The organism is Pseudomonas sp. NPDC089554 (genome assembly GCF_050280645.1).
Lineage (GTDB): Bacteria > Pseudomonadota > Gammaproteobacteria > Pseudomonadales > Pseudomonadaceae > Aquipseudomonas.
Genome location: NZ_JBNNVR010000006.1, coordinates 57672 through 103677, shown reverse-complemented (window position 1 = coordinate 103677; position 46006 = coordinate 57672). Strand labels below are relative to the sequence as shown.

The window sequence follows — 46006 nt, the reverse complement described above, 5'->3', positions numbered from 1 at the left end:
CACGTGGGCCAGGTAGCCCAGGCCCGCGCCGCCGTATTCTTCCGGCACGGTGATACCCAGCAGGCCCATATCACCGAACTTGCGCCACATGTCGGCGGGGAACTGGTTGTCGTGGTCGATCTGCGCAGCGCGCGGGGCCAGTTCGGCGGCGACGAAGGAGCGTACCTGGTCGCGGAGCATGTCGATGGTTTCGCCCAGGGCGAAATTCAGGCTGGGGTAATGCATGCGGGGGCACCTTGATTGTTCTTGGAGTTGGGTAACACCGTAGCTCAGCTGCGTCACTCCGAACCTTGTGGGAGCGGCGCTGGGAAGCGGTGCTTGGCTTTTAACCTTTACGTTAACGTAAACCTGCCTTTGCAGGCTGTCAATCGTTCGCCCGTCGCCATCCCCCAGCCCTTGTCTATCCTTGGGCTTTCACCGGTGGCTCCTCGCTCGGCGGGTCGCCCACGGTCGGCGGCATGGTCGGCTTGATCGGCAGCTCGTCCGGGTCATCCTTGGGCACCGGCGGTGGCAGCGCCGGGTCGTCGATGTTTGGGTCGGGTGTCTCCGGTGGAATGGGAATGTTCATGGCCTGGCCTCGCAGGGTGAATGAGAGGGTAGTGAAGGCTTTGATCCACGCCTGCGCCATTCGCTCATTTTTTTTGGAACCCCCCCGCGTTCGACGGCTCTGAACCCTTACCGCCTCAGCCAACAGGGAGCAACGACCGATGTCGCGCAATGAGCCCTTCGCCAGTGTGCCGATGGCCAACGACCACCCGGACCAAGGCATCAGCCTGTCCCAGGCGCTGCTGGCGCCGCGTATCGTGATCGAAGATGTCAGCCCAACGCTCGATGGCGGCACGTTCGCCGCCAAGGCCGTGGTCGGACAAGCGGTCGAGGTGTCGGCCAAGGTCTACAGCGATGGCCACGACCGTCTGGCCGTGATGCTGCATTGGCGCCAGGCCCACAGCCGACGTTGGCACTGCGTGCCGATGCAGTCGCTGGGCAACGACCTGTGGTTGGCCGAGATCACCCCGGTGGAACTGGGCGCGCATGTGTTCAGCCTGGAGGCCTGGGTCGACCCGTACGCCACCTATTGCTACGACCTGGAGAAGAAATACGCCGCCGGGGTCGATGTGAAGCTGGAGCGCGAAGAGGGCAGGCTGCTGTTGGGCAAGGGCATCGAGCGCGCCGAAGGGCCGCTGCGTGAACAGCTCGAGCAGTTGCAGCAACGCCTGCCGACACTCTCTGGCAACGAGCAGGTGGCACTGCTGCTGCACCCCGACACCGCGCTGCTGATGAGCCAGGCCGAACATCGTAGCTACCTCACCCGCAGCCCCGAGTGGCCGCTGGACGTCGACCGCGAGCAGGCGCTGTTCGCCAGCTGGTACGAGCTGTTCCCGCGCTCGGCCACCGACGACCCGCAGCGCCACGGCACCTTCGACGATGTGCATGCGCGCCTGCCGATGATCCGCGACATGGGCTTCGACGTGCTGTATTTCCCGCCCATCCACCCCATCGGCAAGCAGCACCGCAAAGGCCGCAACAATTCCCTGCAAGCCCAGCCGGGCGATCCCGGCAGCCCGTATGCCATCGGCAGCCACGAAGGCGGCCACGATGCCATCCACCCGCAACTGGGTAGCCGCGAGGATTTCCGCCGCCTGGTCGCCGCCGCCGCCGAGCATGGCCTGGAGATCGCCCTGGACTTCGCCATCCAGTGCTCACAGGACCACCCCTGGCTGACCGAGCACCCCGGCTGGTTCAGCTGGCGCCCCGACGGCACCATTCGCTACGCCGAGAACCCGCCGAAGAAATACCAGGACATCGTCAACGTCGACTTCTACGCCGCCGACGCCGTGCCCGGCCTGTGGCTGGCGCTGCGCGACGTGGTGGTGGGCTGGGTCGAGGAAGGTGTGAAGACCTTCCGCGTCGACAACCCGCACACCAAGCCGTTGCCGTTCTGGCAATGGCTGATCGCCAATGTGCGCAGCCAGCACCCGGACGTGATCTTCCTCGCCGAGGCCTTCACCCGCCCGGCGATGATGGCGCGCCTGGGCAAGGTGGGTTATGCGCAGAGCTACACCTATTTCACCTGGCGCAATAACAAGCAGGAGCTGCGCGAGTATTTCGAGCAGCTCAACCAGCCGCCGTGGAGCTTGTGCTACCGGCCGAACTTCTTCGTCAACACGCCGGACATCAACCCCTACTTCCTGCAAACCTCCGGCCGCGCGGGCTTCTTGATTCGCGCCGCGCTGGCCACCATGGGTTCGGGCCTGTGGGGCATGTATTCAGGTTTCGAGCTGTGCGAAGGCGCGCCGCTGCCAGGCAAGGAGGAGTACCTGGATTCGGAGAAGTACGAGCTGCGTCCGCGTGACTACACCCAGGCCGGCAACATCGTCGGCGAGATCGCCCAGCTCAACCGCATCCGTCGGCAGAACCGCGCCTTGCAAACCCATCTGGGCGTGGCGTTTTTCAACTGCTGGAACGATCAGATTCTGTATTTCGCCAAACGCACCCCCGAGCGCGACAACTTCATCCTGGTGGCGATCAGCCTCGACCCGTTCAACGCCCAGGAGGCGCACTTCGAGCTGCCGCTGTGGGAGCTGGGGCTGGACGACAACGCCGATACCCAGGGCGAGGATTTGATGAACGGCCATCGCTGGACCTGGCATGGCAAGACCCAGTGGATGCGTATCGAGCCCTGGCACCAGCCGTTTGGTATCTGGCGTATCGAAAAGACCCGGTAGCCCACACACAACCTGTAGGAGCGGGCTTGCCCGCGAACACCGGCATAGCCGGTGCCATGCACCGCGGAGCTCATTTCGCGGGCAAGCCCGCTCCTACACGAGCGCGCCGAATCAAGAATTGAAAGGAGTCGCACATGGCCAAGCGTTCCCGCCCGGCAGCCTTCATCGACGACCCGCTCTGGTACAAGGATGCGGTGATCTACCAGTTGCACATCAAGTCGTTCTTCGACTCGAACAACGACGGCATCGGTGATTTCGCCGGGCTCATCAGCAAGCTCGACTACATCGCCGAGCTGGGGGTCAACACCCTCTGGCTGCTGCCGTTCTACCCTTCGCCCCGGCGCGACGACGGCTACGACATCGCCGAGTACAAGGCCGTGCACCCCGACTACGGCAGCATGGCCGATGCCAAGCGCTTCATCGCCGAGGCGCACAAGCGCGGGCTGCGGGTGATCACGGAGCTGGTGATCAACCACACCTCCGACCAGCACCCCTGGTTCCAGCGCGCCCGCCACGCCAAGCGCGGCAGCAAGGCGCGGGACTTCTACGTGTGGTCGGACGACGACCAGAAATACGACGGCACGCGCATCATCTTCCTCGACACCGAGAAGTCCAACTGGACCTGGGACCCGGTGGCCGGCCAGTACTTCTGGCACCGCTTCTACTCCCACCAGCCGGACCTGAACTTCGACAACCCCCAGGTGATGAAGGCGGTGATCGAGGTGATGCGCTTCTGGCTTGACATCGGCGTCGATGGCCTGCGCCTGGACGCCATCCCCTACCTGATCGAGCGCGACGGCACCAACAACGAGAACCTTCCCGAAACCCACGACGTGCTCAAGGCCGTGCGCGCCGAAATCGACGCCAACTACCCCGACCGCATGCTGTTGGCCGAGGCCAACCAGTGGCCCGAGGACACCCGCCCGTACTTCGGCGAAGGCGATGGCGACGAATGCCACATGGCCTTCCACTTCCCGCTGATGCCGCGCATGTATATGTCGCTGGCCATGGAAGACCGCTTCCCGATCACCGACATCCTGCGCCAGACCCCGGAGATTCCCGCCAACTGCCAATGGGCGATCTTCCTGCGCAACCACGATGAGCTGACCCTGGAAATGGTCACCGACCGCGAGCGCGATTACCTGTGGAACTACTACGCCGAAGACCGCCGCGCACGCATCAACCTCGGTATCCGTCGGCGTCTGGCGCCACTGCTGCAACGTGACCGCCGACGCATCGAACTGCTCACCAGCCTGCTGCTGTCGATGCCCGGCACCCCCACGCTGTACTACGGCGACGAACTGGGCATGGGTGACAACATCTACCTGGGCGACCGCGACGGCGTGCGCACGCCGATGCAGTGGTCGCCGGACCGCAATGGCGGCTTCTCCCGTGCCGACCCGCAGCGTCTGGTACTGCCGCCGATCATGGACCCGCTCTACGGCTACCAGACCGTCAACGTCGAGGCCCAGGCCCACGACCCGCATTCGCTGCTCAACTGGAACCGCCGCCTGCTGGCGGTGCGCAAGCAGCAGAAGGCCTTTGGTCGCGGCACCCTGAAGATGCTCACGCCCAGCAACCGGCGCATCCTTGCCTATGTGCGCGAATACACCGACGCCAATGGCCACAGCGAAATCGTGCTGTGCGTGGCCAACGTCTCGCGTGCAGCGCAGGCCGCTGAGCTGGAGCTTTCGCAATACGCCGACATGGTGCCGGTGGAGATGCTCGGCGGCAGCGCCTTCCCACCCATCGGCCAGCTGCCGTTCCTGCTCACCTTGCCGCCCTATGGCTTCTACTGGTTCCTGCTGGCGAGCCGCGACCGCATGCCGAGCTGGCACATCCAGCCTGCCGAGGGCCTGCCGGAGTTGACTACCCTGGTGTTGCGCAAACGCATGGAGGAGCTGCTCGAAGCCCCCTCCAGCGACACCCTGCAAAGCACCATCCTGCCGCAGTACTTGCCCAAGCGGCGCTGGTTCGCCGGCAAGGAAGGGCCGATCGACTCGGTACGCATCGACTACGGTGTGCGCTTCGGCACCCCGAACAACCCGGTGCTGCTCAGCGAGATCACCGTGCGCAGCGAGGGTGTGGACAGCGTCTACCAGTTGCCGTTCGGCCTGCTGCCCGAAGAACAGATCAACAGCGCCTTGCCCCAGCAGTTGGCGCTGTCGCGGGTGCGCCGTGGCCGCCAGGTGGGGCTGATCACCGATGCCTTCGTGCAGGAGTCGTTCGTGCGTGCGGTGCTGGCGGGCTGCGAGGAACAGCTGCGCCTTGCCACCCCAAGTGGCGAGCTACGTTTCGAGCACACCGAACAGCTGGTGGCCCTGGGCCTGGATGAGCATAGCGAGGTGCGCTACCTGAGCGCCGAGCAGTCCAACAGCTCGGTGGTGGTGGGCGAAAGCGTGGTGCTCAAGCTGATTCGCCGGGTCAACCCGGGTGTACACCCGGAACTGGAAATGAGCGCCTACCTGACCGCCGCCGGCTTTGCCAATATCTCGCCGCTGCTGGCCTGGGTCAGCCGGGTGGATGAGCAAAACCAGCCGCACCTGCTGATGATCGCCCAGGGCTACCTGAGCAACCAGGGCGATGCCTGGGCCTGGACCCAGAACACCTTGGAACGGGCGATCCGCGATGAAATGGAGCCGCCCAGCAGCGAACCCGAGGCACACACCAATGCCCTGGCCGAGCTTACCGGCTTCGCCGCCTTGCTCGGCCAGCGCCTGGGCGAGATGCACCTGTTGCTGGCAGCGCCCAGCGATGACGAGGCCTTTGCACCGCAGGTGAGCAGCGCCGCCGACAGCGAGCGCTGGAGCCAGCAGGTCAGCGCTGAATTGGGCCGCGCCCTCGACCTGCTCGCCCAGCACCGCGACAGCCTCGACCCCGACAGCCAGGCCCTGGTCGCCGACCTGCAACAACAGCGTGATGGCCTGGCCCAGCACATCGACAACCTGGCCCGCCAGGCCCAGGGTGGCCTGCTGATGCGCGTGCACGGCGACCTGCACCTGGGCCAGGTGCTGGTGGTGCAGGGCGATGCCTACCTGATCGACTTCGAGGGCGAGCCTGCGCGCCCGCTGGAAGAGCGTCGGGCCAAGCACAGCCCGTACAAGGACGTCAGCGGTGTGCTGCGTTCCTTCGACTATGCTGCTGCGATGATCCTGCGCAGCGCCTCTAGCGGGGACCTTTCGCACGCGGCGCGCCAGGCTTGGCAGCGGGTCGCCCGGCAGTACTTGCACCAGTCGCGACATGCCTTCGTCGAAGCCTATGGTTTGGCCACGGCGGCCATGCCCCATGCGTGGGCGAAGGCCGAGGGCGAGCGTGCTGCGCTGGAACTGTTCTGCCTGGAGAAGGCGGCCTACGAGATCGCCTACGAGGCCGAGAACCGTCCCAGCTGGCTGGCCGTGCCCTTGCATGGTTTGCATGGGTTGATCAGCACCTGGGGTGAGTCATGAGTGACGGGCAACCTTTATTGAACACATGGAAAGGGGCAGTGAGATGAATGCAACAACGCGTGAAAACGGTGGCCTTCGGCAACGGGATATCGACGCCCTGGCCCGCGCCGAGCACGCCGACCCCTTCGCGGTACTGGGTACCCACGGCGATGGCGCCGGTGGTGTGTTCGTGCGCGCCTTCCTGCCTAACGCCTTGAGCGTGCGGGTGTTGGCACGCCAAGACGGGCGCGTGCTGGGCGAGATGCAGCAGGGCAGCCTGCCGGGTCTGTTCACCGCCCACCTGGGCGAGGCCCAGCCCTACCAGTTGCAGGTCAGCTGGCCCGGTGGTGAGCAGGTCACCGAAGACCCCTACAGCTTCGGCCCGCAACTGGGCGAGATGGACCTCTACCTGTTCGCCGAAGGCAACCACCGCGACCTGTCCGGGCGCTTCGGCGCCCAGCCTACCCAGGTCGAGGGCATCGACGGCGTACTGTTCTCGGTGTGGGCGCCGAATGCCCGGCGGGTGTCGGTGGTCGGCGACTTCAACAACTGGGACGGTCGCCGCCACCCCATGCGCCTGCGACACAACGCGGGTGTGTGGGAGCTGTTTGTGCCACGCCTGACGGTGGGCGAAACCTACAAGTTCGAAGTGCTGGGCCAGGACGGCGTGCTGCCGCTGAAGGCCGACCCGTTGGCCCGCGCCACCGAGTTACCACCGAGCACCGCGTCCAAGGTCGCAGGCCCCTTGCAGCACGACTGGCGCGACCACGACTGGATGCAGCAACGCGCCCAGCGCCACGCCTACAACGCGCCGCTGTCGATCTACGAGCTGCACGCCGGCTCCTGGCGTTGCGAGCTGGATGACGGCGGCGAGGTGGTGCGCTTCTACAACTGGCGCGAGCTGGCCGAGCGCCTGGTGCCCTACGTGCAGGAACTGGGCTTCACCCACATCGAGCTGCTGCCGATCATGGAGCACCCGTTCGGCGGCAGTTGGGGCTACCAGCCGCTGTCGCTGTTCGCGCCCACCTCGCGCTATGGCAGCGCCGAGGACTTCGCCGCCTTCATCGATGCCTGCCACCAGGGCGGCATCGGGGTGATTCTCGACTGGGTTCCGGCGCATTTCCCCACGGACGAACACGGCCTGGCACGCTTCGATGGCACTGCCCTCTACGAGTACGACAATCCCCATGAGGGCTTTCACCAAGACTGGAACACGCTGATCTACAACCTCGGCCGCAACGAGGTGCGCGGGTTCATGCTGGCCTCGGCGCTGCACTGGCTCAAGCACTTCCACATCGATGGCCTGCGGGTCGACGCGGTGGCCTCGATGCTCTACCGCGACTACTCGCGCAAGGCCGGCGAATGGGTGCCCAACCGCCACGGCGGGCGCGAGAACCTCGAGGCCATCGACTTCATCCGCCAGCTCAACGACATTGCCGCCTTCGAAGCCCCGGGTGCACTGGTGATCGCCGAGGAGTCCACGGCTTGGCCGGGCGTCAGCCAACCGACCCAGCAGGGCGGCCTGGGCTTTGCCTACAAGTGGAACATGGGCTGGATGCACGACACCTTGCACTACATCCAGAACGACCCGATCCACCGCACCTACCACCACAACGAAATGAGCTTCGGGCTGATCTACGCCTACTCCGAGCATTTCATCCTGCCGATCTCCCACGACGAGGTGGTGCACGGCAAGCACTCGCTGATCGACAAGATGCCGGGTGACCGCTGGCAGAAGTTCGCCAACCTGCGCGCCTACCTCACCTTCATGTGGGCCCACCCGGGCAAGAAACTGCTGTTCATGGGCTGCGAGTTCGGCCAGTGGCGTGAGTGGAACCACGACCAGCAGCTTGACTGGTACTTGCTTCAGTACTCGGAACACCAGGGCGTACAGAAGCTGGTCGGCGACCTGAACCGCCTGTACCGCGAGCAACCTGCATTGCACGAACAGGACTGCCTGCCCCAGGGCTTCCAGTGGCTGATCGGCGACGATGCGGTCAACAGCGTGTATGCCTGGCTGCGCTGGAGCAGCAGCGGAGAGCCGCTGCTGGTGGTGGCCAACTTCACCCCGGTGCCGCGTGAGGGGTATCGCATTGGCGTGCCGTTCGGCGAGCAGTGGCAGGAGCTGCTCAACAGCGATGCCGAGCTGTATGCCGGTAGCAATGTCGGCAACCTGGGGGCGGTGGCCAGCGAGGCGTTGCCCAGCCATGGGCAGCCGTTGTCGTTGGCTTTGAACCTGCCGCCGCTTGGGGTGTTGGTGATGAAACCGGCCTGATTTGTAGGCAAGCCCGGCCCTTTCGCGGGCAAGCCCGCTCCTACAGGATTTGCGCTGAACCTGTAGGAGCGGGCTTGCCCGCGAAAGGGCCGCGCCTGCCTACCACCGCATCCTCACCCCCAGGCTGCCTATCAGCCCATTCAAGTCGTTGTCATCCACATCGCTGCTGTAGTCGGCACTGACGAACAGCGCCACCTTGGGCGTGACCCGCGCGACCAGTCCCAACCCCAACTCCACGGTCGCCGAGCTGCGCGAGCTGGAGATCTTGTCCACCTGATCGAGCTTCACTGCCTCGGCATTGCTGAAGTCGTACCACACGTTGGTACGCACGTAGGGCTCGATCGGCATGCCGCGCACTTCATAGCGCGCCGACAACTTGGCGCCCACCCGGCCACTCCAGCTTGGCTGGCTGTCGAAGGCCTGCAAGGTCTCGGCCTGGGCCTGGTTGCCGGGGAAGAACTGCTGGTTGATCAACTGCGCCTGGGGCTCGATCACCCAGCCGCCGCCCAGGCCGATGGGGTAGCCGCCCTCTACCGAGAAGGTCATTGCATGGCCGCTGTCGTCCAGGCGCTTGCCGTTCTCGCCACGGCCATTGACGTCGATGCGCGTGCCCATGGCCACCGCATCCAGGTGCCAGCCTTGGTCGTGGGTCATGCTCCAGTACACACCCAGGCTCTCGCCACTGAGGTTCACCGCATTGCGCTGCTTGTCGCCCAGCAGCGGGCGCATGCCGTTGAAGCTGCTTTGCAGGTTGTTGTGGCCGACGAAGATCCCGGCGCGGTGCACGTTGCCGCCAGCGGTTTCGCGTACGAACAGGTCCGGGCCGATCAACAGCTGCTGGCTGGGCGCTTCCAGTTGCGCAGGCGCAGGTTGGCGGCTGCCCACGCCAGGAAAGAACTGCGCCCACTGGCTGGCGGTGAGGTCGCTGGGCAGTGGCCCGTGACGCTCGGCCATGCGCTCGGAAAACGCCTGCAAGGTGCCAAGTCCCACGCCGCTGGCATTGACCGGGTCCAGCGACAGCTGCGGCATCAGCGGTTGCTGAAGCAGGTTGCCAAAGGCGGGGTCGTCGTTGAGTTCGAAGGCGAAGGTTTCCACCGGGGTTGCCAGAAGCAGCGACGTGGAAACCGCACAGCACAGACATTCGAAACGGGAGTGGATCGATACTCGTTTCATGGCGGGTCTCCTGTTTTTGTGGGTAAACAGCCAAGGCCTGGCGTGATGTCACGAGCTGTACGACACAAAAACAGTGGGCGACCCAAACCAGCGCGCGGGGCCTTTAGGCGCGCGCAAAGGCGCGTGCTAGAGGCTCGGCGCGAAATTTTCGCAGTGGGCGATATGTTCAGCTAAGGAGACGGCGGGGCTTGCGTCAAGAAACGGTGAAAAGAACGTGAAGGCGTCCTTGAGGGGGCTAATTCATTGAATCATTTGAAGATCGATGCGGCTATAGCGAGGAAGGTTCTTTGCCCGTCGCTCGCTATGCCGAAACATTGTTAGCACTTTGCGGGTTCGCGACGTCTTAGTCTTCTTCGCGCTGCAACGCCATCAGCAGCAACGAACGGCCCTGCACCTCGAACTGCGTTTCGAACGCCAGGTGTTGCGGCTTGCGCAATTGCGGCCGGTCGGTGTCGACCAGGCAGCTCCAGTAGTCGCCCTCCGGCACCGTCGGCAGCAGGAACGGCACGGTGTCGTGGTGGGCGTTGACGATCAGCAGCAAGGTGGCCTCGGCGCCGGGGCGGGCGATGCCGCTGACCTGGGCGCGGCCGTCCATGAGCATGCCCAGGCAGCGGCCATGGGGGTCGTGCCATTGCTCGACGCTCATCTCGCTGCCGTCGGGCGCAAGCCAGGTGACGTCCTTGACCCCGATCGCCTCGTTGTAGTCGCCAACCAAAAAACGCGAGCGGCGCAGCACCGGGTAAGCCAGGCGCAGCTTGGTCAGGCGCTTGACGAAGGCCAGCAGCTGCGTGCCGTCCTCGTCCAGGTCCCAGTTGACCCAGCCGATCTCGCTGTCCTGGCAATAGGCGTTGTTGTTGCCATGCTGGGTGCGGCTGAACTCATCGCCGGCGACAATCATCGGCGTGCCCTGGGCGAACAGTAGGGTGGCGAAGAAGTTGCGCATCTGGCGCATGCGCAGGGCGTTGATGGCCGGGTCGTCGGTGGGGCCTTCGACGCCGCAGTTCCACGACAGGTTGTTGCTGGTGCCGTCCTGGTTGTTCTCGTCGTTGTCCTCGTTGTGCTTGTCGTTGTACGACACCAAGTCACGCAGGGTGAAGCCGTCGTGGGCGGTGACGAAGTTCACCGAGGCATAGGGGCGCCGGCCACGGTTGTTGAACAAATCGCCCGAAGCGGTCATGCGTGAGGCGAAGTCGGCAAGCTGGCCTTCGTCGCCTTTCCAGAAGGCGCGCACGGTGTCGCGGAAACGGTCGTTCCACTCCGCCCAGCCCGGTGCGAAGTTGCCCACCTGGTAGCCGCCGGGGCCGCAGTCCCAGGGCTCGGCGATCAGCTTGACCTGGCTGAGCAGCGGGTCCTGGCGGCAGGCCACGAGGAAGCTGTGACGTTCGTTGTAGCCATCGTGGTAGCGGCCAAGGATGGTCGCCAGGTCGAAGCGAAAACCATCCACGTGCATTTCGCCGGCCCAGTAGCGCAGCGAGTCGGTGACCAGTTGCAGCACGCAGGGGTGGCTGAGGTCCAGGGTGTTGCCGGTGCCGGAGTCGTTGATGTAGAAGCGCTTGTCGTCGGGCATCAGGCGGTAGTACGAGGCGTTGTCGATGCCGCGCATCGACAGGGTCGGGCCCAGCTCGTTGCCCTCGGCGGTGTGGTTGTAGACCACATCGAGGATCACCTCAAGGCCCGCGTCGTGCAGGTGCGCGACCATTTCCTTGAACTCGGCGATCTTGCCGCTGGCCAGGTACTTGGGGTGTGGGGCGAAGAAGGCGATGCTGTTGTAGCCCCAGTAGTTGTTCAGGCCCTTTTGCAGCAGGTGCTGGTCGTTGACGAAGGCATGGATCGGCAGCAGCTCGATGCTGGAGACGCCCAGCGCCTTGATATGCCCGAGCAGCTCGTCGTTGGCAAGGCCCGCGAAGGTGCCGCGCAGGTGCTCGGGCACCGCCGGGTGGCGCATGCTGATACCCCGGGTGTGGGCTTCGTAGACGATGGTGCGTTCCCAGGGAATCTGCACACGCTGGCCGCGGCCCCAGGTGAACGCCGGGTCGATGACCTTGCACTTGGGCACGAATGGCGCGCTGTCGCGTTCATCGAACGACAGGTCGCCGTCGGGGTGGCCGATGGTGTAGCCGAACAGCGCTTCGGACCATTTCAGCGTACCCACCAGCTGCTTGGCGTAGGGGTCGATCAGCAGTTTGTTGGGGTTGAAGCGGTGGCCGTTCTCGGGCTCGTACGGGCCATGCACGCGGTAGCCGTAGATCAGGCCCGGGTGCGCATCGGGCAGGTAGCCGTGGAAGATTTCGTCGGTGTATTCGGGCAGCTCGATACGCTCGATTTCCTGCTCGCCGCTGGGGTCGAACAGGCACAGCTCAACCTTGGTGGCGTTGGCCGAGAACAGCGCGAAGTTGACGCCCAGGCCGTCCCATGTGGCGCCGAGTGGGAAGGGCAGGCCCTCGCGTAGGCGGGAGGGGGCAATGGCGCGGGTTTTCTTTGGGGTGCGGGGGCTCATGGCGGTCCTCTGTCAGCCTGGAATTCGGGGGGATGTGTGGGGCCGCTGTGCGGCCCTATCGCGAGGCAAGCCCGCTCCCACAGGTTCAGCAGCGTCCTTGTGGGAGCGGGCTTGTCCCGCGATCGAGGGCGTAGCCCTCGTGGGGGCCGGTCAGCCTGCTGCGGGCTTCTTGACGGCCCGCGGCTTCTTCTCGGCCGCAGGCTTGGCAACGGCGGCCTTGGGCGCAGCGGCCACCTTCGGCGCGGCAGCCGGTTTCGGCTTGGCCGTAGCCTTCTTGCGCGGTGCAGCCTTCGGCGCTATCGCCTCGGCCTCGGCCAGCTTGCGGGCCATTTCCCAATGGCGTTCTTCCTGGCCTTCGGGCTTACCCTCCGACTCCCAGATCTGATAGGCGAATTCGCGAACACGCTTTTCTTCGACACTCATCTCGACGCTCCTGAATGTTCATGCAGTTTCAAGCAACAGATTGACCGGAAAAGCCTCCAGCACATTGCTTAACAGCAGCTCTCTAGAAGGGCTGACAGCGGTGTGCGGGAAAAGTCCCGTGAAGTTGGCAGGTGACACGTCAAACGGCAGGATCAGCCGGGTATCGTCCCAGTTCTGTGCCGGGATCAAGGGGGTTGTGGCAGCCCCCAGCAGGCCGCTGGCCAGCCGGGGCACCACCACGATTGCGCGTTCGCCTTCGCCAAGGCGGGCGAAGGCCAGCACCTTGTCGGCGTGACGGCCGCGTGCGTTCAGCGGCAGGTAGGCGCCACGCTGGAACAACGCGGGGTGGGCCTGGCGCAGGCTCAGCACTTGGGCCACCAGCGCCTGCTTGATGCGCCCGTCTTGCCAATGACTGAGCAGCTCGCCCAGTGGCGCGGGCTCATTCAGGCTGGCCCGTCGGCAAGCGTAGTCCACCGGGCGGCGGTTGTCCGGGTCGACCAGGCTCAGGTCCCAGTATTCATTGCCCTGGTACAGGTCGGGCACGCCGGGAACGGTCATGCGCAACAGGCATTGGACCAGGCCATTGAGCGCACCGGCGCAGGCGTTGCGCTTGGCTGCCTCGGCCAGCGAATGACGCAATTGCTGGTGGTCGGCGTCGAGCAGCAGGCGGTCGACGAAGGCCGCGCATGCCTGTTCGTAGCCCTCGTTCGGTGCGCTCCAGCTGCTGCGCAGTTTGGCCTCACGCAGGGCCTTCTGCTGCCATTGGCGCACGCGCTCGGCGAACTGCTGCAAACCCTGCGAGTCGCCTTCGTCGAGGGTCAGCGGCCAGCTGGCCAGCAGGGTCTGGTACAGCATCAACTCGTCACCGGCGCTCGGCGCGGGGCCATCTTCCAGTGCCTCGCGCAGCGGCGCGGCCAGTTCCTGCCAGTGCGCCACGCGGCTGGTCAGCCAGTCGGCGCGCTCGCTCAGCACCGCCAGGCGCGCACGGCAGTCTTCGCCGCGCTTGTGGTCGTGGGTGGCGGTGGCCAGCAGGTTGCTTGGGAAGTCGTGCAGGCGGCGCTGGCATTCGTGGTGGAACTGCTCGGGCGTGCTGCTGAAACGCCCAGGCTCGAAGCCGACGTCGTTGCGCGAAAGCAAGCGTGCGCTGCGGTAGAACGCAGTGTCTTCAACCGCTTTTGCGGCACTCGGGGCAGTGAGTTGCTGGAAGCGCACGCAGGCGTGGCGCAGGTGCTTGCGTGGGCGACCCGGCGGCAGTTGGCGCCAGGGCTGGCCGCCGAGCCAGCGTTGCAAGTGATCGAGCAGCGGCCAGTCGGCTTCGCTCAATGACTGCCGGGCGCCGGCCAGGGCCTGCTGGAAGAACGCCTCGTCCTCGGCGGGGCGCCCGCAGGCATTGATATAGGTACGGTACACGGGGTAGTGCTCGACCAGCGCCTGCAAGGCACGGCGGATCGCCCCCAAGGTAAGGTCGCGGGTCATCAGGTCGTCACGCGCCACCTGCAACAACGCCTGGGCCACTGATTCGCAGTCGCCGGCCAGGCTGGCATTGAGCACCAGACGGCGAGCGTTGCGCACTTCTTCCTCGAACGGCGGCCGTTCACTGACCGTGGCCCACAGCTCGGTCAGCGGCGCTTCGCCCAGCGGGTCGTGCTGCACCAGCGACACCTGGTTCATGAACTCGTAGCCGGTAGTGCCGTCGGTGAGCCAGTCGCGGTGCAGGGTTTCACCCTCGCCGAGAATCTTCTCGACGTAGATCGGGAAGTGCTTCAGCGCTGCCGCTTGTGGCCTGCGCGCCAGCAGCCCGTCGACCCGCCGACGCAGGTTGCGGCAGTAGCGCCGTGGGTCGGCCAGGCCGTCGATATGGTCGATGCGCAGGCCATCGACCAGGCCGCGCTCGATCAGCTCGAACAGTTTGGCGTGGGTGGCCTCGAACACCACGGCACGCTCCACCCGCAGGCCGCCGAGTTCGTTGATGTCGAAGAAGCGCCGCCAGTTGATGTCATCGGCGGCGGTGCGCCAGCTGGCCAGGCGGTAGGTTTGGCGTTCCAGCAGCAGATGCAGGCGCTTGAAGCCTGCTTCGGTAAGGCTGTCAAAGGCGGCCAGGGCCGGTTCCAGGCTAGCCCCGGCATTCACCAAACGCGCCAGTTCCGCATGCAGGGGCTGGGCCTCGGCCAGCGGCTCGGCGGCTTCGTGCAAGGTGGTGAAGTGTTGGGCCAGGGCGCGCAGGCCAGGGTCTTCGGCGTGCTCCAGGATCCACCCGTAATCGAGCGGGCAGATGGGAAAACGGTGTTCATAGTGGGTGATTTCCAGCACGCCCAGGGCGCTGTCGAAGCACAGCGGGATCGTGCCTTCCTGCAACGCCACGCCGTAGTCGCTACCCAGGAAGGGCAGCAGCAACTGGCCGGCCAGCAACGGGTCGGCGCTGTGCCACTGGATGTCGAAGAATTCCGCATAGGGGCTGCGCCGACCCCAGGCCAGCAGGCTCTGCCACCAGGGGGTGTCGGCGCCGCCCACGGCCATGTGGTTGGACACGGTGTCGAGGATCAGGCCCATGTCGTGCTCGCGCAGCGTGCTCACCAGGCGCAGCAGCGCCGCTTCGCCGCCCAGCTCCGGGTTGACCTGGGTCGGGTCGACCACGTCGTAGCCATGCCGGGAACCGGCGCGTGCCTTGAGGATCGGCGAGGCATACACATGGCTGATGCCCAGTTGGGCGAAGTAGGGCACCAGGGGCACCGCGTCATCGAGGGTGAAGTCGCTGTGAAATTGCAGGCGCAGCGTGGCAGTCAAGGGCTTCATCGGTCACGCTCCCAGGCTTGTTCGCGGGCCTGGGCCAACAGCTCCAGGCGCCGGGCGGCGTGCGGGTCGTCGAGCAGCTCGGCCACGGGTTGGGCGAAACGCCGACGCCAGTTGGGGTGGCCGTCAGTGGTGCCGGGCAGGTTGGGTTGCTCGTCGTTGCCCAGCAGGTCTTCCAGGGGCACCAGCACCAGCGGCGCGCGGGTATGGCCGACATAGCGAATGGCGGCGTCGATCAGCGCATCGTTGTCTGCCTGCACGCCGTAGTTGCTTTCCAGGATGCGGCGCAGGCCCTCGCGCTCGGTCTGGCGTTCGTGGCGCCAGTGCAGTTCGGTGGCAGCATTGATCAATTGCAGGCGCTGTTGCCAGTCGATGTCGCGGTCTTGCAGCCAGCCGGCCAAGGGCGCCAGGTCGTGGGTGCCGGTGGTGGCCAGGGCGTTGTCGGGCCAGTCGAGGATCGGCTTGAACTGCCCCGGGGCGCTTTGCTCGAAGGGCAGCACGCGCATGCCCAGCACGGCCTTGTCCGCCAGCTGTTCGCGCAGGCCTTCGGGGACTGTGCCCAGGTCTTCGCCGAGGATCACCGCCTGGTGGCGCACCGACTCCAGCGCCAGCAGGCGCAGCAGGTCTTCCAGTGGGTAATGCAGGTAGGCGCCTTCGTTGGGCTTGGCGCCTCGGGGAATCAACCACAACCGACGCAGGCCCATGACATGGTCGATGCGCAGGCCGCCGGCATGGGCCAGGTTGGCCCGCAGCATCTCGATGAAGGCGCGGTAGCCATGGCGCTTGAGGCCCTGGGGCGAGAAGGCGCAGATGCCCCAGTCCTGACCTGCGCGGTTGAGGATATCCGGGGGCGCACCGACCTTGAGGTCGGCCAGCAGCTCGTCCTGGCGGCTCCAGGCCTGGCTGCCGGCACCATCGGCACCGACCGCCAGGTCCGCGATCAGGCCAATGGCCATGCCGTGGCTGCAGGCTGCCTGCTGGGCGCGTTGCAGGCCGCGCTCGGTCAGCCACTGGCAGAACGCCTGGAATTCGATACGCGCCGGGTAGGTGCCTGCGAACGCCTCGACTTCGGGGTGATAGGGGTCGTGCCAGGCGGCGGGCCAGCGGCGCCAGTCGGCGCCCAGGCCCTGTTCGACGGCTTCGGCCTGCAACACCTCGAAACGGCAGTGGTGCTCGAGGGCCTCGCCGCCTGAGGCGCGAAACAGCTCGAAGTCTTCGCGCAATGGGTGCTCGCCGTGGCTGAAGTCCTTGTACAGGGCGTGCAGCAATTGTTGCCGGGCATCGGCGGCGCGCGGCCAGTCGACCAGCGGCTGTTGCTCGAGGTCTTCCAGCGTCTGTGCCAGGTCACAGGCCTCGATGGCCATGCGTACCGCGCGCTCGCCAAGCAGCGCCGAGGGGCTGGCGTACAAGGTATTGAGCAGCAGCCGGCTGGAGGGAGAGTAAGGGCTGTAGTGCTGCTGGTCGAAGGCCGACAGGGCGTGGATCGGGCTGATGGCCAGGGCATCGGCGCCGCGCTCGGCAGCACTGCGCGCCAGTTGCTCCAGGGCCAGGCAATCGCCATAGCCGCCATCGCCAGGGCGGCGCAAGCTGTACAACTGAACAGCCAAACCCCAGCGCCTCGCCGGGGGCTGTTCGACGCTGTCATCCAGGCTGAAGCAGCGCGCTGGCGCCACGGCCACGGTGAAGGTGCGGCCATCGATAAGCAATTGGTGGTAACCCAGGGGCAGTTCGCCGGGCAGGTGCGCCTGGGCGTCCAGCCGGGTGGCCAGTTGGCTGCCGTCTTCCAGGGTGCAGTCCACCGCGCTGTTGGCGGCAAACCAGTGCGACAGCGCCAGCGGTATGCCCACTTCGGCAGTCAGCAGCGGCGGCAGGTGCTCGCTGTCTTCGGCCTGCTCCAGCGCCGCGAGGCTGTTGGCGATGGCGCGCTCGTCGTGGGCGGCGTGGCCGAGGGCTTCGAGCACCCGGCGCAGCACGTCGTCACTGACCTGCTGGGGGCGGTTGTTGGCATCGATCCAGTCACGGGCCAGGCCTGCGCGGGCGGCCAGTCGGTGCAGTGGCAGTTCGCTCATGGCGTCTCCAGGCCGGGGGCAAGCAGGCTGGCCACGCAGCTGTAGGCGGCCAGGGTGGAATCGGGGTGGGCGTTGTCGCTGCTGTCGAACAGGCGCCAGCGGGCATCGGGCAAGACCACCGGTTGGGGCTGGGGGGCCAGGTTCAGGTCGATGCGCAGCTCGCGGCCATCGCCCAGGCGCCAGCGCGCGGTCAGCGCCTGTTCGCCCAGTACTTCGCAGCCCAGCGCATGACAGCCCGGCAGGTGCGGGGTGATGTGGCGCTGGCGCAGCTCGAGCAGTTGCTGGTACAGGCCGTGCCAGCCCGCCAGGACATCCTCGGCGCTGGGGCGCGAGGCCTCGAAGGTTTCGAGGGCGTTAGGGTCGGGAATGCGTGCGCGCTGCGCCGGGTCGTTGAACGCCGCGAAATGGGCGAACTCGCCCCGGCGGCCTTCGCGCACGGCATCGGCCAGTTCATCGTGGAAATCGGTGAAGAACAGGAATGGCTGGCGGCTGCCTTCTTCCTCGCCCATGAACAGCAGCGGGATCATCGGCGCCAGCAGCAACAGCCCGGTGGCTGCGCGCAAGGCCTGGGGCGGGCACAGGCGGCTTAAGCGTTCACCCAGGGCGCGGTTGCCGACCTGGTCGTGGTTCTGCAGGAACAGGACGAAGGCGGTGGGCGGCAGGTGCGCGCTGGGTTCGCCGCGTGGCGTGCCGTGGCGGTTGGGCTGGCCCTGGAACACGAAGCCTTCGCCCAGGCAGCGGGCCAATTGGTCGATGGGGCGGTGCTTGTAGTCGGCGTAGTAGCCTTCGGTTTCGCCAGTTAGCAGCACATGCAGGGCGTTGTGACCGTCGTCGTTCCACTGGGCATCGAAGCCCTGTTCCAGCAGCGCGGCCTGGTTGTGCTCGTTTTCCAGCACCAGCCACACCTGGCGTCCAGGTTCGATGGCGGCACGTACGCGTTGGGCCAGTTCCACCAGGAAGTCCGGCTGGTCGATGGCGTGTACTGCGTCCAGGCGCAGGCCATCGATGCGGTAGTCGCACAGCCACATCAGGGCATTCTGGATGAAGAACTCGCGCACCTCGGGGCGACGAAAGTCGATGGCCGCGCCCCAAGGGGTCTGGCGGTCTTCGCGGAAGAACGGGCTGGCGTACTGGTGCAGGAAATTGCCGTCCGGACCGAAGTGGTTGTAGACCACATCCAGCATCACCATCAGGCCATGGCCGTGGGCCTGGTCGACCAGTTGGCAGAGTTCGTGGGGGCGGCCATAGCTGTTGTGCGCAGCGAACGGCAGCACGCCGTCGTAGCCCCAGTTGCGCTGGCCGGGGAACTGCGCCAGGGGCATCAGCTCGATTGCCGTGATGCCGAGTGCGGCCAGCCGTGGCAGTTGTTCGGCAACACCTGCGTAGCCGCCGAGCAGGCCGGCGTGCAGCTCGAGGATCACCGCTTCGTGCCAAGGCCGCCCACGCCACGGGTGATGCCAGGGGAAGTCGGCCAGGCTCACCAACTCGCTGGGGCCATGGACGCCCTCTGGCTGGTAGCGCGAGGCCGGGTCGGGCACGTCGTGTTCATCGTCGACCCGGTAGTGGTAGCGCGTACCGGGCGGGCAGGGCAAGACGGCGCTGAACCAGCCCGTGCCGTCGGGCTGCATCCGCACTGCCGCGTGTTGGTGCAGGTTCACGCTCACGCTGCGCGCATCCGGCGCCCAAAGGGCGAAACGCGCCGACGTGGCGTCCAGCAAGTGTGCGCCATGCTTGTGCATCGTTCGGCCCCTCGTTCAGTAGCGGCCGACGCGAACCTGGTGCACCAGCTCCTCGTACAGCCGGGCGTAGGGTTCCACCGCCTGGCACCAGTTGAACGGCTGGGTCATCGACAGGCAACGCATGGCGTGCAGCAGGTCTTTCTTGCCAAAAATGTAGAAGGCGCGGCTCAGGGCTTCGCGGTAGCTCTCGACGGTGGACTCGTCGAACAGAAAACCGGTGACGCCATTCTCGATGGTGTCGGCCAGCCCGCCCGTATTGCGTGCCACCGGCAGCGAGCCGAAGCGTTGCGCGTACATCTGGCTGAGCCCACAGGGTTCATAGCGCGATGGCATGAGCAAAAAGTCGCTGCCGGCGAACATGCGCCGGGCATCGGTTTCGTTGAAGCCGATATTCACCCCGATGCGTCCGGGGTGGCGCAGGGCCAGCTCGCGCATGGCCTGTTCTTCCTCGGGTTCGCCGCGCCCGATAATGGCGATCTGGCCGCCTTGCTCGACGATGTAGTCGGCCACGCCCAGCGTCAGGTCCAGGCCCTTCTGGTAGACCAGGCGCGAGACCACGGCGAACAAAGGCCCTTCGGACGGGTCGAGGCCGAACAGGGCACGCACTTCGTCGCTGTTGCGCGCCTTGCCTTCCCAGTCATTGAGGCTGAAGTTGTGTTGCAGGTGCTGGTCGGTGGCCGAGTCCCAGCTTTCATCGATGCCATTGGGAATACCGCCGAGCAGCCCTTGCTCGGCCTTGCTGGCCAGGAAGCCGTCGAGGCCGCAGCCGAATTCGGGGGTGGTGATTTCCCGAGCATAGGTGGCGCTGACCGTGGTGATATGGCTGGAATACGCAAGCCCGGCCTTGAGGAACGACAGCTTGCCGTAGAACTCCATGCCTTCCTGCTGCATGGCGTGCTCGGGGATCGCCAGCTCCGGGCTGCAGCCACGGTTGTACACGCCCTGGTAGGCCAGGTTGTGGATGGTGAACAGGGTCGGGGTTTTCAGGCCGCGCCAGTGCATGTAGGCCGGGGCCAGGCCTGCGGGCCAGTCATGGGCATGGACCAGGTCCGGCTTCCAGTGAATCATGCCTTCGCCCGCGGCAATTTCCGCAGCGGCCAGGCCCAGGCGGGCGAAGCGGATATGGTTGTCCGGCCAGTCGCGGCCATTGTTGGCGCCATACGGGGTGCCGTCGCGCAGGTACAGTTCGGGGCAGATCAGCACGTAGATGACCAGGCCGTCGGCGAGGTCCATGCGGCCGATCTTGCACGGCGGCAGCGCGGCGTGACCGCCCAGTTCGCCGACGATATGGATAGGGTTGTCGCTTTCCATCACCTGGCGGTAACCGGGGATCAGTACCCGCACATCGTGCAGGTGAGCCAGCGCCCGTGGCAGCGCGGCAGACACGTCGCCCAGGCCGCCGGTCTTGACCAGGTCGGCGATTTCCGAGGTGACGAACAGAATCTTGCGGGCGTTCGGGTTGTCGCGGCGCGGGGCGACGGGTGCCTTGCCTGTCGTGGCGAAGCCTGGCAGAAGGGGCTCGCGGTGTTCCGGGTTGAAGACATCTACGTGGGGTTCGACAGCGGCACTGATCATACTTCTCTCCGTCCTTATTGGCGGGTGGCGGGCACCCATCGCGTTATCTCGTGTTGGTTCTCTCTGATTCTCGGGTCTTCGTAGTGCTGTCCTTGCCCCTGGGTCGTGCGCACTGGCACCGTGCTATCGGCATTCCGGCCGAAGGCACCTGGACGGGTTGGGGTGGGTGGGTCGAGGCTGGGGAAGTCCCTTCGCAATGACCTACTTAATTCCTGACCTGCCCGCGTTTCGGAAAGTTCGACTTTTTTCCGTCGTTTCTTTCCGAGCAATTAGCGAGCCGAATGTCGAGTGTAGGAGAGGCGCAGATATAAAAGTGACCCACTGGTCACTTTTGTGATTGCCCGAGTTAGACGCAAACGTTGGCGCATGTCACAAGATGTGAATGGTGATGGCGGAGAAGCGTGGACGGCGTAGAGTCGCACGCCGCGTCAGTGCAGGCGCGCACTGTTTTGGTGCTTTTTTCTGCTCACAAAGGGGCGCCCGCCCAGGCAGCGGGCGGGCTGGGTTCAGCTGGTGGGCAGCAGCGATGAATGGTGCTGACTGATGAGCCAGCGCTGGCCATCGAAGTGGTAGGTAAAGGTGTAGCGCGCCGCCACCTGCTTGCCGGTGTCGGCGAACTGGAAGGTGTAGAGACCCGCCAGGGTGGCCACGTTACAGCCGACCTGCAGGTGGTGGCTGTCCAGCGACCCCGAAGGCCCCTCACGGAGGAAGTGACGGAAGTAGTCGACACGCGCCTCGGGCGTCAGGCGTGGGGTTTTCGAGACGGTGGGCAGAAGTACCGCGTCGTCGCTGTACAGTGCAGCCACCTTGGCTGCATCGCGGCTTTGCAGGCTATCGTTCCATTGCTTGAACAGGTCCAGCGCCTGGGGCCGATCAAGGGCCTGGCAGTGGGTGGGGGCGGCTTGGGCCTGCAAGGCGCAGGCGAACAGGGCGAGCGGGAGGACGTGCTTCACGAGGGGCATGGTGGGCTCCAGCAGGGCAGGCACCAGGAGGGTGCCTGCGGCGTGGCTCACCTTAGGTGCGACGCGGAGCGCGATGTATCGGCAGCGTCTCAGGCGCTCAGCGATTTTTCGCCGTCGCGCGACTGTTGTAACAGCAGGTTCAACTGGGCGACTTGCAGGCGCAACTGGTCACGTTCGTCTTTCAACTGGCGCAGTTCGTCACGGCGGATGGTGACATAGAGGGTCTGGGTGGGAGTGGCAGGCATAAAGGTACCCATGAGCACACCTCGCAATGTTGGCTGGTGACAGGCTTAAGCGTAGTCGCTTGCGGCGCGCATTCTGAATTCTTTCGCGGTCCTTGGGAACTTTTTTGTTTATGGTTGTCGTGCCGTTCGTCGCTGAACCCTCGGGCCAAGTGCTGGACTAATCTGAAAACCGCAATCGCGTTGTCATCCATTTCTAAGGGGAGCATCGGCACATGCAACTGGGAATCGTCGGGCTGGGCCGCATGGGCGGCAATATCGCAAGGCGGCTGATGCGCGCAGGCCACCGAACCGTGGTGCACGATCGCAACCGTGAGGCGGTGACTGGCCTTGAGGGCGAGGGCGCCCAAGGTGCCCACGACCTGGGTGCGCTGGTGCAAAAACTGAAGGCGCCGCGCGCGGTGTGGGTAATGCTGCCGGCGGGCGAGCCGACCGAGCAGACCATCGCGCAGCTGGCCGATTTGCTGGAGCCGGGCGATGCGATCATCGACGGTGGCAACACCTTCTATAAGGACGACATGCGCCGCGCCGCCGAGCTGGCCAAGCGTGGCCTGCATTATCTGGACGTCGGCACCTCTGGCGGCGTGTGGGGCCTGGAGCGCGGCTACTGCATGATGATCGGCGGTGAAAAGGCTGTGTTCGAGCGCCTCGAACCGCTGTTCAAGGCCCTGGCCCCCGGTGTCGGCGACATTCCCCGCACCCAGGGCCGCGAAGGCGAGCACCAGCGCGCCGAGCATGGCTATATCCACGCCGGGCCACCTGGCGCCGGGCACTATGTGAAGATGGTGCACAACGGCATCGAGTACGGCCTGATGCAGGCCTACGCCGAAGGGTTCGACCTGCTGCGCAGCAAGGGCGGCGATGAGTTGCCCGAAAACCAGCGCTTCGACCTCAACGTGGCCGAGATCGCCGAAGTCTGGCGCCGCGGCAGCGTGGTCACCTCCTGGCTGCTCGACCTCACCGCCGATGCCCTGGTGGCCGACCCGCAGCTTGCGCAGTTCAGCGGCTCGGTGTCCGACAGCGGGGAAGGGCGCTGGACCATCGACGCCGCCGTCGAGCAGGCAGTACCGGTGCCGGTGCTGTCCAGCGCGTTGTTCGCCCGCTTCCGTTCGCGCCAGCAGCAAGGCACCTACGGTGACAAGATCCTCTCCGCCATGCGCCTGGGCTTTGGTGGCCACGTCGAGAAGAAGGGCCAATGACTAAACAGACGACCCCCGCCGCCCCTCCTTGCACCCTGTTCCTGTTCGGCGCCAATGGCGATTTGGTCAAGCGCCTGCTGATGCCGGCGCTGTACAACTTGAGCCGCGACGGCCTGCTGGACCGCAACCTGAAAATCGTCGGTGTCGACCACAACACGCGCAGCGGCGAGCAGTTCGCCGAGCAGTTGCACGGGTTCATGGCCGAGCGCGACCAGGGTAAGGAGGGCGCCGCCAAGTGCCTGGACGAAAACCTGTGGGCGCGCCTGGCCAAGCGTATCGACTACCTGACCGGCGATTTCCTCGACCCGGCCACCTATGAGGCCATCGGCAAGCGTATCGACAAGACCCGCCACGGCAATGCCATCTTCTACCTGGCCACCTCGCCGCGTTTCTTCCCTGAGGTGGCGCAGCGCCTGGGTGAGGCTGGCTTGCTCGATGAAAGCGCCGGTGGTTTTCGCCGGGTAGTGGTGGAAAAGCCCTTTGGCACCGACCTGGCCAGTGCCGAGGCGCTCAATGCCTGTCTGCTCAAGGTGATGAGCGAGCGGCAGATCTACCGCATCGACCATTACCTGGGTAAGGAAACGGTGCAGAACATCCTGGTCAGCCGCTTCTCCAACGGCCTGTTCGAGTCGTTCTGGAACAACCATTACATCGATCACGTGCAGATTACCGCCGCCGAAACCGTCGGCGTGGAAACCCGCGGCGCGTTCTATGACAGCACCGGGGCCTTGCGCGACATGGTGCCCAACCACCTGTTCCAGTTGTTGGCGATGGTCGCCATGGAGCCGCCGGCGGCCTTTGGCGCCGATGCCGTGCGCAGCGAGAAGGCCAAGGTGGTCGGGGCGGTCCGTCCCTGGTCGGCGAAGATGGCCTTGAAGAACTCGGTACGTGGCCAGTACGTGGCCGGCAAGCAAGGCCGCAAGCGCGTGCCGGGTTATCGCGAAGAAGACAGGGTCGCCAAGGACAGCCAGACCGAAACCTACGTGGCGCTGAAGGTGATGATCGACAACTGGCGCTGGGCCGGGGTGCCGTTCTACCTGCGCACCGGCAAGCGCATGAGCGTTCGCGACACAGAGATCGCCATTTGTTTCAAACCCGCACCCTACGCGCAGTTCCGCGAAAGCGAGCTGGAGCGGCCCAAGCCCAACTACCTGAAGATCCAGATCCAGCCCAACGAAGGCATGTGGTTCGACCTGCAGGCCAAGCGCCCGGGCCCGGAGCTGGTGATGGAGAATGTCGAGCTGGGCTTTGCCTACAAGGATTTCTTCAAGATGACCCCGGCCACCGGCTACGAGACGCTGATCTACGACTGCCTGACGGGTGACCAGACGCTATTCCAGCGCGCCGACAACATCGAGAACGGCTGGCGCGCGGTGCAGCCGTTCCTCGATGCCTGGGCAGCGGGGGGCGAGGTGCATGAGTACGCGGCGGGTGAGGATGGCCCCGAGGCCGGGAACGAGCTGCTTAGCCGTGACAAGCGCGAGTGGCACGGCCTGGGGTGAGTGCCAGTGGGTTCAGCGCTGGCCTCTTCGCGGGTAAACCCGCGAAGAGGCCAGCACCGTAGTTCCATCATCGAAGGAGCCTGAATGCCAGCCCATATCGAAGACTACGCCCTGCTCGGCAACTGCCGCAGCGCCGCCCTGGTCAGCCGTGACGGCTCGCTGGACTGGCTGTGCCTGCCACGCTTCGACGCCCCGGCGGTGTTCGCCGCGTTGCTCGGCAACGAGGAAAACGGCCGCTGGCGCCTGGCGCCCAGCGACCCGGTCGAACAGAGCGAACGCCGCTACCTCGACGATACCTTGGTACTGGAAACCACCTGGACCACGGCCCAGGGCCGCGCCCGAGTGCTCGATTGCATGCCGTTGGGCGAGCACAACGCAGTGCTGCGCATTGTCGAGGGCCTGGCCGGGGAAACTGCTTTCGAAATGGACCTGGTACTGCGCTTCGACTATGGCCGCAGCGTGCCCTGGGTGGAAAAACTCGACCCGCTGACCCTGAGCGCAGTGGCTGGCCCCGACCGCCTGGTACTGCGCAGTACCGTTGGCCTGCACGCCCGTGATCACCACAGTGTCTGTCGCTTTCGCATCGGCGCTGGCGAGCGTCATGTCTTCGCCTTGAGCCACCAGCCTTCGCACCTGCCCGACCAGCCCGGGTTCGATGCTGAACAGGCGCTGGCGCAGACCCTCGAGCAATGGCGCGACTTCGCCAGCCACTGCCCGGAAGTCGGCCCCTACACCAAGCCGGTGCGCCGCTCGCTGTTGACGCTCAAGGCGCTGACCTACGCGCCCACCGGGGGTATTGCGGCGGCGGCCACCACATCGCTGCCCGAGCGCCTCGGCGGTGAGCGCAACTGGGACTACCGCTATTGCTGGCTGCGCGACGCCACCATGACCCTGTTGGCATTCATGAATCTGGGTTATTTCGACGAAGCCCAGGCCTGGCGCGAATGGCTGATGCGTTCGGTGGCGGGCAACCCCGAACAGATGCAGATCATGTATGGCCTGGCTGGCGAACGCGACCTGCAGGAATACACCTTGCCCTGGCTGGCGGGTTACGAAGGCTCCCAGCCGGTACGGGTCGGCAACGCCGCGGCCGGGCAGCGGCAGCTGGATATCTACGGCGAGGTGGCCGATGCCATGAGCCAGGCGATCAAGGGCGGCTTGCCGCGCCATCCGCGCAGCTCGGCCATTGCCCGGCTGATCATGCCCTATGTCGAAAGCATCTGGCGTGAGCCGGACGAAGGTATCTGGGAGGTGCGTGGCGGGCGCCAGCATTTCGTGCATTCCAAGGTCATGGCCTGGGTGGCCTTCGACCGCGCCGCGAGCTTGGCCGACGACACCGAGCAGGAGCGTGAGCGGGGGCAGCATTACCGCCAGGTGGCGGATGAGATTCGTCGTGAGGTGTGCGAGCAAGGGCTCGATGCCAGCGGCCAGTTCTTCGTGCAGGCCTACGGCAGTACCGAGATGGACGCCAGCCTGCTGCACATCGCCCTGACCGGCTTTCTGCCAGCGCGATCCGCGCTTCCTGCGCACGTTGGAACAGATCGAGAAACGCTTGCTGCGCAAGGGCTTGCTGCTGCGCTACGACAGCGACCGCTGCGGTGACGGCCTGTCGCCGGGGGAGGGGACGTTCCTGGTGTGTTCGTTCTGGCTGGCGGACGTGTATGTTTTGCTCGGCCGCCAGCAGCAGGCCGAGGCGCTGTATGCGCGTTTGCTCGGGCTATGCAATGACGTCGGGCTGTTGGCCGAGCAGTACGACCCGGTCGGCCAACGCATGCTTGGCAACTTCCCCCAGGCGTTCAGCCATATCGGCATCATCAATACCGCGCTGAACCTGCACCGGGCGCAGTGCCCTGCGAGGGACAGGGTCGAGGGTTGTGCCTAGGCTCTGTACGAAAAGCCTTGATACTTGGTCATGCTGCGTTGAAAACAGCCTCGGAATGCTCATTTACTCCAGTAAACTCCGCTTCCTCGGCTGTTTTCGCCTTGCCTGACCGGCGTCTCAAGCCTTTTCGTACAGAGCCTAGGGTTGAATGACCTCAGATCACCCCGCAGGCCATGCGGTCACCGCCACCGCCCAGGGGCATCGGCATGTCGGAATGGTTGTCGCCACCGGCATGCACCATCAGGGCGTGGCCCTTGATCTCGGAGAGCTTCTTCAGGCGCGGCGCCAGTACCGGATAGCTGGCCTTGCCGTCGGCGACCACGTAAAGCGCCGGCAGGTCGCCCAGGTGGCCGTTGGCATAAGGGCCCAGATGCTTGCCGGTCTTGCCCGGGTCGAAGTGCCCGCCGGCGGCGAGTGCCGCGACGTTCTTGCCATCTTTCGCTGCCGGTGCGCAGCTGCCGTTTTCGTGTACATGGAAGCCGTGGATGCCGGGTGGCAGGTCACTCAGCTTTGGGGTGAACACCAGGCCGTACTCGGTTTCGTTGATGTTGACCTGGCCGATCGGTGTTGCCTTGCCTTCGGCGTCGACCAGGTTGACGGGCACATCGAGCGACGCGGCGTGGGCGCCGAACGACAGGGTGCCTGCCAGGGCGAGCCAGAGATACTGTTTCATGGTGGCCTCTTTCAAGTATTGAAAAACCAATGCGCGATTCAACTAATAAGTGCGTCGAGCGCCAATGAGAATAGGCACTGAGTGAACAGACGTCCATGGTCAAATAACAATTGGAAAAAATATTCAGAGGCAGGGAATAAAAAGCGATGGCCAGGTGTTATGGGGCTTTGCGGTAGGGGATTTTAGCAATGAAGAAACTTTGAACTTTATTCAGTAATAAAAGTTCCAGTGACTTGTAAAATACTTCGACACAGCGCAGTGTATCTTTCAACAGGGACGACGGTAGTTGCGGACGATGCGATAACAGGAGGTTTCATGAACCCGTACAGCGAGAAAGGTGGCCTGAGCCAGGCCTGTTCAGGTGGGTTGCAGGTTGCGGCCGCTGGCGGGGGCTTTCTGGCTGTCGTTGAACTGCGCGCCAATCGTTTGCCTCGCCCGGGACAGTCTGCTCATCACGGTACCGATAGGCACCCCCAGGATTTCGGCGGCTTCCTTGTAGCTGAAGCGCTCCACCGCTACCAGCAGCATGACTTCGCGCTGGCCGTCGGGCAGGCCGTTGACCGCCGTGAGGATCTGCTGGTGCATCAGGTCGGTTTCCGGGGTAACGGCGGCAGGGTCGGTCACGCTTTCGATGACGCTGTCGTTCCATTCCGAGCGCGAGCGGCTGCGCACGTTGCGCGAGCGCACTTCGTTGATCCAGGTGGTGTGCACGATGGCGAACATCCAGCTCAGTGGCGAGGTGTCCGGCTGCAACTGGTGGGCGCGCTCCAGGGCCCGCACGCAGGCGAGCTGTACCAGGTCCTCGGCGTCGTGCCGGTCGCCCGAGATGCGCAGCGCGAAAGCCCATAGGCGCGGCAGCATGTCAGGGAGCAGTGCGGGGAGGTCGGCACCGGTGATCGACATAGTTCCTCGTTCTTGTACTGAAATGGACTGTGAAGTCATTTTTTCCATGCGGCTGTCGAAGCCCCGGCTGGCGGGTTCCTTCGCATTTCTTGGACTTTGCTGTCACCGAGCCGATACACTGCGCGGATTGTGCCACCACCTACGATAAAAACCTATCCGGGAGTGTGCCATTATCGATTTATACTGTGCATTGTGTCGCCTTTGGTGACTTGTCAGTCCCAGATAAAGCTGTTGTAGCGCACTAATTGATATTAATATGATGGCGACTGTTATATCCTAACACTCGCATCTCGGCCCACAAGGCTGCGAACAGGCTGTCCCGCAAGTTGAAGCACCATGAACAATGGAGACCCGGAATTGACCACGACCGTCGCGGATGATGCGCTGCTGATCGCCTATGTAGAGGGCGAGCTGTCGCCGCAACAGTGCGAGGAAATTGAGCAGCTCATGAACGCTTCGCCAGAATTGGCCGAGCGCGTGGCGCTGTTGATGTCGTCTGCGTTGCCATATTCCGAGGCGTTTGCCCGCCAGTCGATTCCACCGGTGCCGCAAAGCCTGGTGCGCAGTGTCGATGCGTTGCTGGCCCAGCATGGTGTGAGTAGCGCGGCGCCTGCAAGCGCGCCGTCGCAGCCGCCTGAGAGCCTGTTGACCCGGTTGTTCGGCCGCCCGAAATTCGGTTGGCTGGCGGTGGCGTTCAGCACCGGTGCCATTTGTTGTGGGTTGGTCCTGCAGGGCGGTTTTCTGGGCGGCGCAGCGAACACCGACAGCGCGCTGCAGCAAGCGCCGGTCGTGGCCCAGGTGCAGGCCTCGCCTTGGGTGACGCAAGCGGCCAACTACCAGCGGCTGTATAGCCGTGACACGATCAACCACGTCACCCTGCAGGTCGATGACATACGCAAGACCCTCGCTGACATCCGCGAGATCGACGGCATGGAGTTGCGTGTGCCCGACCTTAGCGCCCAGGGGCTGAGTTTCAAGCGCGTGCAGCGCTTGCGTTTCAACAACAAGGCCCTGATCCAGCTGGTGTACCTGCCGGAGCATGGTGAGCCAGTGGCGCTTTGCGTGATGAAGGAACCAAAGCCCGACCAATCCATCGCCGAGCTGGATGTCGCGGGTATGGATGTCGTGGTGTGGCGTCAGTCCCAACTGGGCTACGCGCTGATCGGCGCCCCTAAGGATGTCGATCTCAAGGCCGTGGCGCGGACGGTCGCAGAGCGTAGTTCCGGTCAGCTGTACACGGCCAAAGCGTCAGCGCTGTCGCCGTTTTTGCTCTCCGACATAGCCAGTGACCAGGTGCGGCCGCTCGCGCCCTGACCCTGGACTTGCGAATGCTTCGAATGCGCCTGCACCGTGCCCTCCCGGCCACGACCTTGAGCCTTTTCAAGGGCTTGGTCTGCGCGACAGTCGTCGCGGGTGCTTGCTGGGCGTCGCCCCCTGCGCTCACCTCCCATGCAGGCGCTTCGCGAATGGTCGACGCCTTCGAGGGCGCTGCTGGCCGTCAATACGCGGGTTTTCGCCGCAATCATGCCAAGGGTATCTGTATTACCGGGCGTTTCTACAGCAATGGCAACGGCACCGTGCTTTCCCGCGCGGCGTTTTTGCGTGCGGGGCGTTTCGATGTGCTCGGGCGTTTCTCGGTATCGGGAGGTAACCCGTCGGTCAACGATAACCAGGTATCGATGCGCAGCCTGGCCTTGGCGTTGGACAAGGGCGACGAGCACTGGCGGATGGCGATGAACTCCATCCCGGTCTTCCCGGTACGCACCCCCGAGGCCCTTTTGGCGCAGCTCAAGGCCTCGCTTCCGGGGCAGGGTGATCGTGCCGAGCGGCTGCACCAGTTTCGCCTCGAGCATCCCGAAGTGCAGGCCTTCGAGGACTGGTCGGTAGCGCACCCTCCCTCTTCAGGTTTCGACAACGCGCAATACTTCAGTGTCAGCAGCTTCCGCTTCATGGACGAGGACGGGCACCAGCGCTACGTACGCTGGCGCTTGCAGCCGCAGGCGGCATATGCACCGGTAAGCGCCGAGCAGCGTGCGCAGAACGACCCGGACGGGCTGTTCCATGCCTTGGTTTCGCAGCTGGCCGCAGGCCCCATGCGCTGGAACCTGATACTGACCGTGGCGCTGCCGGGCGATGCGGTAAACGATGCCACGCAGCAGTGGATCCAGCCTGGCCACCAGGAGATCGATGCCGGCGTGCTGGTGATCGACAAGCAGCAATCGCAGATCGACGGACCTTGTCGTGATGTCGACTTCAACCCGCTGATGCTTCCGACCGGCATTACTCCTTCGGACGACCCCTTGCTCAAGGCGCGTAGCGCGGCTTACGGAGAGTCCTACGTGCGTCGCTTGTGGGAGCAGAGCGCGCAGTAGGGACGTGAGTCAGGTCGACGACGCCGGGCAAAAAATAATTTCGCACCTGCCGGAATAAACCCCCCGCCCTATTTGTTATCCCCTCAGAACAAGCATTCCGATGGGGTACACCAATGCACCTTGCCGATCGCCTCGCCGACCTGGCCGAGCCGCTGAGCGCGACGTCGCCTTGCGGCGACAGCCTGGAGTACGACGCCGACTACCTGGCCCTCGAAGAAGAGGCCCTGGGCAGGCCGGAGGTCGAGTACGGCAATACCCTCAGCGAAGCCGTGGCGCCGGACTGGAAGCGCGTGCATGCCCAGGCCTTGGCCCTGGCCAGTCGCAGCCGCGACCTGCGCCTGGCCGTGCTGCTGACCCGCGCCGAGCTGAACCTGCGAGGTGTGCTGGGTTTTGCCGAGGGCCTTGCTCTGGTCGAAGCGCTGCTGACGAACCACTGGGAACACCTGCACCCGCAACTCGACCCGGATGACGACAACGACCCGCAGTTGCGCGTAAACATCCTTGCCAGCCTCTGTGAATCCACTGGCCTGCTCCAGGAGCTGCGTGAGTCGCCACTGGTGGTGGTGGCCGCGTTGGGCCAGGTGAGCTTGCGTGATATCGAGCTGAACAATGGCGAAGCGAGCACTGCCGGCGAGCAGCACAAAACCAGCGCCGCGATGATCGAGGCGCTGTTCCGCCAAGCCGATCAGGCGCTGCTCGGCGCCACCCTGGCGGCGCTGGAACAGGCGCAGTTGGGTAGTCAACGCATCGAGGCACTGCTGACCGAACGCGTCGGCTATGCCAATGCCATCGACCTTGCCCCCCTGTCGTCAATGTTGCGCCGCGCCGCCGATGTACTGCGCCAGCGCCTACCGCAACCGGCAGGCAGCCCGGCGCTGCCTGCCTTGGCAATGAACGACCTGGCTCCCGTCGCCACGCTGCACGGCGAAATCACCAGTCGCGAGGACGTGCGCCAGGCCCTGGACCGGCTCTGCGCCTACTTCGCCACCCACGAGCCTGGCAGCCCGGTGCCGCTGCTGTTGCAGCGCGCACGCAAGTTGCTGGGGCTGAACTTCATCGAATTGCTGCAAGACCTGGCCCCTGACGGGCTGGCCCAGATGGCCCAGGTCAGTGGCATCCCCACCGACGAACGCTGATCTACAACCCCGCAGACAGGGCCGATCAATGCCCTGAACACCAGGAGAAGTCCCGTGGCAGAAAGCAGTCAGAAGTTCATCGCGCGCAACCGCGCACCGCGTGTACAGATCGAGTACGACGTGGAAGTCTACGGCGCTGAAAAAACCGTACAGTTGCCATTCGTCATGGGCGTGTTCTCCGACCTCTCCGGTACACCGGCAGAGCCCCTGCCGCCCGTGGCCGAGCGCAAGTTCCTCGAAGTCGATGTCGACAACTTCGACGAGCGCCTGAAGTCCATGAAGCCGCGGGTGGCCTTCCAGGTGCCCAATACGTTGACGGGCGAGGGCAACCTGCCGGTGGAGATCACCTTCCAGAACATGGACGACTTCACCCCCGGCGCCGTGGCGCGCAACGTGCCCTCCCTGGCTGCCTTGCTTACCGCGCGCAACCAGCTTTCCAACCTGCTGACCTACATGGACGGCAAGGTCGGCGCCGAGGAACTGCTGGCCCGCGTGCTGCAGGACCCCGCGCTGCTGCAGGCGCTGGGCAGTGCACCCAAGCCGGCCGACAGCCCCACCGACTGATCGACCCGAACCCCGAACGACCCGTACTCCGGCTGGGCCTTCACGGCACCGGCAGGTAGACCCTTTTGCCCAGAAAACGAGGGATGCTGCACATGTCCACCACCCAAGCGCACGAGGCAACGGCGCAGCCGCAGGCCCAGCAAGTCGACCTCGGTGACTTCGCCAGCCTCTTGAACAAAGAGTTCAAACCCAAGACCGACAAGGCCCGCGACGCTGTCGAAAGCGCCGTGCGCACCCTGGCCGAGCAAGCCTTGCAGGACACCCAGGTGATCTCCGGCGACGTGCTCGGCACCATCGAGGGCATGATCGCCGAGCTCGACCGCAAGCTGTCCGAGCAGGTCAACCATATCCTCCACCACGAAGCCTTCCAGTCGGTGGAGAGTGCATGGCGCGGCCTGCACTACCTGGTCAGCAATACCGAGTCGGACGAGTCGCTGAAGATCCGCGTGATGAACATCTCCAAGCAGGAGGTGCACAAGACCTTGCGCAAGTTCAAGGGCGTGGCCTGGGACCAGAGCCCGCTGTTCAAGAAGCTCTACGAAGAAGAGTATGGCCAGTTCGGTGGCGAGCCCTACGGCGCCTTCGTGGCCGACTACTACTTCAACAACAGCGCGCCAGACGTCGAGCTGCTGAGCCAGATGGCCAAGGTCAGCGCCGCCGCGCACTGCCCGCTGATCACCGCCGCCGACCCCAGCGTGATGCTGATGGAGTCGTGGCAGGAACTGGCCAATCCGCGTGACCTGACCAAGATCTTCCAGACCCCGGAGCACGCCGCCTGGCGCAGCTTCCGGGCTTCCGAGGACTCGCGTTACGTAGGCCTGGCCATGCCGCGTTTCCTGGCCCGCGCGCCCTATGGCGCCAAGACCAACCCGGTGGAGAACTTCGATTTCGAGGAAACCGTCCACAACACCGGGACCCGGGACTTCACCTGGGCCAACGCCGCCTACGCCATGGCGGTGAACATCAATCGCTCGTTCAAGCACTACGGCTGGTGCTCGCAAATTCGTGGCATCGAGTCTGGCGGTGCGGTCGAAGACCTGCCCGTGTATACCTTCCCGACCGATGATGGCGGCGTCGACATGACCTGCCCGACCGAGATCGCCATCAGCGACCGACGCGAGGCGGAACTGGCCAAGAACGGCTTCATGCCGCTGGTGCACAAGAAGAACAGCAACTTGGCCGCGTTCATCGGCGCGCAGTCGATGCACAAGCCCGCCGAATACGACGACCCGGACGCCACCGCCAACGCCAACCTGGCCGCGCGCCTGCCGTACCTGTTCGCCACCTGCCGCTTCGCCCATTACCTGAAATGCATCGTGCGCGACAAGATCGGCTCGTTCAAGGAACGCGACGACATGGAGGTGTGGCTGAACAACTGGATCGGTCGCTATGTCGAGCAGAACCCGGCCACCGCCACCGACCTGGACAAGGCCCGCAAGCCACTGGCCGGTGCCGAAGTGGTGGTGGAGGAGGTCGAGGGCAACCCCGGCTACTACCACTCCAAGTTCTACCTGCGTCCGCACTACCAGCTCGAAGGGCTGACGGTGTCGCTGCGCCTGGTTTCCAAACTGCCGTCGACCAAGGCCTGACGGTCAGTTCTTCGCAACCCAACCCATCCCCCCTGAATTAGGTAAAGACCATGATCCTGCTGAACTTCAAAGGTAAGAAAATCAAAGGCGCTTCGATCATCGACGAGCACAAGGAGTGGATCAACGTCGAGTCCTTGCGCATGGGTTTGGGTCGTGCCGTCACCATGAGTGGTGGTGGTACCGTCCGTAAGCCTAGCAACCCGTCGTTTTCGGAGTTCTCCCTGAACAGGTCGACCGACCTTTCCTCTGCCGACCTGTTCATGGAAGCGGCAGGTGGCATGAGCCTTGGCACCGCAGAGCTGCATTTCCTGCAGACCGTCGGTAGCGAGGAGAAACCGCAGGTATACCTCACGATCGAACTCGACGAAGCGATCATCAGTTCCTACTCGATCAACAGCAGCGGCGAGTGCCCGAGTGAAACCATCTCGATCAACTTCACCAAGATCAGCTACAAGTTCGACGCCTTCGATGGCAAGACGGTCAGCACCGGCACGCCGAAGATCTGGGACCTGAAGCTCAACAAGAAGGCCTGATGCCAGACTGTCGCCGTGGAGTATCGCCGATGACCGCCAGTGCTTTTTCCAGGGTGGCCCGACATGGCTGAGCTGACCAGCCGTGAGCGCTTGCAGCCCTCGTTGCTCGATCGCCTGAGCGACGATGCCCGCACGCAGTTGCACGAGCCGCGCGAGCAGCGGGTGTTGTCGATGCGCGCTTTGCGCAAGGCGGTGCTGCGCGACCTTGGCTGGTTGCTCAACAGCTGTGCCCTAGGGTGTACGCAAGACTTGACCGCGTACCCCCTGGCTGCGCGCTCGGTGCTCAACTTCGGCTTGCCGGACCTGTCCGGCAAGACCGCCAGCAGCCTCGATCCGCAGGCCTTGTGCCGGCTGATCCAGCAAGCCATCGAGCAGTTCGAGCCGCGCATCCTGGCGGGCAGCGTGCGGGTCACTCCGTTGGTGCCGCACAGCTCGCAGGCCAGCCACAACCAGGTGGCCTTCGAGATCCACGGCGAACTCTGGGGCCAGCCGTTGCCCGAGCGCCTGTACCTGAAGACCGAACTGGACCTTGAAGCGGGCAGCGTCAAGCTCTACCCCCTCGACGCTGGAGGTGTGCGATGAACACGCGACTGCTGCGCTACTACGAACGTGAACTGCAACACCTGCGTGAAGTGGGCGGCGAGTTCGCCCGCGACTTTCCCAAGGTCGCCGGACGCCTGGGCCTGGAAAGCCAGGCCTGCGCCGACCCTTATGTCGAGCGCCTGCTAGAGGGCTTCAGTTTTCTTGCAGCCCGGGTGCAACTGAAGCTCGACGCGGAGTTTCCGCGCTTTACCAACCATTTGCTGGAGCTGGTCTACCCCCATTACCTGGCGCCCACGCCGGCGATGACCGTAGTGCAGCTACAGCCAGACCTGGACGAGGGCAGCCTTGCCCAGGGTTTTACCGTGCCACGCGGCACGGCACTGCACAGCCTGCTGGGCAAGGGCGAACAGACTGCCTGCGAATTTCGTACTGCCCACGACGTCACCCTGTGGCCGGTGGTACTCAGCGAGGCGAACTACTTCGCCTGCTCCGGCCAGGTCGCTGGGGTCGACCTGGCCCGCCTGGGGCCGGTCAAGGCCGCCTTGCGCCTGCGCTTGAAAGTGGGCGCGGGGCTGACCTTCGACAGCCTCGGCATGGACAGCCTGATGTTGCACCTGCGGGGCGCTGAAGGGCTGGCCGGGCAATTGTTGGAGCAACTGTTGGGCCAGGCTGCAGGCATCATGCTGCAGCCGGTGCAGGCCGATGAGCGCTGGCATGCCTGGGTCGACAAGTCGGCCATTCGCGCGCAAGGCTTCGATGACCAGCAGGCGCTGCTGCCGGTCGGCCCACGCACCTTCCAGGGCTACCGGCTGTTGCAGGAATACTTCGCTTTGCCGCAACGCTTCCAGTTCGTCGAGCTGGCCGAGTTGGGCGCCGCGTTGCAGCGTTGCAGCACCACCGAGGTCGATGTGACGGTGCTGTTCAACACCTTCGCCCCCACCTTGGAGGGGCGTGTGAGTGCCGAGCATTTCGCCCTGCACTGCACACCGGCGATCAACCTGTTTCCCAAGCGTGCCGACCGGGTGCACCTGTCGGACCAGCAGGTGGATTTCCACGTGGTGCCCGACCGCACCCGGCCCATGGATTTCGAGATCTACCAGGTCACCGGCGTTACCGGGTACGGCAGCGGCAGCGATGCCCAGCAGCGCTTCGACTCGTTCTACCACGCCAATGACCTGCACACGCCCGAGCAGGGCGCCTGGTACCAGGTGCGGCGTGACCAGCGGGTGCTGTCCGAAGCGCAGCGCCGCCAAGGGCCGCGTTCGAGCTACGTGGGCAGCGAGCTGTTCCTGACCCTGGTGGACATCCACGAAACCCCCTACCGCAGCGACCTGCGTCAATTGGGTATCGACACCCTGTGCACCAACCGCGACCTGGTGTTGAGCATGCCGGTGGGCCTGGGCAAGAGCGACTTCACTGTTGAGTCTGGCGCGCCGGTGCAGGCGGTGCGTTGCGTGGCCGGGCCCACGGCGCCGCGGGCGTCGTTCGCCGAAGGGGAAACTGCCTGGCGGCTGGTCAGCCACTTGTCGCTCAACTACCTGTCGCTGCTCGACCAAGGCCAGGAGCAGGGGGCCACGGCACTGCGCGAGCTGCTGCGGCTGTACTGTGGCATCCACGATGGCCCGGCGCACAAACAGGTCGAAGGCCTGTGCTCGGTCAGCGCGCGCTCGATCGTGCGGCGCTTGCCGATCCCCGGCCCCATCACCCATGGCCGTGGTTTGCAGGTGTGTGTGACGGTTGACGAAAGCGCGTTCGAGGGCGCCAGCCTGTTCGTCTTCGGCGCGGTGCTGGAGCAGTTCTTCGCCAAGTACGTGGCCCTCAACAGCTTCACCGAAACCCAGCTGCACAGCACCACACGCGGCCTGATCATGCAGTGGCCGACGAGGGTAGGGCGATGCGAGATCCTCTAGTGCTGTTGCAGCGCCTGGCGCAGCAGCCCGCAGCGTTCGACTTCCACGCCGCGCTGCGCCAGCTCGAGTGCGCCTTCGCCGACCGGCCACGGATCGGCCAGGCCAGCCGCGTGGCTGACGAGCCCCTGCGCTTCGGCCAACAACCGTCGCTGGCGTTCGAGCCGGCAATGCTGGCCGGCCTGCAACCCGGCGACGGCGCCCAGGCCCCGCGACTGTTGCTGAATTTCTTCGGCGCCCTGGGCGCCAATGGGCCGTTGCCGTTGCACCTGACCGAATACGTGCGCGAACGCCAACGCAACCTCGACGACCCGACGCTGGCGCGCTTCCTGGACATTTTCCACCACCGCCTGATCAGCCTGTTCTACCGCGCCTGGGCCAATGCCCAGCCGGCGGTGAGCCTGGATCGTCCAGGCGCGGACCGTTTTTCCGACTACGTCGCTTCGTTGATTGGCCTGGGCATGCCTTCGCTGCAAGGGCGCGATGCCGTGCCGCAACGGGCCAAGCAGTACTACGCCGGACGCCTGGCGCCGCAGGTGCGCAATGCGGCAGGCCTGGCAGCGTTGCTCAGCGATGACCTGTGCATGCCGGTGCGTGTGCAGCAGTTCGTCGGCCACTGGATGGCGCTGCCTGCCGATGGCCTGTGCGCCTTGCGCAGCGGCCCGCGGGCTGAGCGCCTGGGCCAGGGCACGGTGCTCGGGCGCAAGGTATGGAATGCCCAGGGCAAGTTCCGCCTGCTGGTCGGCCCGCTGGACATGGCCCAGGTGCGCCGCCTGCTGCCAGGCCAGCCTGGCCTGCGTCGGCTGACCGATTGGGTGCGCCAGTACGCAGGCCTGGCCCTGGATTGGGACATCAACCTGATCGTCGCCAAGCAACAGGTGCCTGGCACGCGCCTGGGCCAGGGCACCCAGCTCGGCTGGAGCAGCTGGCTGAGCAGCGCAGCGCCCTTTGATGACGACCACCAGCTGCTCATCAATCCACGCCTAACCCCTTCCGTTTCCCCTTCACCGCAAGGATCAGATCATGGCTGAGATCAGTCGAGTAGCCCTGTTCGGAAAGCTCAACGGCCTGTGCTACCGGGCCATCGAAAGCAGCACGGTGTTTTGCAAGCTGCGCGGCAACCCCTACGTGGAACTGGTGCACTGGCTGCACCAACTGTTGCAGCTCGACGACAGCGACCTGTCGCGCATCCTGCGCCACTACGAGCTCGACCCGGCGCGCCTGGCCCGTGACCTGACCGCCGCACTGGACCGCCTGCCCCGTGGTTCGACCTCGATCAGCGACCTGTCCTCGCAACTGGAGGAGGGCGTGGAGCGGGCCTGGGTGCAGGCCACCTTGCTGTTCGGCGAGGCGCAGGTGCGCTCCGGCCACCTGCTGTTCGGCCTGCTCAAGGACCGCACGCTGCGCAATACCCTGCTGGCGATCTCCAGCGAGTTCGCCAAGGTCAAGGTCGATGACTTGGCCGAGCGCTTCGCTACATTGCTGGCCGATTCGCCCGAGGCGCACCAGCCGGCCACCGACGGCTTCCAGCTGGCACCGGGCGAGTCCAGCGGCGCATTGGCGCCCGCTGCGGCCAGCGGCCAAGCGTTGGGGCAGTTCACCGTCGACCTCACGGCCCAGGCCCGCGAAGGCACGCTGGACCCGATCGTCGGGCGCGACGACGAGATTCGCCAGGTCATCGACATTCTTATGCGTCGGCGGCAGAACAACCCGATCCTGGTGGGCGAGGCCGGGGTCGGCAAGACCGCCGTGGTCGAGGGCCTGGCCCAGCGCATCGTGCGTGGCGACGTGCCGCCGATGTTGCGTGAGGTGTGCCTGCGGGTGCTCGACGTTGGCCTGTTGCAGGCCGGGGCCAGCATGAAGGGCGAATTCGAGCAGCGCTTGCGTGCGGTGATCGACGAGGTGCAGGCCAGCCCCGTGCCGGTGGTGCTGTTCATCGATGAAACCCACACCCTGGTCGGCGCCGGTGGCGCGGCAGGTACGGGTGATGCTGCCAACCTGCTCAAGCCGGCGTTGGCCCGCGGCACGTTGCGCACCATTGGCGCGACCACCTTCGCCGAATACAAAAAGCACATCGAGAAAGACCCGGCACTGACCCGGCGCTTCCAGACCGTGCAGGTCGATGAGCCCGATGAAGCCCGCGCCCTGCTGATGCTGCGCGGCATCGCCCAGGGTATGGCCGGGCATCACCAGGTGCAGATTCTCGATGCGGCGCTGGAGGCGGCGGTGCGCCTGTCGCACCGCTACATTCCGGCGCGCCAGTTGCCGGACAAGGCCATCAGCCTGCTGGACACCGCCTGCGCGCGGGTCGCCATCAGCCTGCATGCCACCCCCGCTAGCGTGGACGACTGCCGCCGACGCATCGAAGCGCTGCAGACCGAGCAGGCGATCATCGCCAGGGAACGCGCCTTGGGCGTGGACACCGAGGCCCGTGAAGCTGCCCTGGATGTGCAGTTGGGTAATGAGCATGAGCGCCTGGCTGAGCTTGAGGCGCGCTGGGAAGGCGAGCAGGGCCAGGTGACGACGATTCTCGCGCTGCGTGCGGAGTTGAGCGAGGGCGGCGCAGCAGGCGATGCCTTGCAGGAGCTACGCCTTCGTCAGCAGGCGTTGGCCGAGGCCCAGGGCGAGTCGCCGCTGATCCTGCTGACTGTCGATGAGCAAGCGGTGGCGTCTGTCGTTCAGGACTGGACCGGTATTCCGGTGGGCCGCATGGTGCGCAACGAAATCGACAATGTGCTGAACCTGGCCGACACCCTGTCGCAACGCATCATCGGCCAGCCCCACGCGTTGGAGGCGATCGCCCGGCGCATCCAGACCGCCCGCGCCGGCCTTGACAACCCCGGCAAGCCGGTAGGGGTGTTCCTGCTCGCCGGCACCTCTGGCGTGGGCAAGACCGAGACCGCGCTGGCGCTGGCCGAAACCCTGTATGGCGGCGAGCACAACCTGGTCACCATCAACATGAGCGAGTACCAGGAGGCGCATACCGTCTCCAGCCTCAAGGGCGCGCCACCCGGCTACGTTGGCTACGGCGAGGGCGGCGTACTGACCGAGGCCGTAAGGCGCAAACCCTACAGCGTAGTGCTGCTGGACGAGATCGAGAAAGCCCACCCGGACGTTCACGAGCTGTTCTTCCAGGTCTTCGACAAAGGCTGGATGGAGGACGGCGAGGGCAGGGTGATCGACTTCAGGAACACTTTGATCCTGCTCACCACCAACGTCGGCACCGAGACCCTGGAGCGCCTGTGCCCGCGCGGCGGCACGCTCCCCGACCCGGACACGCTCGGCAAGGCACTGCGCGCGCCGTTGTTGCAGGTGTTCCCGCCAGCCCTGCTGGGGCGGGTGGTCGTGGTGCCGTATTACCCGCTGAGCGATGCCATGCTTGCGCGCATCATCGAGCTGCAACTGGGCCGCATCGAGCAGCGCCTGCGCGAGCGCCACGGTGTGCCGTTCAGCTACGACGACCAGGCGCTGGAGCTGATCGCCAGCCGTTGCACCGAATTCCAGAGCGGCGGGCGGATGATCGACGCGATCCTCACCCAGACGGTGTTGCCGAGCATCAGCCGAACCATTCTCGAGCGGATGATGCAGGGTCAGCCGATTACCGGCGTGCACCTTGGCGCGGCGCGGGGTGCTTTCACCTACACCTTCGCGGCCAGCGAGCCGTTGCAAGCGTGATGGGCATACCGTGATCTGAATCGCCCTCTAGTCCAACCCCTCGTCAATCCTGAGTACTTACATATGCCTGGCACCTATGTCTCCTGGAAAACCCCGTTCGCCCTGAAAATGCACCGGGTAGCCAAGTTCAAGCAACGCGCTGTGCTTCTGGGGAGTTCAGCGCCCCAGGGTATGCCTGGCGTGGGCAATGGCGCATGTATCGGCTTGGTCTTCGCCTGGCTGCGGCGACGCTTGCAGCAACCGACCGAAGCGCCCAAGGCGCGTGCGGAGCATCTGTGCCAGGAAGACACGCTGTACAAAGTCGATGTCGACTGCAGTTCGTTCAACGGCGGCTACAGGCACGCGGGAAGCAGAGTCGATCGTCTTCTGCGGGCAGCGCCGAACATCTGCGGGATGTCCGGTCGCTCGGCCGTGGAGGCGCAGGGCAAGGACGGGCTGGCGACATTGGTAGCGCATCTGGACGAGACGCTGCCGGGTTACTACATCCTGGAGTTCACCTACGAGGAAGTCCCTGTCTCCCACGGCTGTGCCTTGTATGTGGACGAGAACGGCATGAGTTTCTTCGACCCCAATTCCGGTGAGTATCGCATCGGCCACAGGGGCAAGTTGGCGTTCTTCCAGCAGCTTTATAACCATTACCGCAATTACGTCTCGAGCGAGGGCGTGAAGGCCGAGCGCACCATCGACGCGTTGTTCCTGGTGCAGTTTGGACGGATGTAACGCGCCTCGCGCCTCGCGTTGCGCGCTCAGTAATCAATTCAATGACAATCGATCGAGGTAGCAGATGCCAGTTGTGTCATGGGGGCTTTCTTGGAAAATGAAGTTGGATCGCGCCGCCAAGTTCAAGCAGCGTACGCATGTAGAAAACAATGCGCTCGATCGCGAATCGGGTGTGTGTGCAGGCGCTGCATTGATGTGGCTCAAACAATTACTGGAGCAACCGGCGGAGTCGCCCGAACAGCGCATCGCGTCTATATCGGACAGCGAACGCTGGTTTGAGATGAAGCGCATGCACGGAGAATTCAACACGGTCCGCCATGGCACCTACATGGACCGACTGAGGATTGGCATACCCAACGTTTGCATGCGCCAGACCGGACGCGAAAAGACGGCCACGGGCCGCCAGGGGGTGGAGGAACTGGTGACATTCATCGATGAGACCCAGCCGAGTCATTACGCGATGGACTTCAGCTTTGATGTGCCTGCGGGTATGAATGAAGACGATGTCTCCACGCATACCTGCGCCTTTTATGTCGCCAACAACCGCATGCGTTTCTTCGACCCAAACTTTGGAGAGTTCGAGGTCAACGGGAACATCAAGTCGTTCCTGCTCAAGTTGCATGAGCAGTACCGCACCTACGTCTCTCGCAAAGGGGTGCGAGTCGATCTGGTCATTGCCGAAATGCGTTTGATTCAGGTCGCCAGGTAAAGAGCGCTGCCAGGCCGTTGCAGGCTGCGTATCGAACTGATATCGCGCTTGAGCCCTCGATGCGCATACCCGTGTGTTGGACAGGCGCAATGCCGAGCCGGCTTTTTCCAGCCTCACGGGAATAAAACCCGCCTCCCGCCTGTTGTCCTCACGAACCCCGGCCTTCCTGCATGGCCGGACCTCGTGAGAAGGAAGCGTCGATGTCCTTTACCCAAGCCAACCGCGAAGTCGCCTTGACCTGTGCACTGGGCGCCGATGTGCTGTTGTTCCGGCGCATGGTCGCCAGCGAGGGGCTTTCGAGCCTGAACGAGTACCAGGTCGAGCTCTACAGCGAGCGTCACGACCTCGAGACCGATGAATTGCTGGCAACGCCCATGAGCGTCGCGGTGCAACTGCCCAATGGTGGGCAACGCCATTTCAGCGGCCTGGTCACGCGCTTCACCTACACCGGTGGCCAAGGTCGTTTCGCCACCTACCATGCGGTGGTGCGCCCCTGGCTGTGGCTGCTGACCCGCAGCAGCGACTGTCGGATCTTCCAGCAGCAGAGCGTGCCCGATATCGTCAAGGCGGTGTTCGCGCCCTATACCGTCGCCGATGTCGACAGCTCCGGGCTCAGCGCCAGCTACCCGGTGCTGGAGTATTGCGTGCAGTACCGCGAGACCGATTTCGATTTCGTCAGCCGCCTGCTGGAGCAGGAAGGTATCTACTACTACTTCAGGTGCAGCGCTGGCCGCCACACCTTGGTATTGGCCGACAGCTACGGTGCCCATGCGCCAGTGTCCGGTTATGAGCAACTGCGCTACCGCGGCGGCACACCTGCCGGGGACAGCGACGGCGAGGTGGTTCACGCCTGGAACATGGGCAGCGAGGTCGAGCCCGGCGCCTGGGCGTTGCAGGACTACGATTTCGAGAAGCCCTCGGCGAACCTGCTGGTCAAGTCGACCCAGGCGCGGGACTACGCCCAGTCACGCCATGAACGCTACGACTACCCTGGCCGTTACCGCGAGCGCCAGCGGGGCGAGGCCTTGGCGCGTCGACATCTCGAGGCGCAGCATGCCAGCTACCGGCGTATCGAAGGCGCCACGTGCGCGCGTGGGCTGTTCCCTGGCGCACTGTTCACCTTGGCCGAACACCCGCGCAGCGACCAGAACCTGCAAGTGCTGGTGACGGCTGCCAGCTATCAGGTCTCATCCGACACCTACGAGCCGACCGGCAAGGCGCGTGGGTTGCCGGTGCTCAACTGTCGCTTCAGCGCCGTGCCACGCCAGCAGGAATACCGCCCGCCCTGCGTCACACCGCGACCCCATATGCACGGCCCGCAGACCGCCAAGGTGGTGGGCAAGGCGGGGGAGGAGATCTGGACCGACCAGTACGGCCGCATCAAGGTGCAGTTCCACTGGGACCGCGAAGGTAAGAACGACGAAAACAGCTCCTGCTGGGTGCGCGTTGCCCAGGGCGGCGCGGGCAAGCGTTGGGGCAACCTGTTCCTGCCGCGCATCGGCCAGGAGGTGGTGGTGAGTTTTCTTGACGGCGATCCGGACCGCCCGCTGGTCACCGGCAGTGTCTACAACGCCGAGACCCTACCGCCCTACGCGCTGCCCGAGCACGCCACCCGTTCGACCCTCAAGAGCCATTCCTCCAAGGGCGGTGGCGGCTACAACGAGCTGCGCTTCGAGGACAAGAAGGGCGCCGAGCAGGTGTTCATCCATGCCGAGAAGAATTTCGACCAGCGTATCGAACAGGACGCCCTGGACTGGGTCGGTGGCGACCGCCATACCCGGGTGGCCAATGACCTGCGCGAGCGCATCGGCGGCGATCGCCACCAGCACGTGCTGGGCGACCGCACCGAGAAGGCCGTCGGCAGCGTGTCGCAGGTCGCTGGGCGCGACCTGCAACTGGACGCTGCCCTGAAGGCCAGCCTCAGTGGCGGTAAGGACGTGCACATCAAGGGCGGCATGAACGTGGTGATCGAGGCGGGCGCCAGCATCACCCTCAAGGCGGGCGCCTCGTTCCTGACCATCGGCCCGGCCATCGTCGCCTCGACGATACCGCTGCCGTTGCCCCAGGCCTCGGCCGCCGTCAACGGCCTGGTGCTGGCGTCGCGGCCTGGGCCTGCCGGTACGCCGTTGGAGCCCAAGGAGGCCGACGATGGCAAACAGTGACCCCCGCCACCCCCGCTTCTTGAGGAGCCCCCAATGCCTGTGAAACTGCTGGTCAAGCACTACCGTGGGCAGCCGCCCGCTGCTGAACTGTCCTGCCTGATCGACACGGTCGGCACCCTCGGCCGGGCAGTGGGCAACGACCTGGTACTGGACGACCCCGGCAAGTACATCTCCCGCGCCCACGCTCGCATCGAGCAGCGCCCGGAGGGCTACTACCTGGTCGATATCGGCAGCAACCCTAGCGTGGTCAACGAGCGCTTGCTGGGCCATGGCCGCGAGGCGCTGTTGCAGAGCGCCGATGTGTTGGTGATCGGCGACTACCAGATCGACGTCGCACTGCTCGATGAATCCACCAGCGACCCCGACCAGACCAGTGCCGACGGCACCCAGACCCTGGCCGTGTTCGTGCCGCCCGCGCCGCCCCAGCCGACACCGCTGCCGCCTTCGCAGCCCGTCGAGACGCCACGCAGCAGCGCAGGCTTCAGCCAGCCCCAGGTGCAGACCGATGCCCTTGCAGCTGCGAGCATCCTGCAGGGCGAGGCCTCGTTCGAGCCCTCGACGCCGCTGGCCGACCCCCTTGGCCTGGGCCTGCTTGCGGGCAGTGCGCCGCCTGCACTGTTCGACATGGCGCCAGCGCCGGTCTTCGCGGGCGTGCAGAGCGATCACCTGTCGCCGGAGCAGCATGCCTTGCCGCCTACGCCAGCGCCGCTGCGCGAGGAGTCTGCGCGCATTCCCGAGGACTACGACGCCTTGGCCGATCGCCTCGCCGAGCCCCCACAACCTCAACCTGTAGTGCCCGTAGAAGAGCCGCCAGCCCCTGTAGCCGCGCCGGTATCCAGTGACAGCGCGGTACTCGATGCCTTGCTCGACGGCCTTGGCCTTCCTCAGCTGCGCACCTCGCGCAGCCCGCAGGCCTTGGCCCGGCTGGTTGGGGAAATGCTGCGCGAAGCCACCGGCGGCACCATGGGCGTGCTGATGACCCGTGCCCTGACCAAGCGCGAGAGCCATATCGAAATGACCATGATCGGCGCGCATTCGAACAACCCGCTGAAGTTCTTCCCGGATGCCACCAGCGCCCTGAGCCAGATGCTCAGCACCGATGCACCGGCCTACCTGGCGGGTGTGCCGGCCCTGCGCGCGGCCTTCGATGACCTGCGCGCCCATGAGATGGCGGTGATCGCCGGCATGCGCGAAGCGCTGAGCGAGGTGGTGCAGCGCTTCGAGCCCGAGCGCATTGCCCAGGGCCTGGCAGCGCCCAGTGCGCTGCAACGCCTGCTGCCGTCGACGCGCCAAGCCCAGTTGTGGGCGCGCTTCAGCGAGCGCTACGCCCAGCTGGTGCGCGACGGCGACGAGGACCTGCAACGGATCTTCGTCGAGAAATTCTCCTCGGCCTACCAGCAGCAGGTCAGCCGCCTGCGCGATTTGCCCTGAACCTTTTTCACCTGCCTACGCGAGACCCAATTCATGTCCTGGAACAGCAAAGTCGTCTGGTCGGAAGGCATGCTCTTGCAGCCCCAGCACCTGCAACAGCACGACCGTTTCCTCAACGCCCAGCTGCAAGCCCGCGTCGCGGCCCTGCGCCCCTATGCCTGGGGCTTCTCGCACCTGGAGATCGACGAGCAACACCTGGCGTTCGGCAAGTTGGCGCTCAAGGCCTACAGCGGCGTGCTGCCGGACGGCACGCCGGTGGGCCTGCCGTTCGACGAGATGCCGGCGCCGCTGGAAATTCCCAGTGATGCCCGTGACCTGACCGTGGTGCTGGCCTTGCCCACCGCGCGCCATGGGGTAACCGAGGTGGACGACCGCACCAGCGCCGAGAACTTCGCCCGCCATCGCGCCGTCGAGTACGAGGCCTGGGACAGCAACGGCCTGGACAACAGCGCACTGATGAATGTCGGCAAGCTACGCCTGCGCCTGGCCAACGCCCGCGATGTGGCCGATGCCCACGCCACCCTGGGGGTGGCGCGGGTGCTGGAGCGGCGTGCCGACCAGTCCCTGGTGCTTGACCCGCAGTACTGCCCGCCGGTGCTGCAAGTGTCCG

The 46006-nt window shown here is 65.0% G+C and carries 33 protein-coding genes and 1 pseudogene (1 of these 34 running past the window's edge); 21 read left to right on the top strand and 13 right to left on the bottom strand.

Annotated elements, in window-relative coordinates; all coding sequences use genetic code 11:
- Together ACQKPE_RS03690 and ACQKPE_RS03685 are read right to left on the bottom strand one after the other, a co-directional pair.
- Positions 1–225, bottom strand: a 225-nt coding sequence (locus ACQKPE_RS03690) for an acyl-CoA dehydrogenase family protein (RefSeq protein ID WP_427663414.1), incomplete at its 3' end; no start/stop codon positions are given.
- Between the two features lie 175 nt (positions 226–400).
- Positions 401–568 (bottom strand): hypothetical protein, encoded by a 168-nt coding sequence (locus ACQKPE_RS03685; protein ID WP_427663413.1) that lies wholly within the window; start codon positions 566–568, stop codon positions 401–403.
- A gap of 139 nt (positions 569–707) precedes the next feature.
- Between ACQKPE_RS03685 and ACQKPE_RS03680 the strand changes: the two genes are divergently transcribed.
- The 3 genes from ACQKPE_RS03680 (at position 708) to glgB (ending at position 8426) form a co-directional block, all read left to right on the top strand.
- Positions 708–2726 (top strand): alpha-1,4-glucan--maltose-1-phosphate maltosyltransferase, encoded by a 2019-nt coding sequence (locus tag ACQKPE_RS03680; protein WP_427663412.1) that lies wholly within the window; start codon positions 708–710, stop codon positions 2724–2726.
- 134 nt (positions 2727–2860) lie between these two features.
- The gene (gene treS / locus ACQKPE_RS03675) at positions 2861–6172 is read left to right on the top strand and encodes a maltose alpha-D-glucosyltransferase (protein ID WP_427663411.1); all 3312 of its coding nucleotides are present in this window, start codon (positions 2861–2863) and stop codon (positions 6170–6172) included.
- A gap of 43 nt (positions 6173–6215) precedes the next feature.
- Positions 6216–8426: a 1,4-alpha-glucan branching protein GlgB gene (gene glgB / locus ACQKPE_RS03670; protein ID WP_427663410.1), complete on the top strand. Its 2211-nt coding sequence runs from the start codon at positions 6216–6218 to the stop codon at positions 8424–8426.
- 99 nt (positions 8427–8525) lie between these two features.
- Here the strand turns inward: glgB and ACQKPE_RS03665 are convergent, their stop codons facing one another.
- From ACQKPE_RS03665 to ACQKPE_RS03625, 9 genes are all read right to left on the bottom strand, one after another.
- Positions 8526–9599, bottom strand: coding sequence for an autotransporter domain-containing protein (locus tag ACQKPE_RS03665; protein WP_427663409.1), 1074 nt, complete (start codon positions 9597–9599; stop codon positions 8526–8528).
- Between the two features lie 343 nt (positions 9600–9942).
- Positions 9943–12096, bottom strand: coding sequence for a glycogen debranching protein GlgX (gene glgX / locus ACQKPE_RS03660; protein ID WP_427663408.1), 2154 nt, complete (start codon positions 12094–12096; stop codon positions 9943–9945).
- A gap of 150 nt (positions 12097–12246) precedes the next feature.
- Positions 12247–12519: a DUF2934 domain-containing protein gene (locus tag ACQKPE_RS03655; RefSeq protein ID WP_427663407.1), complete on the bottom strand. Its 273-nt coding sequence runs from the start codon at positions 12517–12519 to the stop codon at positions 12247–12249.
- An 18-nt stretch (positions 12520–12537) separates the two neighbouring features.
- Positions 12538–15312, bottom strand: coding sequence for a malto-oligosyltrehalose synthase (locus tag ACQKPE_RS03650; protein WP_427663406.1), 2775 nt, complete (start codon positions 15310–15312; stop codon positions 12538–12540).
- On the bottom strand, positions 15309–17378 hold the full coding sequence (gene malQ, locus ACQKPE_RS03645) for a 4-alpha-glucanotransferase (RefSeq protein ID WP_427663405.1): 2070 nt from the start codon (positions 17376–17378) through the stop codon (positions 15309–15311). Before malQ ends, ACQKPE_RS03650 begins: the two co-directional genes overlap by 4 nt.
- Positions 17375–19117 (bottom strand): malto-oligosyltrehalose trehalohydrolase, encoded by a 1743-nt coding sequence (gene treZ, locus ACQKPE_RS03640; RefSeq protein WP_427663404.1) that lies wholly within the window; start codon positions 19115–19117, stop codon positions 17375–17377. The genes malQ and treZ overlap by 4 nt, the downstream gene beginning before the upstream one ends.
- A gap of 15 nt (positions 19118–19132) precedes the next feature.
- On the bottom strand, positions 19133–20692 hold the full coding sequence (gene glgA, locus ACQKPE_RS03635) for a glycogen synthase GlgA (RefSeq protein ID WP_427663403.1): 1560 nt from the start codon (positions 20690–20692) through the stop codon (positions 19133–19135).
- A 506-nt stretch (positions 20693–21198) separates the two neighbouring features.
- Positions 21199–21654: an SgcJ/EcaC family oxidoreductase gene (locus ACQKPE_RS03630; RefSeq protein ID WP_427663402.1), complete on the bottom strand. Its 456-nt coding sequence runs from the start codon at positions 21652–21654 to the stop codon at positions 21199–21201.
- 89 nt (positions 21655–21743) lie between these two features.
- Positions 21744–21911 (bottom strand): DUF6026 family protein, encoded by a 168-nt coding sequence (locus ACQKPE_RS03625; protein ID WP_427663401.1) that lies wholly within the window; start codon positions 21909–21911, stop codon positions 21744–21746.
- A gap of 200 nt (positions 21912–22111) precedes the next feature.
- Here ACQKPE_RS03625 and gnd point away from each other — a divergent pair, with 200 nt between their 5' ends.
- The 3 genes and pseudogenes from gnd to ACQKPE_RS03610 all read left to right on the top strand — a co-directional run bounded on the left by gnd (position 22112) and on the right by ACQKPE_RS03610 (position 26479).
- Positions 22112–23095 carry a phosphogluconate dehydrogenase (NAD(+)-dependent, decarboxylating) gene (gene gnd, locus ACQKPE_RS03620; protein ID WP_427663400.1) on the top strand — a complete coding sequence of 328 codons (984 nt, stop codon included), beginning with the start codon at positions 22112–22114 and terminating at the stop codon, positions 23093–23095.
- Complete coding sequence (gene zwf / locus ACQKPE_RS03615; protein ID WP_427663399.1) at positions 23092–24597, top strand: glucose-6-phosphate dehydrogenase; 1506 nt, start codon at positions 23092–23094, stop codon at positions 24595–24597. Before gnd ends, zwf begins: the two co-directional genes overlap by 4 nt.
- Before the next feature lie 84 nt (positions 24598–24681).
- A pseudogene (locus ACQKPE_RS03610) lies at positions 24682–26479 on the top strand (glycoside hydrolase family 15 protein).
- A gap of 154 nt (positions 26480–26633) precedes the next feature.
- On the opposite strand, the gene sodC reads toward ACQKPE_RS03610, so the two are convergent.
- Both sodC and ACQKPE_RS03600 read right to left on the bottom strand, forming a co-directional pair.
- Entirely contained in the window at positions 26634–27152 is a 519-nt protein-coding gene (gene sodC, locus ACQKPE_RS03605; protein WP_427663398.1) for a superoxide dismutase [Cu-Zn] SodC, read from the bottom strand.
- A 357-nt stretch (positions 27153–27509) separates the two neighbouring features.
- Positions 27510–28055, bottom strand: a complete 546-nt coding sequence (locus ACQKPE_RS03600) for an RNA polymerase sigma factor (protein WP_427663397.1) — start codon at positions 28053–28055, stop codon at positions 27510–27512.
- Positions 28056–28412: 357 nt separating this feature from the next.
- Here ACQKPE_RS03600 and ACQKPE_RS03595 point away from each other — a divergent pair, with 357 nt between their 5' ends.
- The 15 genes from ACQKPE_RS03595 to tssK form a co-directional block, all read left to right on the top strand.
- The gene (locus ACQKPE_RS03595) at positions 28413–29369 is read left to right on the top strand and encodes an anti-sigma factor family protein (RefSeq protein WP_427663396.1); all 957 of its coding nucleotides are present in this window, start codon (positions 28413–28415) and stop codon (positions 29367–29369) included.
- A 152-nt stretch (positions 29370–29521) separates the two neighbouring features.
- The gene (locus tag ACQKPE_RS03590; protein ID WP_427663395.1) at positions 29522–30427 is read left to right on the top strand and encodes a catalase family peroxidase; all 906 of its coding nucleotides are present in this window, start codon (positions 29522–29524) and stop codon (positions 30425–30427) included.
- Between the two features lie 113 nt (positions 30428–30540).
- Complete coding sequence (gene tssA / locus ACQKPE_RS03585) at positions 30541–31563, top strand: type VI secretion system protein TssA (RefSeq protein ID WP_427663394.1); 1023 nt, start codon at positions 30541–30543, stop codon at positions 31561–31563.
- A 54-nt stretch (positions 31564–31617) separates the two neighbouring features.
- Positions 31618–32127 (top strand): type VI secretion system contractile sheath small subunit, encoded by a 510-nt coding sequence (gene tssB, locus ACQKPE_RS03580; RefSeq protein WP_427663393.1) that lies wholly within the window; start codon positions 31618–31620, stop codon positions 32125–32127.
- 92 nt (positions 32128–32219) lie between these two features.
- Complete coding sequence (gene tssC / locus ACQKPE_RS03575; protein ID WP_427663392.1) at positions 32220–33716, top strand: type VI secretion system contractile sheath large subunit; 1497 nt, start codon at positions 32220–32222, stop codon at positions 33714–33716.
- Between the two features lie 50 nt (positions 33717–33766).
- Positions 33767–34249, top strand: a complete 483-nt coding sequence (locus tag ACQKPE_RS03570) for a type VI secretion system tube protein Hcp (protein WP_427663391.1) — start codon at positions 33767–33769, stop codon at positions 34247–34249.
- Positions 34250–34312: 63 nt separating this feature from the next.
- Positions 34313–34831 (top strand): type VI secretion system baseplate subunit TssE, encoded by a 519-nt coding sequence (tssE, locus tag ACQKPE_RS03565; protein ID WP_427663390.1) that lies wholly within the window; start codon positions 34313–34315, stop codon positions 34829–34831.
- Entirely contained in the window at positions 34828–36702 is a 1875-nt protein-coding gene (tssF, locus tag ACQKPE_RS03560; RefSeq protein WP_427663389.1) for a type VI secretion system baseplate subunit TssF, read from the top strand. The genes tssE and tssF overlap by 4 nt, the downstream gene beginning before the upstream one ends.
- The gene (gene tssG, locus ACQKPE_RS03555; protein WP_427663388.1) at positions 36687–37730 is read left to right on the top strand and encodes a type VI secretion system baseplate subunit TssG; all 1044 of its coding nucleotides are present in this window, start codon (positions 36687–36689) and stop codon (positions 37728–37730) included. The genes tssF and tssG overlap by 16 nt, the downstream gene beginning before the upstream one ends.
- On the top strand, positions 37723–40374 hold the full coding sequence (gene tssH / locus ACQKPE_RS03550) for a type VI secretion system ATPase TssH (RefSeq protein WP_427663387.1): 2652 nt from the start codon (positions 37723–37725) through the stop codon (positions 40372–40374). Before tssG ends, tssH begins: the two co-directional genes overlap by 8 nt.
- Positions 40375–40437: 63 nt before the next feature.
- Positions 40438–41094 carry a YopT-type cysteine protease domain-containing protein gene (locus ACQKPE_RS03545; protein ID WP_427663386.1) on the top strand — a complete coding sequence of 219 codons (657 nt, stop codon included), beginning with the start codon at positions 40438–40440 and terminating at the stop codon, positions 41092–41094.
- Positions 41095–41197: 103 nt separating this feature from the next.
- Positions 41198–41803: a YopT-type cysteine protease domain-containing protein gene (locus ACQKPE_RS03540; RefSeq protein ID WP_427663385.1), complete on the top strand. Its 606-nt coding sequence runs from the start codon at positions 41198–41200 to the stop codon at positions 41801–41803.
- 200 nt (positions 41804–42003) lie between these two features.
- Positions 42004–43965 (top strand): type VI secretion system Vgr family protein, encoded by a 1962-nt coding sequence (locus tag ACQKPE_RS03535; RefSeq protein WP_427663384.1) that lies wholly within the window; start codon positions 42004–42006, stop codon positions 43963–43965.
- Between the two features lie 33 nt (positions 43966–43998).
- The gene (gene tagH, locus ACQKPE_RS03530; RefSeq protein ID WP_427663383.1) at positions 43999–45396 is read left to right on the top strand and encodes a type VI secretion system-associated FHA domain protein TagH; all 1398 of its coding nucleotides are present in this window, start codon (positions 43999–44001) and stop codon (positions 45394–45396) included.
- A 33-nt stretch (positions 45397–45429) separates the two neighbouring features.
- A protein-coding gene (gene tssK / locus ACQKPE_RS03525) for a type VI secretion system baseplate subunit TssK (RefSeq protein ID WP_427663382.1) crosses the window boundary here: on the top strand, positions 45430–46006 show its 5' portion. The gene runs 755 nt beyond the window's last position; the window shows 577 of its 1332 coding nt (coding positions 1–577); its start codon is at positions 45430–45432; its stop codon lies off the right edge, out of view.

What these genes read in the sequence shown, in the direction of transcription:
- ACQKPE_RS03650 (WP_427663406.1), bottom strand. Translation starts at nt 15,312, where the DNA reads ATGAAGCCCTTGACTGCCACGCTGCGCCTGCAATTTCACAGCGACTTC.
- treZ (WP_427663404.1), bottom strand. Translation starts at nt 19,117, where the DNA reads ATGCACAAGCATGGCGCACACTTGCTGGACGCCACGTCGGCGCGTTTC.
- tssE (WP_427663390.1), top strand. Translation starts at nt 34,313, where the DNA reads ATGGCTGAGCTGACCAGCCGTGAGCGCTTGCAGCCCTCGTTGCTCGAT.
- glgB (WP_427663410.1), top strand. Translation starts at nt 6,216, where the DNA reads ATGAATGCAACAACGCGTGAAAACGGTGGCCTTCGGCAACGGGATATC.
- sodC (WP_427663398.1), bottom strand. Translation starts at nt 27,152, where the DNA reads ATGAAACAGTATCTCTGGCTCGCCCTGGCAGGCACCCTGTCGTTCGGC.
- ACQKPE_RS03655 (WP_427663407.1), bottom strand. Translation starts at nt 12,519, where the DNA reads ATGAGTGTCGAAGAAAAGCGTGTTCGCGAATTCGCCTATCAGATCTGG.
- glgA (WP_427663403.1), bottom strand. Translation starts at nt 20,692, where the DNA reads ATGATCAGTGCCGCTGTCGAACCCCACGTAGATGTCTTCAACCCGGAA.
- ACQKPE_RS03570 (WP_427663391.1), top strand. Translation starts at nt 33,767, where the DNA reads ATGATCCTGCTGAACTTCAAAGGTAAGAAAATCAAAGGCGCTTCGATC.
- ACQKPE_RS03630 (WP_427663402.1), bottom strand. Translation starts at nt 21,654, where the DNA reads ATGCCCCTCGTGAAGCACGTCCTCCCGCTCGCCCTGTTCGCCTGCGCC.
- gnd (WP_427663400.1), top strand. Translation starts at nt 22,112, where the DNA reads ATGCAACTGGGAATCGTCGGGCTGGGCCGCATGGGCGGCAATATCGCA.
- tssF (WP_427663389.1), top strand. Translation starts at nt 34,828, where the DNA reads ATGAACACGCGACTGCTGCGCTACTACGAACGTGAACTGCAACACCTG.
- glgX (WP_427663408.1), bottom strand. Translation starts at nt 12,096, where the DNA reads ATGAGCCCCCGCACCCCAAAGAAAACCCGCGCCATTGCCCCCTCCCGC.
- tagH (WP_427663383.1), top strand. Translation starts at nt 43,999, where the DNA reads ATGCCTGTGAAACTGCTGGTCAAGCACTACCGTGGGCAGCCGCCCGCT.
- tssG (WP_427663388.1), top strand. Translation starts at nt 36,687, where the DNA reads ATGCGAGATCCTCTAGTGCTGTTGCAGCGCCTGGCGCAGCAGCCCGCA.
- ACQKPE_RS03680 (WP_427663412.1), top strand. Translation starts at nt 708, where the DNA reads ATGTCGCGCAATGAGCCCTTCGCCAGTGTGCCGATGGCCAACGACCAC.
- ACQKPE_RS03685 (WP_427663413.1), bottom strand. Translation starts at nt 568, where the DNA reads ATGAACATTCCCATTCCACCGGAGACACCCGACCCAAACATCGACGAC.
- ACQKPE_RS03665 (WP_427663409.1), bottom strand. Translation starts at nt 9,599, where the DNA reads ATGAAACGAGTATCGATCCACTCCCGTTTCGAATGTCTGTGCTGTGCG.
- zwf (WP_427663399.1), top strand. Translation starts at nt 23,092, where the DNA reads ATGACTAAACAGACGACCCCCGCCGCCCCTCCTTGCACCCTGTTCCTG.
- tssA (WP_427663394.1), top strand. Translation starts at nt 30,541, where the DNA reads ATGCACCTTGCCGATCGCCTCGCCGACCTGGCCGAGCCGCTGAGCGCG.
- ACQKPE_RS03545 (WP_427663386.1), top strand. Translation starts at nt 40,438, where the DNA reads ATGCCTGGCACCTATGTCTCCTGGAAAACCCCGTTCGCCCTGAAAATG.
- ACQKPE_RS03600 (WP_427663397.1), bottom strand. Translation starts at nt 28,055, where the DNA reads ATGTCGATCACCGGTGCCGACCTCCCCGCACTGCTCCCTGACATGCTG.
- treS (WP_427663411.1), top strand. Translation starts at nt 2,861, where the DNA reads ATGGCCAAGCGTTCCCGCCCGGCAGCCTTCATCGACGACCCGCTCTGG.
- tssH (WP_427663387.1), top strand. Translation starts at nt 37,723, where the DNA reads ATGGCTGAGATCAGTCGAGTAGCCCTGTTCGGAAAGCTCAACGGCCTG.
- malQ (WP_427663405.1), bottom strand. Translation starts at nt 17,378, where the DNA reads ATGAGCGAACTGCCACTGCACCGACTGGCCGCCCGCGCAGGCCTGGCC.
- ACQKPE_RS03625 (WP_427663401.1), bottom strand. Translation starts at nt 21,911, where the DNA reads ATGGGTACCTTTATGCCTGCCACTCCCACCCAGACCCTCTATGTCACC.
- ACQKPE_RS03590 (WP_427663395.1), top strand. Translation starts at nt 29,522, where the DNA reads ATGGTCGACGCCTTCGAGGGCGCTGCTGGCCGTCAATACGCGGGTTTT.
- ACQKPE_RS03535 (WP_427663384.1), top strand. Translation starts at nt 42,004, where the DNA reads ATGTCCTTTACCCAAGCCAACCGCGAAGTCGCCTTGACCTGTGCACTG.
- tssC (WP_427663392.1), top strand. Translation starts at nt 32,220, where the DNA reads ATGTCCACCACCCAAGCGCACGAGGCAACGGCGCAGCCGCAGGCCCAG.